The sequence below is a fragment of the Provencibacterium massiliense genome, assembly GCF_900169495.1.
In the GTDB taxonomy this organism is placed as follows: domain Bacteria; phylum Bacillota; class Clostridia; order Oscillospirales; family Ruminococcaceae; genus Harryflintia; species Harryflintia acetispora.
The window spans coordinates 226,170-283,840 of record NZ_FWCH01000012.1 but is presented as its reverse complement, the minus strand read 5'-3'; the positions used below and the strand labels follow the sequence as shown (position 1 = coordinate 283,840).

At 50.7% G+C, this 57,671-nt stretch carries 50 protein-coding genes and 1 other RNA gene (2 of these 51 cut by a window edge); 38 read left to right on the top strand and 13 right to left on the bottom strand.

The window, feature by feature from the left end; genetic code table 11:
- The 4 genes in view from B5477_RS14855 to B5477_RS06355 are tightly spaced (each overlapping or abutting the next) and all read left to right on the top strand, a layout consistent with a single transcriptional unit that may run on beyond the window.
- On the top strand, positions 1-912 hold the 3' portion of the coding sequence (locus tag B5477_RS14855; RefSeq protein WP_143533555.1) for a hypothetical protein. It extends 657 nt beyond the left edge of the window; the window shows 912 of its 1,569 coding nt (coding positions 658-1,569); its start codon lies beyond the left edge, outside the window; the stop codon is at positions 910-912.
- Complete coding sequence (locus B5477_RS06360; RefSeq protein ID WP_079698908.1) at positions 909-3,674, top strand: coiled-coil domain-containing protein; 2,766 nt, start codon at positions 909-911, stop codon at positions 3,672-3,674. Before B5477_RS14855 ends, B5477_RS06360 begins: the two co-directional genes overlap by 4 nt.
- Positions 3,674-4,681 carry a hypothetical protein gene (locus B5477_RS14850; protein WP_143533554.1) on the top strand — a complete coding sequence of 336 codons (1,008 nt, stop codon included), beginning with the start codon at positions 3,674-3,676 and terminating at the stop codon, positions 4,679-4,681. Before B5477_RS06360 ends, B5477_RS14850 begins: the two co-directional genes overlap by 1 nt.
- Positions 4,681-9,945, top strand: coding sequence for a DEAD/DEAH box helicase (locus B5477_RS06355; RefSeq protein ID WP_079698907.1), 5,265 nt, complete (start codon positions 4,681-4,683; stop codon positions 9,943-9,945). The genes B5477_RS14850 and B5477_RS06355 overlap by 1 nt, the downstream gene beginning before the upstream one ends.
- A gap of 104 nt (positions 9,946-10,049) precedes the next feature.
- Here the strand turns inward: B5477_RS06355 and rlmD are convergent, their stop codons facing one another.
- The gene (gene rlmD / locus B5477_RS06350; protein WP_079698906.1) at positions 10,050-11,678 is read right to left on the bottom strand and encodes a 23S rRNA (uracil(1939)-C(5))-methyltransferase RlmD; all 1,629 of its coding nucleotides are present in this window, start codon (positions 11,676-11,678) and stop codon (positions 10,050-10,052) included.
- Positions 11,679-11,841: 163 nt separating this feature from the next.
- Between rlmD and B5477_RS06345 the strand changes: the two genes are divergently transcribed.
- From B5477_RS06345 to B5477_RS06310, 8 genes are all read left to right on the top strand, one after another.
- Positions 11,842-12,039: an LPXTG cell wall anchor domain-containing protein gene (locus B5477_RS06345; protein WP_079698905.1), complete on the top strand. Its 198-nt coding sequence runs from the start codon at positions 11,842-11,844 to the stop codon at positions 12,037-12,039.
- 1,103 nt (positions 12,040-13,142) lie between these two features.
- Positions 13,143-13,493 (top strand): DUF1292 domain-containing protein, encoded by a 351-nt coding sequence (locus B5477_RS06340; RefSeq protein ID WP_079698904.1) that lies wholly within the window; start codon positions 13,143-13,145, stop codon positions 13,491-13,493.
- Between the two features lie 23 nt (positions 13,494-13,516).
- Positions 13,517-13,711: non-coding RNA, 6S RNA (gene ssrS / locus B5477_RS06335), on the top strand.
- 54 nt (positions 13,712-13,765) lie between these two features.
- Complete coding sequence (locus tag B5477_RS06330) at positions 13,766-14,266, top strand: GNAT family N-acetyltransferase (protein ID WP_242942138.1); 501 nt, start codon at positions 13,766-13,768, stop codon at positions 14,264-14,266.
- Positions 14,267-14,342: 76 nt separating this feature from the next.
- Positions 14,343-15,071: a tRNA threonylcarbamoyladenosine dehydratase gene (locus B5477_RS06325; protein WP_079698903.1), complete on the top strand. Its 729-nt coding sequence runs from the start codon at positions 14,343-14,345 to the stop codon at positions 15,069-15,071.
- A gap of 180 nt (positions 15,072-15,251) precedes the next feature.
- Positions 15,252-15,611 (top strand): sulfite exporter TauE/SafE family protein, encoded by a 360-nt coding sequence (locus B5477_RS06320; protein ID WP_242942137.1) that lies wholly within the window; start codon positions 15,252-15,254, stop codon positions 15,609-15,611.
- Between the two features lie 47 nt (positions 15,612-15,658).
- Positions 15,659-16,114, top strand: coding sequence for a sulfite exporter TauE/SafE family protein (locus tag B5477_RS06315; RefSeq protein WP_079698902.1), 456 nt, complete (start codon positions 15,659-15,661; stop codon positions 16,112-16,114).
- A 73-nt stretch (positions 16,115-16,187) separates the two neighbouring features.
- Positions 16,188-17,012 carry a M23 family metallopeptidase gene (locus tag B5477_RS06310; RefSeq protein ID WP_079698901.1) on the top strand — a complete coding sequence of 275 codons (825 nt, stop codon included), beginning with the start codon at positions 16,188-16,190 and terminating at the stop codon, positions 17,010-17,012.
- On the opposite strand, the gene B5477_RS06305 is transcribed toward B5477_RS06310, so the two are convergent.
- The 6 genes from B5477_RS06305 to B5477_RS06280 all read right to left on the bottom strand — a co-directional run bounded on the left by B5477_RS06305 (position 17,005) and on the right by B5477_RS06280 (position 22,675).
- Complete coding sequence (locus B5477_RS06305; RefSeq protein WP_079698900.1) at positions 17,005-17,226, bottom strand: hypothetical protein; 222 nt, start codon at positions 17,224-17,226, stop codon at positions 17,005-17,007. The two genes, B5477_RS06310 and B5477_RS06305, sit on opposite strands and share 8 nt — an antisense overlap.
- A 107-nt stretch (positions 17,227-17,333) precedes the next feature.
- Positions 17,334-18,671 (bottom strand): CCA tRNA nucleotidyltransferase, encoded by a 1,338-nt coding sequence (locus B5477_RS06300; protein ID WP_079698899.1) that lies wholly within the window; start codon positions 18,669-18,671, stop codon positions 17,334-17,336.
- Positions 18,672-18,757: 86 nt separating this feature from the next.
- On the bottom strand, positions 18,758-19,945 hold the full coding sequence (hydF, locus tag B5477_RS06295) for a [FeFe] hydrogenase H-cluster maturation GTPase HydF (protein WP_079698898.1): 1,188 nt from the start codon (positions 19,943-19,945) through the stop codon (positions 18,758-18,760).
- A gap of 11 nt (positions 19,946-19,956) precedes the next feature.
- Positions 19,957-21,375 carry a [FeFe] hydrogenase H-cluster radical SAM maturase HydG gene (gene hydG / locus B5477_RS06290; protein ID WP_079698897.1) on the bottom strand — a complete coding sequence of 473 codons (1,419 nt, stop codon included), beginning with the start codon at positions 21,373-21,375 and terminating at the stop codon, positions 19,957-19,959.
- Positions 21,376-21,404: 29 nt separating this feature from the next.
- Positions 21,405-22,412 carry a [FeFe] hydrogenase H-cluster radical SAM maturase HydE gene (gene hydE / locus B5477_RS06285; RefSeq protein ID WP_242942136.1) on the bottom strand — a complete coding sequence of 336 codons (1,008 nt, stop codon included), beginning with the start codon at positions 22,410-22,412 and terminating at the stop codon, positions 21,405-21,407.
- A 5-nt stretch (positions 22,413-22,417) separates the two neighbouring features.
- A complete protein-coding gene (locus B5477_RS06280) occupies positions 22,418-22,675 on the bottom strand; it encodes a TM1266 family iron-only hydrogenase system putative regulator (RefSeq protein ID WP_079698895.1) in 258 nt (85 codons plus the stop codon).
- 328 nt (positions 22,676-23,003) lie between these two features.
- On the opposite strand from B5477_RS06280, the gene B5477_RS06275 reads away from it, so the two are divergent.
- Positions 23,004-23,885 carry an SPL family radical SAM protein gene (locus B5477_RS06275; protein WP_079698894.1) on the top strand — a complete coding sequence of 294 codons (882 nt, stop codon included), beginning with the start codon at positions 23,004-23,006 and terminating at the stop codon, positions 23,883-23,885.
- A gap of 304 nt (positions 23,886-24,189) precedes the next feature.
- Here the strand turns inward: B5477_RS06275 and B5477_RS06270 are convergent, their stop codons facing one another.
- A complete protein-coding gene (locus B5477_RS06270; protein WP_079698893.1) occupies positions 24,190-25,170 on the bottom strand; it encodes a helix-turn-helix domain-containing protein in 981 nt (326 codons plus the stop codon).
- A gap of 208 nt (positions 25,171-25,378) precedes the next feature.
- Between B5477_RS06270 and B5477_RS06265 the strand changes: the two genes are divergently transcribed.
- From B5477_RS06265 to B5477_RS06235, 7 genes are read left to right on the top strand one after another with little or no spacing between them, the layout of a single operon-like run.
- Complete coding sequence (locus B5477_RS06265) at positions 25,379-25,969, top strand: MptD family putative ECF transporter S component (protein WP_022789432.1); 591 nt, start codon at positions 25,379-25,381, stop codon at positions 25,967-25,969.
- Entirely contained in the window at positions 25,970-26,692 is a 723-nt protein-coding gene (locus B5477_RS06260) for an energy-coupling factor transporter transmembrane component T (protein WP_002607860.1), read from the top strand.
- Between the two features lie 16 nt (positions 26,693-26,708).
- Positions 26,709-28,217: an ABC transporter ATP-binding protein gene (locus tag B5477_RS06255; protein ID WP_079698892.1), complete on the top strand. Its 1,509-nt coding sequence runs from the start codon at positions 26,709-26,711 to the stop codon at positions 28,215-28,217.
- Between the two features lie 28 nt (positions 28,218-28,245).
- Positions 28,246-29,991, top strand: coding sequence for an ABC transporter ATP-binding protein (locus tag B5477_RS06250; RefSeq protein ID WP_079698891.1), 1,746 nt, complete (start codon positions 28,246-28,248; stop codon positions 29,989-29,991).
- 12 nt (positions 29,992-30,003) lie between these two features.
- The gene (locus tag B5477_RS06245; protein WP_022789423.1) at positions 30,004-31,737 is read left to right on the top strand and encodes an ABC transporter ATP-binding protein; all 1,734 of its coding nucleotides are present in this window, start codon (positions 30,004-30,006) and stop codon (positions 31,735-31,737) included.
- A gap of 23 nt (positions 31,738-31,760) precedes the next feature.
- Positions 31,761-32,126 (top strand): metal-dependent transcriptional regulator, encoded by a 366-nt coding sequence (locus tag B5477_RS06240; RefSeq protein ID WP_022789422.1) that lies wholly within the window; start codon positions 31,761-31,763, stop codon positions 32,124-32,126.
- A gap of 26 nt (positions 32,127-32,152) precedes the next feature.
- Positions 32,153-32,650 (top strand): winged helix-turn-helix domain-containing protein, encoded by a 498-nt coding sequence (locus B5477_RS06235; protein ID WP_242942135.1) that lies wholly within the window; start codon positions 32,153-32,155, stop codon positions 32,648-32,650.
- A 38-nt stretch (positions 32,651-32,688) separates the two neighbouring features.
- Here B5477_RS06235 and B5477_RS06230 read toward each other — a convergent pair whose 3' ends face one another.
- Positions 32,689-33,303, bottom strand: coding sequence for a class I SAM-dependent methyltransferase (locus B5477_RS06230; RefSeq protein WP_079698890.1), 615 nt, complete (start codon positions 33,301-33,303; stop codon positions 32,689-32,691).
- A 77-nt stretch (positions 33,304-33,380) separates the two neighbouring features.
- Positions 33,381-34,340 carry a helix-turn-helix domain-containing protein gene (locus B5477_RS06225; RefSeq protein ID WP_079698889.1) on the bottom strand — a complete coding sequence of 320 codons (960 nt, stop codon included), beginning with the start codon at positions 34,338-34,340 and terminating at the stop codon, positions 33,381-33,383.
- A gap of 203 nt (positions 34,341-34,543) precedes the next feature.
- On the opposite strand from B5477_RS06225, the gene B5477_RS06220 reads away from it, so the two are divergent.
- The 16 genes from B5477_RS06220 to B5477_RS06145 all read left to right on the top strand — a co-directional run bounded on the left by B5477_RS06220 (position 34,544) and on the right by B5477_RS06145 (position 51,891).
- Positions 34,544-36,319, top strand: coding sequence for an ABC transporter ATP-binding protein (locus tag B5477_RS06220; RefSeq protein ID WP_159448953.1), 1,776 nt, complete (start codon positions 34,544-34,546; stop codon positions 36,317-36,319).
- Positions 36,313-38,055, top strand: coding sequence for an ABC transporter ATP-binding protein (locus tag B5477_RS06215; protein ID WP_021658794.1), 1,743 nt, complete (start codon positions 36,313-36,315; stop codon positions 38,053-38,055). Before B5477_RS06220 ends, B5477_RS06215 begins: the two co-directional genes overlap by 7 nt.
- 87 nt (positions 38,056-38,142) lie before the next feature.
- Positions 38,143-39,084 carry an ABC transporter permease gene (locus B5477_RS06210; protein ID WP_079698887.1) on the top strand — a complete coding sequence of 314 codons (942 nt, stop codon included), beginning with the start codon at positions 38,143-38,145 and terminating at the stop codon, positions 39,082-39,084.
- Positions 39,074-39,898, top strand: a complete 825-nt coding sequence (locus tag B5477_RS06205; protein WP_044914357.1) for an ABC transporter permease — start codon at positions 39,074-39,076, stop codon at positions 39,896-39,898. The genes B5477_RS06210 and B5477_RS06205 overlap by 11 nt, the downstream gene beginning before the upstream one ends.
- Positions 39,895-40,680 carry an ATP-binding cassette domain-containing protein gene (locus tag B5477_RS06200; RefSeq protein WP_021658791.1) on the top strand — a complete coding sequence of 262 codons (786 nt, stop codon included), beginning with the start codon at positions 39,895-39,897 and terminating at the stop codon, positions 40,678-40,680. Before B5477_RS06205 ends, B5477_RS06200 begins: the two co-directional genes overlap by 4 nt.
- Before the next feature lie 4 nt (positions 40,681-40,684).
- Positions 40,685-41,443: an ABC transporter ATP-binding protein gene (locus B5477_RS06195; protein ID WP_021658790.1), complete on the top strand. Its 759-nt coding sequence runs from the start codon at positions 40,685-40,687 to the stop codon at positions 41,441-41,443.
- Positions 41,444-41,504: 61 nt separating this feature from the next.
- Entirely contained in the window at positions 41,505-43,136 is a 1,632-nt protein-coding gene (locus tag B5477_RS06190; protein WP_079698886.1) for an ABC transporter substrate-binding protein, read from the top strand.
- A 42-nt stretch (positions 43,137-43,178) separates the two neighbouring features.
- Positions 43,179-43,544, top strand: coding sequence for a metal-dependent transcriptional regulator (locus B5477_RS06185; protein WP_079698885.1), 366 nt, complete (start codon positions 43,179-43,181; stop codon positions 43,542-43,544).
- Between the two features lie 25 nt (positions 43,545-43,569).
- Positions 43,570-44,064 (top strand): winged helix-turn-helix domain-containing protein, encoded by a 495-nt coding sequence (locus B5477_RS15205; RefSeq protein ID WP_479725090.1) that lies wholly within the window; start codon positions 43,570-43,572, stop codon positions 44,062-44,064.
- A 152-nt stretch (positions 44,065-44,216) separates the two neighbouring features.
- On the top strand, positions 44,217-44,831 hold the full coding sequence (locus B5477_RS06175; protein WP_079698884.1) for a TetR/AcrR family transcriptional regulator: 615 nt from the start codon (positions 44,217-44,219) through the stop codon (positions 44,829-44,831).
- Positions 44,832-44,943: 112 nt separating this feature from the next.
- Positions 44,944-46,716, top strand: a complete 1,773-nt coding sequence (locus tag B5477_RS06170) for an ABC transporter ATP-binding protein (RefSeq protein ID WP_079698883.1) — start codon at positions 44,944-44,946, stop codon at positions 46,714-46,716.
- 1 nt (position 46,717) lies between these two features.
- The gene (locus tag B5477_RS06165; protein ID WP_079698882.1) at positions 46,718-48,451 is read left to right on the top strand and encodes an ABC transporter ATP-binding protein; all 1,734 of its coding nucleotides are present in this window, start codon (positions 46,718-46,720) and stop codon (positions 48,449-48,451) included.
- Between the two features lie 407 nt (positions 48,452-48,858).
- Positions 48,859-49,221, top strand: coding sequence for a cysteine-rich VLP domain-containing protein (locus tag B5477_RS06160; RefSeq protein ID WP_079700404.1), 363 nt, complete (start codon positions 48,859-48,861; stop codon positions 49,219-49,221).
- Positions 49,222-49,587: 366 nt separating this feature from the next.
- Complete coding sequence (locus tag B5477_RS06155; RefSeq protein ID WP_022789415.1) at positions 49,588-49,935, top strand: replication initiator protein A; 348 nt, start codon at positions 49,588-49,590, stop codon at positions 49,933-49,935.
- Positions 49,928-50,176, top strand: a complete 249-nt coding sequence (locus tag B5477_RS06150; protein ID WP_022789414.1) for a hypothetical protein — start codon at positions 49,928-49,930, stop codon at positions 50,174-50,176. Before B5477_RS06155 ends, B5477_RS06150 begins: the two co-directional genes overlap by 8 nt.
- 74 nt (positions 50,177-50,250) lie before the next feature.
- Positions 50,251-51,891 carry a recombinase family protein gene (locus B5477_RS06145; protein ID WP_022789413.1) on the top strand — a complete coding sequence of 547 codons (1,641 nt, stop codon included), beginning with the start codon at positions 50,251-50,253 and terminating at the stop codon, positions 51,889-51,891.
- A 77-nt stretch (positions 51,892-51,968) separates the two neighbouring features.
- Here the strand turns inward: B5477_RS06145 and B5477_RS15445 are convergent, their stop codons facing one another.
- From B5477_RS15445 to hflX, 3 genes are all read right to left on the bottom strand, one after another.
- Complete coding sequence (locus B5477_RS15445) at positions 51,969-52,727, bottom strand: GNAT family N-acetyltransferase (RefSeq protein ID WP_159448952.1); 759 nt, start codon at positions 52,725-52,727, stop codon at positions 51,969-51,971.
- A 154-nt stretch (positions 52,728-52,881) separates the two neighbouring features.
- Positions 52,882-54,465 (bottom strand): ribosomal protection-like ABC-F family protein, encoded by a 1,584-nt coding sequence (gene abc-f, locus B5477_RS06130; protein ID WP_079698881.1) that lies wholly within the window; start codon positions 54,463-54,465, stop codon positions 52,882-52,884.
- A 407-nt stretch (positions 54,466-54,872) separates the two neighbouring features.
- Positions 54,873-56,126, bottom strand: a complete 1,254-nt coding sequence (hflX, locus tag B5477_RS06125; protein ID WP_423241246.1) for a GTPase HflX — start codon at positions 56,124-56,126, stop codon at positions 54,873-54,875.
- A gap of 158 nt (positions 56,127-56,284) precedes the next feature.
- Between hflX and B5477_RS06120 the strand changes: the two genes are divergently transcribed.
- Positions 56,285-56,710: a VOC family protein gene (locus tag B5477_RS06120; protein WP_079698879.1), complete on the top strand. Its 426-nt coding sequence runs from the start codon at positions 56,285-56,287 to the stop codon at positions 56,708-56,710.
- Between the two features lie 51 nt (positions 56,711-56,761).
- Positions 56,762-57,671: the 5' portion of a CPBP family intramembrane glutamic endopeptidase gene (locus B5477_RS06115; protein WP_079698878.1), read on the top strand. It continues 83 nt past the right edge of the window; only the first 910 of its 993 coding nucleotides appear in the window; the start codon lies at positions 56,762-56,764; its stop codon lies beyond the right edge, outside the window.

Below are 57,671 nucleotides of genomic sequence, written 5' to 3'. Positions count from 1 at the left end.
AAGCCATATAGCAGTATACAAATTCAAGAGATTGCTCAGAAACAATTTGGTTGGGAAACTTGGAGACTTTATGTGATTTCTGCATCTACATTTTGTGAAGAAGCGGCCCGTTTCTTTCTTGATTTTCATTGCCGCCTAACTGATTACCCGGTTTCATTACAGCCGGTGTGGCCATTATTTGTAGAGGGAAATTATATAGTAAAACATAGTCAAGATAGTATGTACATGCTTGTCAAAGGTAATGTGGCAACAGTCAAGACTTTTCCTTCTGCAGCGGTTCGTCAGCTAACTCATGATCGTACTCAAGCAAGACTATATGAGGTTCTCTGTTCCAGTAGGCAACAGTTGATATCAGCAGGACGTACTCAAGCATTGCAATATACTTATTTTTGGAAAGAGCCTCTTAACCAGGTAGGATTACCTCCAGAAATCTTAGTGACAGATCTTTCTGGCTCTGAGGTCCTTCCTGGTAAAGCCAATACGCTACCACATAGCAAAGTACTGCTCTTCAAATCAACATATGATGGTGAGCTTATTATCTCTAACAAAGACCATGTTGTAGATAAGCGAAAAATATATGCGGATAAACCGCTTGAGCTGGACGGGATATCTTATGGTGTAAGTGTTCAAGCTGTCATTGGCCTTGATGTTGTCTGGCAAATTGACTTTCAAAAACAACAGTCTATCATCGTAAACGACGAAGTTGAAATCCTGAAGCATATTAGTCGCGTATCTGGAGCATCCATTCCCGCTCCTCATTCTTTGCGAAATATTTTAGCCGCCATGAGCCGTTATCCACAGATATGTCAGTGGATACGGAAATGTATCAAGGAAGGTACCATCAATGAGCAATCCTACCGGAGATTGCAGGATGCCTATCGCAGTATGAATATACAGGGAGATAAATTATGAACTACATCGGACTTCTTACCAAAGAGGAGAAATCAATTCTCTGCGGAATCATTACAGGTAAAGAGTTCAAAGAGCTCTTCAAGAGAAACGAACAGGAATTTTCGAAAATCCGGAAAGGTTTCAGAGCCAAATCATTGACAGAACAACAGGCATTGTCAATTGCCATATCCAATATTGATAAACCCTTTATTGCAACGTGGGTCAACACAATGTTAGAACACTGGCTCAAAGAAATCCAAGAAAATATAGCCAAACTTGAAGGAGAGGGTTTATCTCATAGCGCTGCTTTGGCGACAACTATGCTTGATTCTTTCTTTGTCAATAATGTCGAGTTGTATTTTAAGTTGACAGGTAATCCTTTGGATGCGGATGCATACTCTAATCTTTACGAGAGAATGGAGAATATTAAATCTGAGCGTGCAAGAAACGCTGAAATGTCTGACCGAATTAAGGCTGTGGAACAAGAAAATCGCAGTCTGTCCGATCAAGTTGAAGCAGCCCAGCGTAGCATGGAGGCCATAAAAACTGAGTGCGAAGAGAGAGTTCAAGAAATTGAACAGCGCAAAAACGAATTAGAATCCTTGCTGGCTGCAGCACAAGCTAAAATTGCCGAATTACAGACCGCACCTAGCGCCTTCACGAATGACGACGCAGATTATCTTGCACAATTTGATGATACAAATACTTCTATCCTGCCTTCTGGTAGTGCAGATGAAATCATTTCTTTATGTGGTGTTATTTCGGATTATAATGGTCAGAAATGGCTTATACGATATGCTGATTTGAACAATAATGGACGTTATGACATTTTCCTAAAAAACGAAGATGTCCCGCCGTACTTCACAAATAGAGATAAAATTTTCTATAAGGACGGGCCTTCTAACAACGGTTTCTACGGTATCTGGACTTGGTCCGCAGTTCCGAACGAAAATGATCCTTCCAAGGATTATATATTGTCACGGTATAATACAGATATAGATGCCATTGAAATTGTTACCATTACAGAAACGACAACCCTTGACGACCTAGTTGATCTTTTGAAAAAGGGAATCGAATACCAGCCTCATAGCCGTAGAGTTATGTTCACCCTTTATGCATCCAAAGGACAGTATATAGGCATTCTGTGCAACACCAAAGAATTCAATACTGTTAATGGGAAAACTACCGTTTCTGAAGATTGCATTGTTGTGCCGGTATATGAATTTGCTGCTGATGACATTATTCGTCTGGGCAACGGGCTCTCTTTTTATCGAAACGCATTTGCGGGCCTTCCAAGCAAGCTTTACCATTTGAAAAGCCCGCTTGACATTGTAAAGAATATCGTATTCTCATCGCTTTCTTGGAATGCATATAAAACGAGAGAGGTAACGCGTGCCGAATATAGGACGTTTAAGGATTTCATTGGCGCAATTCCGGTTGACGATATAACGCGTAAGATTGGAACTGCATGTCGCTGCTCCACTCCGGCTGCTAAAGAGCTGCTAGATAAATTTCTGAACATAGTCTGGAAATATGTCGATGGAGATAGCTTAGAAGATGAAATAATTCACTCGGCCATTTCCGCAAATGTTGAACTTCAAGAAAAAGCGAAGGCGCTTATTCGCAAAGATTGGGAAACAGAGAACGAAAGCCTGCTCATCGAAGCTCGGGGAAAACTCGATTCACTTCGTGCCGAGTTAAAATCTGTTACTGAGGATTTAAGCAAAGCGCAGGAGGCGCTAAATAAAACAAAAGCGGAAGATGAGCGCCTTGCTGGTATCATAGCCGAAAAAGAAAGGCTAGCCGCGGATGTCGAAAAAGCGGTTGCCGTAAGAATACAAAAGGCACGTGAAAATGCGGCAGATTTCATTGCAAGTATGGCGTTTGTTAGCGGACAACAAATGCAAGGTGGATGTACAGAATCTCCTGCCAAAATCGAAGTTTCATCGAAATCTGATATTGATACATATCGCATATGTCCTGAATATGATAACCTCGACGACCTTGAAGTTCATCACTCTTGGACAGATGTTATCAATACAGCTGTATTTGAACTCGCAGAAGCAGGCGTTGCAGAACAATATAGAACTGGGCTCGCTGCTTTTCTTTGTGCCGCCTACATTAAAAAACAGCCACTTTTACTTGTTGGTCCCAATGCAATCGACATTATTCAAGCATTTAGTGCGGCCGTAACTGCTCATAAGCATGGAGTTCTCTGCTGTGAAGGTGGCTATGTCTATCAGGCGGTTGAGAAAATAGGTGCCGATGGTGAAAGCATTGTAATAATCAACAACTTTCTTGCAAGCGGCTGGATAAACAGGCTTCCAGAAATACTTTATAAAAAAGATATTTTTTATGTATTTACTCACCCGTATGCAGAAGACATTCAGGTTGAACCTAAAAGCCTGTATGGATTCATGTTGCCACTGTTTACAGAGTTCTTGGTGGATAAAAAAGCTACTGGTAAATACTATGGGGGCTACTTCTCTGACAATTTTAAATCCTTTTCGCCAGAAAAAGGCGCACACAAAGAACTATCAGTCCTTTCGAAATTTGCTCTGAGTTCGTTAGTGAGAAGCAAAATCAACAGCATTGCGGCTACGATGCACGGTATTTATCCCCTTGCTACAACGGATGACGATTTCTTGTTTTGCATTTTCCCTATTGCCTATGCTTCAATGGCGGTAAATGAACTTGCAGAGGAAATTGCTGACTCGCAGAATGGAATCACAATTTCTGCTAACCTTAAACGCGACCTTCAGTATGTATTGGGGGAAATCTAATGGACAAGTATAACGGACTTCTCTCGAAAGTATCACGACAGTATCACATTCTTAGGGGAACCCAAGAAACAGAGAATGAGTGGAAAACTCGTCTTGTTTATAGCATCTGTGGAATGATGGCGTATGCCTGCCTCTGGGACGATACAGAAGAACCTATTTCCATTGTACACCTGAAAAGAAGAATTCGCAGTGTGTTTGCCAATTACAAATCAATGTACCCAGAACTTTCTGACAGCTTACCATATGTGTCTGAAGATCTGGAAGATGAAATTGAAAATCAGTTCTTAAGCACAGGAGTTATTTATCACCGTCCCAACAGAATAGCTCCATCAATAAAACATGAAGAACCGTTCAGTGGTATACTCTTTCAAAGAGGCATTTCTTTGGATAATATCTCCTGTGTATCTGGCATCGGATTTTATTCAAGGCAGGATGGCGGAACGAACCCCGGTAATATAAAAACAATGTTTGGTCTCGAACAAGAGAAGTTGCAAACATTGTGGCAAACTACATTATCTACTGCTTCTTGGAAACCTAATCCAGCGTTTGAATATAATACAGAGTATCTTCGCCTAAAGCCGTCTTTCTCTCGTGGATATTGGGTTACTGAGCCAGATAAGACTGGAACCGTTTCAATTCTTCGAACCGGTATGAAAGGTTCACAGCTATACTATCTTTATCGGTACATTGATACTGCACTAGAAGTTAGTCCACTTTCACAATGGCAGGTAGAAAATTATAACTACAGAACACTCGCATGTGCCTGCCTCTCAACCTGTGGAACGTTACCGCCAATTGAGTACTCTGAGGATGGGGCATTAGTTCATGTACGTATGAATTATTTGCTTCCACCACGCGAGCTTGAATTTTTAAAGTACTACAGCTGGCCTGAAATATGTACATCTCTTCCGTGTAATTTTAGGCGAAAGCTCTCTGTAGAAGTTTTTGGAGCTATTAAAAATATTCTATCTGATGAGGGATATGAATTCAAAGGAGGGATAATCTGATGCCCAATGGAGCTAATTCTGTTCATAAGCAGCTGAGGACGGAACTGGAAGACTATATTAAATCGCAATATTTCGGGAAATCTCCTCTTCTGCTTTCGGCACTAAGCAATCATATTGATGATGAAGGATTGCTTTACCAAAGACCTTTTATTGAGTCCTCACCAGCATATGTTACAGTACAAAATGGGATTGAAACAGCAGCCCTTGAGAATTGGATGAAAGACTATTTCTTGCAGTTGGCAAAGGCTAATATAGGAGTGTTCCCATCTCCGTTTGCACACCAAATCTCGGCGCTTGAAGCCGCAATCAGAGGAGAAAACTTGTTCGTTTCAACAGGTACTGGTTCCGGTAAAACTGAGTGTTTTATGTGGCCACTTCTTGCAAAGATGGCGACTGAAGCAAGAAACTCCAAGGAATCATGGGCAAAACGAGGTGTTCGCACAATTATTATGTACCCAATGAATGCCTTGGTTTCAGACCAAGTTAGCCGGCTTAGAAGAATGATCGGAGATCCTGATGAGAGGTTTATCAAGATATTCCGAAAGACCTGTGGTGATGAAGTGCGTCGCCCTCAGTTTGGTATGTATACTGGCAGAACCCCATACCCTGGAGTTCAGCCTTCCACTGAACAGGATAGAAAACTTGAAAAAACCTTGGCAAGAATGTCCTTCCCACAAAGCGATTCTGAAAAAGAATTCTTCAATCATCTTCTCAAAGAAGGAAAGATACCTGCAAAGGCGGATATGAATCAGTTCCTTCAGGGGCTACATGATAGTAAGCATATTCCAAACGATGACGATGCAGAATTAATCACACGATTTGAAATGCAGCAATTCTGCCCGGATATTCTCATTACAAACTATTCTATGCTGGAATATATGCTATTGCGTCCCAGAGAACAAAAAATATGGAATGACACACGCGAATGGCTGGCTTCAAACAGTGAAAATAAATTGATGTTTGTTATTGATGAAGCACATATGTACCGTGGTTCATCCGGCGGAGAAGTGGCATTATTGATTCGCAGGCTCTTCCATAAGCTCGGCATCAGTCGTGATCGTGTGCAATTTATACTCACTACTGCAAGTATGCCCAACAAAAGCCAGCAAGACGTTGATTCCGTAATGAAGTTTGCAAATGAACTTACGGCATCAGACACAGCAACCCGGTTCTGTTATCTGACGGGGGAGAGAGAGGTAATTGATGGGCAACTGAAATACGACATCCCCGCCGAGCTTCTCTTGAACTCAGATCCTGGCCAATTTGAAGATAAAGATGAAGTGAAGCTTTCTGCCCTTTTGTCATTCTGGAAGCAATTAGAAGGATTTGACCCTGGCATTACATCCTTGGAATCAGTATACAACTGGATGTACGAAAATCTTGTCTATTACCGTCCGTTCCATGAGCTTATTAAGTATTGTCGGGGAAATGCCGTATCCCTGGCAGAGCTTTCTTCTGGTATCTTCCCGAATCTCAATCCAGAGAATGCGCTAAAAGCGATTAGTGTCCTCTTGGCAATTGCGCCGCTTGCAAAAAACGCAAAGGGCTCTGTTCTTTTCCCCGCACGGATGCATATGCTTTTCAAAGGTATTTCGGGGGTATATGCCTGTGCCAATGCCAATTGTAGTTGTTCTCATTCGGAAGGCAGACTCACTTTAGGAGAAATCTACTTATCGGATGGTAATTTAACTTGTCCCCATTGTGGTAGTGTGGTATACGAACTTTATAATGATCGACGCTGCGGTGCGCTGTTCTTCAAAGGGTATGTTCTGGAAGATGACTCGGGGCTTCATGGAAATGTATATCTGTGGCATTATCCCGGGCAGTTGATGGATCGCAGGATGAAAGAAATACATCTGTTTATTCCGACTTCGGTTGATGAATCTGAACTATCTAAATCAAAAAAATATGGTAGGAGTACGATAAAACCTTGTTATCTTGATGTTAAGAGCGGGTTCATCAATTTTACAGATGACTCTTCTGATGGAAAGCCTTGGGTTAGAAAGCTGTATTATTATCATAAATACTCCGAAAAAGGCAGACCACCGATTATTACTTTCCCAACTTGTCCTCATTGCAGGCATCAATTTTCTGAATCCCAACTTACGTCATTCAGCACTCGAGGCAATCAGTCTTTCTTCAACCTAATCAAAGCGCAGTTCCAACTGCAACCGGCTGTGCCAGGAAAGGATAATGATCCGGATAGGTTTCCTAACGAGGGACGTAAGGTTTTGCTATTTTCGGATAGTCGTCAGCGAGCAGCCAAGCTAGCTCGAGATATGTCAGAAGCTTCGGACATTTCTGCTGCAAGGCAACTGTTTGCAATCGCCATCAAAATGATGGAAGGACAAACGGTCGAGCAGTCAATAAATTCGCTGTATGACTATTTTTGTCTCGCTGCCGGTCAACATCATGTGCAAATTTTTCATGGGCCCGAACGCATAAAATTTGTTGAGAATTGCACTGTTGCACTGAATAACTACAATCGCTCTGTAAAACGAGGACGAGAGTATGCCCCGAGATTTACGATTGCAGACGCTCCTGTTCAGATGCAGGAATATTTTCTTCGGTTGTTTGCTGGTGGTTATAACACCTTGTATGACTCGGCTACAAGCTGGATTGAACCGACTGATCGGGCTCTTGATGATGCTATATATGCTCTTGATGAAAACAATGTGACTGTAACTGATGAAGAGTTTATTGAATTATTTAATGCGTGGATATTATTTATATGCGATAGGTATACAGCTATAGGACATACTATAGATAATACAGTTCGTAAGAACGTGCGTAGAAGTCATGATGGTTACGGCCTTAATAAAGATTGGGGATTCTCAAAAGTAATTCGTAAAATTATGGGATGGAGTGACGGAAATGAATCCGAGCTAGCGTGGAAACGGGTACTAAAAGAAATGTTTCTTGATCTGGCGCAGCCCGACAATGGGAGACTTTATGTTGATCTTTCTAGGGTAAAACCACGTTTTGATGCTGCTCATGTATGGTACAAATGTGAACAATGCTCTGAATTGACTCCATTTACACTAAAAGGAAAATGCCCAACTTGCGGTTCTTCTCATATCCATGAGATGAAATCTGGTGAATACGAAGCACTTAGTTTCTGGAGAAAGCCAGTAGCTGATGCACTTCACGGCGAGCCAATTCATGTAATTGACACCGAGGAACATACTGCTCAGCTCTCACACAAAGACCAACGTGATGATCTTTGGAGTAAAACTGAGCAATATGAATTGCGTTTCCAAGATTTAATCCAAGATGGTGAAACACCTGTCGATATTCTTAGCAGTACAACCACCATGGAAGTTGGTATTGATATTGGATCTCTTGTCGCGGTTGGCTTACGAAATATCCCTCCCATGCGCGAAAATTATCAGCAGCGAGCTGGTCGTGCTGGCCGCCGTGGATCTAGTTTATCTACCATCGTTACCTTCTGTGAAGATGGTCCGCATGATACATTGTACTTCAATGATCCAATTCCCATGTTCCGTGGTGACCCTCGCAAGCCTTGGATTGATATAAGAAGTGAGAAGCTCCTCCAGCGTCATTTAGCTATGGTTATCCTCCAGGAATTCCTTTCAGAAAATCATATGAGCCTTGACACAGTTTCAGCAGCAGTTTTCCTTAACGATTTTCTTGACAGTTTTAAGAACTATCTTGCAGCTTACGATGCTGATAAAGACAAACTACTTTTACCTGTCGGAATACCATTCCACTATTCAGTGTTTGAGGATGAATTGAAAAAATCTTTTGATACGCTTAAAGAAAAATGTCAGACGCATCCCGAACTTTTTGGAGTAGAAGAAGGCGCTAAGGAAGGGGAGGCAAAGGTTCTTCTTGACGCTCTCTATGAAGAAGGAATCATCCCAACATATTCTTTCCCGAAGAATGTCGTAAGTACCTACATACCAGATATGTACGGAAAAATTCTTTACGAAGTTGACCGTGGACTTGATGTAGCTATTGGCGAATATGCTCCTGGTAGAGCAATTGTCGTTGATAAACAAACCTATCAGATTGGCGGGTTCTACTATCCTGGAAGTGAACGTCGTCATGGTCAAGCACTAACTCCGGCACGCGCTTACACAGAAGACCCGAATTACGTAAAACAGGTTATCTCATGTCCGGAGTGCGGTTGGTTCGGTCTGATGGAAGAGCAAACCAAGCGTTGTCCATTTTGTGGAAACGGCAATCTGAAAATTACTCGTGAAATGATGCGCCCTTGGGGTTTTGCACCAAGAAATGCTGAATCAATACCAGATGTTCAGCTGTCAGAAGAATACACTGCTGTACAGCAGCCTCTGTATTCGACTCTGCCCGAGGCTGAAGAAATGAAACTTGCTCCAGGCTGTAAAAACATACGGATCGCTTCACGAACAAACCAACGGATTATCATGCTGAACAAAGGATCGGATGACAAAGGCTTTATGGTCTGCAAGGACTGTGGAGCGGCTATGCCAGGTGATGATATTTCTGTTCTAAATGATATTAATAGGCCGTATAAGTCAAAGTATGCCCGAAGTAAATGCCGTCACAACAACCGTTTTAATGTGAATCTTGGCTATGACTTTATAACTGATATGTTGGTTCTCGAATTCACAATTGACGACAAGATCATTGACGCCAGAAGGAATGATAATCCATGGCTTAATCGCGCAGCGCAATCCCTAGCTGAAGCATTGCGATTGGTAGCAAGTAAAAAACTTGATGTTGAATTCACCGAACTCGTTACTGGTTATCGACTTAGAACCGGTTCTGAAGCCTCTTATGTTGACATTTACCTTTACGATAGTTTGTCGAGTGGCGCTGGTTATGCTGTCAGTGTAGCTGATGCGATTGCCGAACTGCTAACCGACATGAAAGAGCTGTTAAGTTCTTGTGATTGTGGATCTGCGTGTTCTAAATGCTTAAAGCATTACAGAAACCAATATGTACACGGTATGCTTGACCGCTTCGCTGCGCTCCAACTCCTTGAATGGGGTGTTGATGGGATAAATGCATCGCCAATCAAACCAGAGAAACAGATTAAAATGATCATGCCTTTGGTGAATATTCTTAAGCAATCTGGTTGTGAGATTATTACTGACGGTGAAATTATGGCAACCAGGCGAAAAAACACAAAAAAGGTTGTTGTCTACCCGGCAATGTGGGTTGAGCCATGTGCTGCCGGTACCATTTTTGTGAGTGACGCTTATATCAAGTACGCTAAACCGTATGCTGTCCAAAAGATTCTAGACAACATCCAATGAAATAGCTTGATTACGGACCAAAATAGTAAGCGCAGCTCACCGACCATTGTCGATTGGTGAGCTGCGCTGCATTTTTTCAAGGTGAGGGAAACTATGACTACATCTCAAATCATTTGAAAATGCTTCAGTGCATCCATAATCGCCGCTTCCTTTTCCGGCGGACACTGTGGCACTTTGGCATCTTCCTTTTTTGACAGATTATAATTCTGCCCCACATCCAGCCCGCACTTCCGTTTGACCTGGGAGATATACAGGCTGGACACCTTCAAACCATACTTTTCCAGCACATACGCTTTGATCTCGTCATAGGTAGCCTTGCTCTCCGCCGCTGTCAAATCCAGCTCATCCAGATTCAACTCCACCTCGATATGTTGCTTAGTATTGAGTTTGGACAAAAGAACTACCGTCTCCACATGTGTCGTGCGCGGGAACAGATCGAACGGCGTAATCTCCTGGAGCGCGTAGCCCAGCTCCCGCAGCCGCGCGCAGTCGCGCGCGGCAGTCGCGGGATTGCAGGAGATCATCACCACCCGCCGCGGGCCCATCCGGGAAATGGCAGCGAGCACCTGTTCATCACACCCCTTGCGCGGGGGATCGACGACCACCACGTCGGGACGGATCCCTTCCTTTTCGAGCTTCTGTGCGGCCCCGGATGCATCGTCGCAGAGGAAGCGCGCATTCTCGATCCCGTTCTCCCGCGCGTTAACCTTGGCGTCTTCGATTGCCGCGGGCACGATCTCCACACCGATCAGCTGCCGCACCTGCCGCGCCATCGTGAGCCCGATGGTCCCGGTGCCGCAGTAGAGATCGAGCAGCACCTCGTTTCCCGTCAGCGCGGCACACTGCCGGGCCTTCTGATAGAGCAGCTCGGCAGCGTCGTGGTTAACCTGGTAAAAGCTCTGGGCCGACAGATTCACCCGCACGCCGCAAAGAAGATCGGTGATCACCGGCCTACCCCAAAGCACCTTGGTCCTCTCCCCCAGCACCACATTGGTGTTGCGCCGGTTGACGTTCAGACAGACCGAACGGATGGGCAGCCGCGTATCCCGCAGCCTTTCGAGCAGCCTCCCGCTTTGGGGAAGGGTCTCGCCGTTTAAGACCAGGCAGACCATGATCTCGCCGGTGGCGAACGCCTTGCGAAGATACAGCTGGCGCACCAGCCCCTTACAGGAGCCTTCGTCATAGCAGGGAATCCGTTCCTCCTGCAAAAAGTCCCGCACCACCCCCGCGATCCGCTCAAACTCCGGCGGCTGAAGACGGCAAGCAAGGTTTTCCACCACCTCGTGCGAGCGGCGGGCGAAAAAGCCGATGATCACCTGACCGTCCCGCTCCCTCACCGGATAAAGCGCCTTATTGCGGTAGCCGTCCACCATACCGGTCGAAACGAGCGGCTGGCACTCCAGCGAAAAGCCGCCGATCCGGTCAAAGGCGTCCTGTACCTGCTGCCACTTGGCCTCTTTCTCCGCCCCATAGCTCAGATGCCGCAGCGCACAGCCGCCGCAGCGCCGGCTCACCGGGCAGTCCGGCTCGATCCGGTCCTTGGAGGGGACGAGGAGCCGCTCCAGCCGCCCATAACAAAAACGGGGGTGCACCTTGACGATTTTACATTCGATCCTGTCCCCTATGGCGGTATCCGGCACGAAAACAGCCATCCCCTCATAGCGGCCCACGCCGTTGCCCTCGCTGGTCAACGCCGTGACAGCAAGCTCGATCACACTGTTCTTTTGCAGCATCCCTTACTCCCCATTCGCATTTACTTCCTTTATGATACCATAAACCGGGCCCGGTTGAAAGCGGGTTGTTCACAATCTGTTCCTTGACAAGATCATCCAAAAACCACTATAATATCCTATAAGATATTGTAGTGGTCACACAGACTGAAATGGAGGTCAAACGATGCTCAAAAAACTGCTTCATTCCCTGCCGATGGGGATTCTGCTGGCCCTCTCGCTGTGCAGCACCGTTTTCGCCGCCGAGGTGAACCCGGCCACCGGCGACAACAGCAAGATCGGCCTGGTGTTCATCATTCTGGGCATTTCCCTGGTCGCGGTCATCGCCTTCGTCATCATGAGCATTCGCAAAAACAAAAAATAGGCGTGCTTCTCATGCAGTCGGCAAAGCGCTAAAAAGCCCGGAACCGAAGCGGTTCCGGGCTTTTGTTGTTTGTCAATAAAGCTTTCTCGGTTACTCGATGAGATAGCCTTCTGGCTATTTCATTGGACTCACCTTTTCATCTTTATTTGCGGCTCATATCACTTTTCAGCTTGCCGCAGAACAATCTATTGAATTGTATTTGGAATGCTCATTACCGCTTCACACAATCAAACCTCATCGAAAGCTTAGTGTACGGTTCCACATAGTTCCCGGCGGGTCATTTCGTTTACAGCAGTTGCCTCGTGTTCACTCCGAATCCAGTCCGGCCGCTTCGACTTTTGCAACCCATTGCCGATCCTTGCCATACATCGTACGGTAGTCTGATCGTCTTTCCTGTCTTACGTTTTCTTTGATTGTGTGAATGCTGCCAACAAATCAACTGTTTCCTTCCTTTATATCTGATCCATCAACCGGTCTTCAAAACAAACACGCCTTAAAACCACTTGATGGAGGAAACCGCATTTCTGCGTTCATTCCTATGAATCCTTTCTTAAGGAATCCATACCGGCCGGCCGTTTGAGCCAGCCCTGATATACCAGAGGATTATTTTGCTGTTGGATGACATTCGTTTTTCTACGCCCGATTCCATCGACCTTGCCGCGTTTCGATAACCTGCTTTTAGTGGTTAAATCCACTCGCGTTACAAGAACGATTTGTTTTCATGCAACATCATTTCTGATGGATACTTTGCGATGAAATCAAAGCCATATTCTCGCTTGGATTCGCTAGGTTACCGATCCTTATTCGACGGAGCCGGGGTCCCCTCAAAGCACTGCGGCTCATCTTCCGTCAAGTACATCGGAACCACCCCTTTCTCCTTTTGTTCTAGTCTATTCATTTCCTTCCGTCTTTGTGTCTTTATTATAACCGCCCCCTGCGCCATTGTCAATAGTTTTTTTAAAATTTCTTGAAAACTTTTATTGATAATCTACATGCTGTCAACCTGCCATTCTTTTCTTGAATTCTTGGCAGGTTTGGTATATACTAATGGATACGGCAGAGAACGCCGGGCAGAATATACTGAGGAAAGGACCGGTGGAGATATGGCAGATGAGATGGACTTCTCCCCTGATTTGATGACTCTGGTTGATGAAGACGGTAAGGAGCACATGTTCGAGGTGCTCGATGCAATCGAGACGGACGACGGGCGGTATCTGGCCATGGTGCCGCACTACGACGAGGTCGAAGAGCTCCTTGAAAGCGACGCTGAGCTGGTCATCATGAAGGTGCTCTGCGACGACGAGGGCGAATACCTGGAGGCGATCGACAACGAGAAGGAGTTCAGCTCCATCAGCGCTATCTTTACCGAGCGCCTGGAGGACGAGTTCGACATCGAAGCGATCGAGGACATCGAAAACGACGAAGACGAAGAAGCCGGCGAGGACGAGGACTGAGCCTCTCCGAACGGCCATAAAGAAGATCCCTGCGTTGTGCGGCAGATAAGCAATTATTTAATCCAACACTTTTTGAATTGGGAATCCGGACGCGGTCGGCGGATTGCAGACCTCCCGGCCCTCGGGCCGGACGAAGGGAGCGCGAAACCGACTGGAGGATACCCACCTGTCTTCGTACGGGTTTCATTAAGGCTTATCACCGGCAAGGCGGGGATTTTTTTCGCAAAATTTCAATAAGCTAAACCACTTCCCCTTTTCCCAGGAGGCGCTCCATGATGAAACTTGCGCTTGCACAAGAGCAGAATATTCCCCGCATTATGGCACTGATTGATCAGGCCAAGGCCTTTTTAAAGGCGAACGGTGTGGATCAGTGGCAGGACGGCTACCCCGATCGTCCCTGCATTGAAAAGGACATTGAGGATAAAACCGGCTACCTTTGCCTGCTCGGCGGAGAAATCGTCGGCTGTCTCTGCATCGATTTCTGTGGCGAGCGGGCATATGACAGCATAAACGGACGCTGGATCAGCGACCAGCCCTATGTCGTCGTGCATAGGCTGGCCTTGGATAACTCCGTAAAAGGGCGGGGCCTTACCTCCGGTGTTCTGGAGCTGGTGGAGGATATGGCCCGAAAGCGGGATGTACATAGCTTTAAAATGGATACCGACCAAGACAATGATATTATGAAGCACGTTTTGCAAAAGAATGGTTTTTCGTATTGTGGGACAATCTGTTTTGACAACAGCGAAAAAATAGCCTATGAAAAATTAATCTAACGATTCATCCGCCTGGGCAGCGCGGCCGCCGGCCCTGCCCAGGCCCATTACATCACCGTTTTGAAGGAGGCAGTACATGGATCAGTGGCTTTGCCGCACCGGGCTGCTGCTGGGCGAAGAGGGCCTTCGCCGCCTCGCGGGAGCCAAGGTCGCCCTGTTGGGCCTGGGCGGCGTGGGCGGCTCCTGCGCCGAAGCGCTCTGCCGCGCCGGGGTGGGAAACCTCATGCTGGTGGACAATGACGAAGTGTCGCTCAGCAACCTCAACCGCCAGCTGATCGCAACGCTTGACACGATCGGCAGGCCCAAGACCGAGGCGGTGGCCGGGCGCCTGCGCTCGATCAATCCCCAAATCCGCCTCACCCTATGCCGGCAGTTCTATCTCCCCGAAAACAGCTCCTTCCTTTACGGCTGGCAGCCCGACCTGGTGCTCGACGCCATCGACACGGTGACGGCCAAGCTCCATCTGGCCCAGGAGTGCCGGCGGCTTGGGATTCCTCTCGTCAGCTGCCTCGGGACCGGCAACCGCCTCTCACCCCAGCATCTCACCGCCGGGGACATCACCGAGACGGTTTCCACCGGCTGCCCGTTGGCGCGGGTGATGCGCCGCGAGCTGCGCCGGCGCGGGATCGAACATCTTCGGGTGGTCTATTCGACCGAGCCGGCGCAAAAGGCGGTGGTGCTCGACGATGAAAATACCGGGCGGCACCCGCCGGGGAGCATATCCTTCGTGCCGCCGGTGGCGGGCTATATCCTGGCCGCCGAGGGGGTCCGGCTGCTGCTCGGACGAGCGGACGAAAACAAATAACCATGTATAAACCGTTCCGTATTCTGGAAACCTATTCCGGAATACGGATTTTTTTATTGCTTCGCAATAAAAATGGCCATGGCCATAGGCCGGCCGTGAGAATTGTAAAAAATAGCTCGAAGAGCTATTTTTATGGCCGGCCAACGGCCAACGCTATTGTTTGTGTGGGAGGCTTTGGCGATGAAAAAAATGAAAAAGACCCTCGCGGCGGCAGCCGGCGTGTTCGTGGGTTTCCTCAACGGATTGTTCGGTTCGGGCGGCGGGATGGTCGCCGTGCCGGTGCTCAAGGCCCTGGGGGTGGAGGACCGCAAATCCCACGCGACCTCAATTTTGGTCATCTCGGTGCTCTCGCTGTTCACCATCGGGATGTACCTCGGGAACGACAGCTTCCATCTCACCGACGCGCTCTATTATCTCCCCGGGGGGCTGGCGGGCGCGGTGGTCGGGGCGCTTCTGCTCAATAAGCTCCCTCTGCGCTGGCTGCGCCTGCTCTTCGGCGGGGTGGTGCTCTATTCGGCCATCCGGCTGTTTTTCCGCTAAAAAAGAGAGGTCGGTTTTAAAGCGCGCTTTCAAACAGGGAGTTTCGCATGGCGAAACCGACACGAAACATCCAGAGAGGAATGATGATTCATATGGAATGGCTCACAGCTCTGCTCCCCGCCTTCTTCGGCGCGGTGCTCAGCGCTTTGGGGATGGGCGGGGGCGGGGTACTGCTGATCTACCTGACCGTTTTCAAAGACGTCGACCAGTTTGCCGCGCAGGGGATCAACCTGGTCTTCTTTATCCCCATTGCAATCGTCTCACTGATCATCCATATCAAGAACAAGCTGGTGGACTTTAAGGTGGCGGCCATCCTCATCCCGGCGGGGATTTTGGGGGTGTTCGCCGGCAGCAAGCTCGCGGGCAGCCTGCCAGACGGGCTGCTGCGACGACTGTTCGCGGGATTTTTGCTGCTCATTGCCTTTAAGGAGATCTATTCCGCCTTCAAAAAGCCGGCTTCTGAAGAAGAAACGAATGCCGGACAGAGCCCGGCCAAAAAATAGCGTTCCTTCCCCTCGCGCACTGAATAAACCGCTTCGCAGGGGCACAAACTATGTTCGGAGGTGCTAAAAGCATATGAGCAACCATTCTAAATTTGGTAAATTTCTTTCCTCAAAAGGGTTTTACATCGCGCTTGCGGTCTGCGTGGTAGGCGCCGGCGCCGCGGCATGGGTAGCGATCGATTCCACCATGAACTCGATCACGGCACAGGACGAAAAAAAACTGCAAAACCCTCCGGCAGCCTCCTCGCAGGCAGACAGCGGCGAGGCGGGCGACGAACTGGACTGGGGCTTCTCAGACCTGAAAGAGGCCGAGAGGAAGGTGGAGGACGTCGAGATTTCCTCCTCCAGCGCTCCCGAGGAGAAAAAGGAGGAGAGCAAGTCCTCTACCTCCTCACCCGCGCAGCCGCAGCAGGCCTTGTCATCCGAGCCGTCTGCCGATGTGCTCGATCTCTTCTCCAAACCCGCCGGCTCGTCCGAGCAGCCGATCTTGGCCTACAGCTTGCCCGTGATGTCCGAGGTGTTTAACCCCTACAGCGGCGGTGAGCTGGTCAAGAACGTGACCCTCAACGACTGGCGCACCCACGACGGGATCGACATCAAGGCGGCCAAGGGTACCGACGTGATGGCCTGCGCCGACGGCACCGTGTCGAAGATTTACGACGACGCGCTTTGGGGCACCTGTGTGGAAATCGAGCATGCGGGCTCCCTCGTCTCGGTCTACTGCGGGCTGGACAACCAGACCCTCGGCGTCCAGGAAGGCCAGCAGGTCAAGGTCAAGGACGTGATCGGCAAGGCGGACAAGGTCCCCTGCGAGATCAGCCTGGAAAACCACATCCACTTTGGCCTCAAGCAGGCCGGCAAGTGGGTCGACCCGGTCGAGACCATGGGCCTCAAGTAGTCCGGCTTTCATCGTCCCGGGGAGGTACGCCGATGCGCTCCTTGCTCGCGCAGCTGCCCCGCAGGGTCGCGATCAGCGCCAGCTGGTCCCCCACGACCTCCAGCAGGGCGGACATCACCGAGATGTCCTCGATGCTCCTCCCCTCGGCAAGGGAGGAAGCGATCGCTGCGGACACCATGAGCAGTGCGTTTTCCTCCACAGGGTTTTGACACATCCCCGCTTCCCTCCCCTTCTTTGGAACAACCAACTCTTACCCCCTATTCTATGAAACCAGGGGCAAAACCGTCCGCAACAGACGGTTTTGCCCCTGGTTTTCGTTGTTTATTCCTGTTCGATCAAACGCCGTGCTTCAAACAGAAGCGCCTCGCGCTCGTTTTCCGCCCGGCCCTCGATCACGGCGTCGAGCAGCCGTCCCCGCAGCACGCCGAGGTACGGGCCCTCCGGCACCCCGAGGGCCATCAGCTCCCGGGAGGACAGCGCGAGGTCCCGCTCGCGGTAGCAGGCCCCCTCTTCCAGCAAGTCTTCCAACAGCGCCTGCGCGCGGTCCACCTCCACCAGCCGCTCGGGCCAGGTCCCCTGCCCGGTCCAGTCGGCGCGGCGAAAGACGAGCAGGCGGCGAACGGCCGTCTCCCCCAGCTCGTGCAGCGCGCGCAGCAGCGCGGCGCGCTCGGGCGGGAGCTTTCGGTCGTGGTGGCGCACCAGGGCAGAGACCTCCTCCACCGTGCGCCGCGGCAGGTGCAGCGCGGTGAGCGACGCGCGCGCCATCCGCTCACTGATGAGCGGATGGCCCCGGAAATGCCCGATCCCCTGCCCGTCTATCGTGAAGCACTCCGGCTTGCCCATGTCGTGGAAGAGGGCGCAAAGGCGCAGTACCGGCTCGGGCGGAACCGCCTCGAGCACGCGCACGGTATGCTCGAATACGTCAAAGCGGTGGTAAGGGTTGTGCTGACCGAGTCCCACCATCGGTTCGATTCCGGGCAGCACCACCGCCAACACCTGCCAGTATCGGCGCAGCACCCGTCCGCACTCCCGCCCGCAGAGGAGCAATATCAGCTCCCTGGCGACGCGCTCGGGTGAAATACGCAGCAGCAGCGAGCGGTTGCGCAGAAGGCTTTTTTCCGTCTCCCGCTCGACCGAAAACCCATGCTGTGCGCTCTGGCGCAGCGCGCGCAGCAGCCGCAGGGCATCCTCGCCGAAGCGGCGGTCCGGCTCCCCCACGCAGCGCAGCACCCGTCTTTGCAGGTCCTCCTGCCCGCCGAAGGGATCGCACAGTCCCTCCCGGGGGCTGTAGGCCATCGCATTGACGGTGAAGTCCCGCCGCGCGAGGTCCTCGCACAGCCGGCTTGTAAACCGCACCCCATCGGGGCGGCGGCCGTCGCTGTAGCTGCCGTCGATCCGGTAGGTGGTCACCTCAACTTGCTCCCCGTCGAGGATCAGGGTCACGGTGCCGTGGCGCTCCCCGGTGGAAACCACCCGGCAAAGGGGAGCGAAGAGCGCGCGCACCTGCTGCGGGGTGGCGCTGGTGGCGACATCCCAGTCGCACGGACATTCGCCGAGCAGGCTGTCGCGCACGCAGCCGCCCACCACCTGGGATGAATAGCCGCTATCCTGCAGCAGCTCGAGGATGCGCTCCACCGTCCTTGGCAGCTCGATTTGCACACCGCTTCCCCCTCTCCTTTGATTTCCTTATTATAGCGCAAAAAACCGCCTCATGCAAAAGCTCCCCGCCAAAGGCGGGGAGCTCTTCAATAGACGACCTTATCCAGGATTCCGCCGAGCTTGGCCAGCAGAATCCCATAGTTGGTGATCGGCACGCCCTGCTCCTTGCATTTCGCGATCCGCGAGAGGACGTGCGCGCGGTTAAACATGCACCCCCCACAGTGAACCACCAGCGCATAGGGGGTCAGGTCCTGTGGGATGTCCGCGCCCCGGCGCACTTCGATCGAAAGCCCCTGGCCGACCCGCTTTCGCAGCGCCGCCGGAATCTTGACCCGCCCGATGTCCCCGTCGAGCGGCTCGTGGGAGCAGGCCTCCAGAATCAGCACCTTATCGTTTTCGCACAGGGTGTCCAGCGCCGCGGCGCCCCGCACATATTCCTCGATGTCCCCCTTATAGCGCGCCATCAGCACCGAGAAGGAGGTGAGCCGGGTTCCCTTCGGGCAGAGGGGATAGACCTCCCCGAAGGCCTGGGAATCGGTGATGATCAGCGCGGGCGGCTCCCGGTAGAGCGAGAGGGCCTGTGCCAGCTTGTCGGTGGTCGCCACCGAGACGCAGGCGCGCAGGTCCAAAAGGTCCCGGATGGTCTGCACCTGCGGGAGGATCAGCCGCCCCTTCGGCGCCTGGATGTCCTGCGGGGCGATGAGCAGGACATGGTCCCCCTCCCCCACCAGATGCCCGGTGATCGAGGGCAGCTCACAGTCCTTCGGCGCGGCCTCGATCAGCTTTTCCTTGAGCAGTGCGACGCCCTCCCCCGTCCTGGCGCTCACCAGCGCGTGGGGGAGGCCCTTGATGAGCGCCGGCATTTCCGTGGAGAGGTCGGACTTGTTGACGGCGACCACCACCGGCTTCTTGTGCGCACGCAGCAGCTCGAGCCACTGCTCCTCCTGGGAAAGGTCCTGCTGCCCCGCCGTGAGCACCAGGAGGGCCAGGTCGGTGCGCTCGAGCACCTGGCGGCTCTTTTCGACCCGCAGGCGCCCGAGCTCCCCCTCATCGTCGAACCCGGCGGTGTCGATCAGCACGCAGGGGCCCAAGGGGTAGAGCTCGACCGGCTTATACACCGGGTCGGTGGTGGTGCCCGCAAAACCGCTCACCAGCGCCACCTGCTGCCCGCACAAGGCGTTTACCAGCGAGCTCTTGCCGCTGTTGCGCCGTCCGAACAGGGCGATGTGCAGCCGCGAGGCGTTGGGGGTCTGGTTTAGTTCATTGACCGGCATACCGTCTCCCCCTAAAAGCGGAAGTCCCGCTGCCCGTGCGCGATCAGCCTGAGGTTTTCGATTGCTTTTTGGCGCACCTTCTCGTTGGGAATTTTTCCGAGCTCCCGCAGGATCAACGCCTCGCCCTTTTGGCGGGTGTCGTCGCTGGCGTAGTCGGTGAGGTATTCCTTGAGGGTCATCAGGGCGTTGGGCTGGCAGCAGTTGGCGATCTGGCCGGACTTGACCAGGGACATGAAGCGGTCCCCCGTGCGCCCGAGCCGGTAGCAGGCGGTGCAGAACGAGGGGATATACCCCATGCCGAGCAGCCAGTTCACCACCTGATCGAGGGTGCGGGTGTCGGCCAGGTCGAACTGGGCCGAATTCTCCTCCTCTTCCTCCGGCGTGACGTAGCCGCCCACGCTGGTGCGGCTGCCGCCGCTGATCTGGCTGACCCCCAGGTGCAGCACCTTCTCGCGGGTCTTCTGCGACTCGCGCGTGGAGATGATCAGCCCCGTATAGGGCACCGCTATGCGCAGCACCGCCACGATCTTCTGGAAAGTCTCGTCCGAGATGGCGTCCGAGAAGTCGCCGGGGTCCACGTCGTCCGCCGGGCGGATGCGCGGCACGCTGATGGTGTGCGGGCCGACCCCGTGCACCGCCTCGAGGTGCTCGGCGTGCATGAGCAATCCGACGAAGTCGTAGCGGTAGAGGTTGAGCCCGAAAAGCACCCCGCAGCCCACGTCGTCGATCCCGCCCTGCATGGCCCGGTCCATCGCCTCGGTGTGGTAGGCGTAGTTGCTCTTGGGGCCGGTGGGATGGAGCAGCTCGTAGCTCTTTTTGTTATAGGTTTCCTGGAACAGGATGTAGGTGCCGATCCCGGCCTCCTTGAGGCGGTGGTAGTTCTCCACCGTGGTCGCCGCGATGTTGACGTTCACCCGGCGGATGGCCCCGTTCTTGTGCTTGATCGAATAGATGGTGTCGATGCTCTCGAGCACATATTCGATCGGGCAGTTCTGGGGGTCCTCGCCGGTCTCGAGCGCCAGGCGCTTATGGCCCATGTCCTGCAGCGCAACGACCTCCTGGCGGATCTCCTCCTGGGTGAGCTTCTTGCGCCGGATGTTCTTGTTTTTATAATGATACGGGCAGTAGACGCAGCCGTTGACGCAGTAGTTGGAAAGGTAGAGCGGGGCGAACAGGACGATCCGGTTCCCGTAAAAGCGGTCCTTGATCTCCTGGGCCAGGGCGTGCATCTTCTCCTCCTCGTCGGGCAGGTCGCACGCGAGCAGCACCGCCGCCTCGCGGTGGGAAAGCCCCTTGCAGTCGCGCGCGCGCTCGAGCAGCGAATCGATCAGCGCCCGGTCGTGCTTATGCGCTTCGGCATACTCCAGGGTTTCGAGGATTTCACTATCGTCGATGAAATCCACAGCGTTCATTGATTTCGGGTTATACATAATTCCTGTCTCCTCCTTTTAAGTCGGAGTCAAAGCGGAACCTTCCCGATCGATCGGATATACTCCTCCAGCTCGCGCCGGGCGGTGATAAGGTCGGTCTCCTCACCGAAGTCGGTGGGATAAATTTCATACTGCCGGCGGTAAGCCCAGGGCGTTACCTTGCGCATGATGACGTTCGCCCCGCCCGAGAAAACCGCGTCCCGCCCGTTTTTGTCGAGCACGCCCAGCGAGGTGGTCGCCGGGAGGTTCGATTTTGGCAGCAGCAGCCGCGCGAGGGCCACCGCACGCAAGGTGAGCCGCGCGCTGCCCGGCTGATAACCGCCGAACGGCGTGTCGGGATGGGGGATGAACGGGCCGATCCCGGCCATGTCGCAGCCGAGCCGGCGCAGCATGAGCAGATCGTTCGCCACCACCCTGGCCCGCTGGCCCGGCAGCCCCACCATGAAGCCCCCGCCCAGCTCGTAGCCGAGCTTCTTTAGGTTGCGCTGGCAGCCGATCCGGTTCACCAGCGCCTTCCCGTCGCAGATCCTGCCATACATGCGCGCGTCGCTGCACTCGTGCTTGATGAGGTAACGGTCTGCCCCCGCCTCGCGAAAGGCGCGCAGCTCCTCAAACGGGCGCTCGCCCACGCTCAGCGTGATGGCCATCCCCCCGCATTCCCGGCGGATCCCCTCGATGACCGAGCACAGCTTCTCTTTTGTGTACCACATGTCCTCCCCGGACTGGAGCACCACGGTGCGGTAGCCCGCCTCGCTTGCCGCCTTCGCCGTTTCGATGATCTCACCGGGCTCCATGCGGTAGCGGGGGAGCTTGTCATTTTGCGCGCGCAGCCCGCAGTAAAAGCAGCCGCAGCGGCAATGGTTGGAAAACTCCAGTATCCCGCGGATATGGACCGTGTCCCCCACCGCCTTTTGGCGCACCTCGTCCGCCGTATGCAGCAGATAGGCGTCGTCCTTCATCGCGAGGACCTGCTCGAGCTCCTCGGTCATCGGCAGATAGCCCCTTGCCATCCGATCGATCGTGATCTTCGCTTCCACTCATGTCACTCCAGGTTTGCAGTCTTGGCGGTCATGGTCTTGACACTGATCCCCCCGATCTGTCCGAGCCGGCCCGCCAGCGCGCTCAGCTCGCTTTGGGGTGCGTCGAGCACGATGGAGATAATGTTGATCCCCTTCTCCCGGTAAGGCAGCCCCATCCGGCCGACGATGTACCGCGAGTATTCGTGCAACAGGTTGTTGGTCTTCTCCACGCTCCCGGGCTCCTCCACGATAATCCCGATGAGCGCGATCTTTGTTTGCATGCTACGTCTCCTCCCTCTTTGATTGTGCAGGCCCCGAAAACGGTCGGCATACAAAAAGCCCGCATATCCGCTCCCTAAAGTTCGACGGATATACGAGCCCACAGCGACGGACTTCGCCCCTCGCCGGATAAGCCATGTTCACGTCCTCTTTATCTCAGGCGGCAACGCCTTAAGAACTCAGAAGCCTGTGGTTTCATCATACTCCTTTGTTATTTCACTGTCAATTGCTTTTTGAGAGAAAATATTCCTTCTTTTTTGTCTGTTCGAGGCTGGTTCCCATGTGGTATACTGGGAACCGGAACGCAGACGCCAAAAGGGAGGACGCAGCATGCAGACCATCCCCGCCAAGACCATTGTGACCCGCACAAAGGACACCAGCTGGTTCGGGCTGGATTACAACATGAACATCTACCGCGGCTGCTGCCACGGGTGCATCTATTGCGACAGCCGCAGCGAATGCTATCACAACGACGACTTCGACACGGTGAAGGTCAAGGAGAACGCATTGCAGATCATCCGGGACGACCTGCGCCGCAAGGTAAAAACCGGGGTGGTCGGCACCGGCTCGATGAGCGACCCGTATAACCCCTTTGAGCGCGAGCTCGAGCTGACCCGCCACGCGCTCGAATTGTGCGACGCCTTCGGCTTCGGGGTGGGGATCGCCACCAAGAGCCCGCTGATCCTGCGGGACCGGGACGTGCTGCTGGACATCCGCAGCCACTCGCCGGTGCTCATCAAAATGACCGCCACCGCGGCCGACGACGCGCTCTGCCGCAAGGTCGAGCCGAACGTCGCCCCCACGAGCGAGCGGCTGCAGGCCCTCGCCGCGCTCGCCTCGGAGGGGCTCTTTTGCGGGGTGCTGCTCATGCCGGTGCTCCCCTTCATCGAGGACAGCGAGGAGAACGTGCGCGCTCTGGTGCGCCTGGCGCAGGAGAGCGGCGCGCGCTTTGTCTACCCCGCCTTCGGCGTGACCCTGCGCGACCGGCAGCGGCAGCATTTCTACCGCCAGCTGGACTTGCGCTTCCCCGGCCTGCGCGCGCGGTATGAGCGGGTTTATAAAGAGCGCTACGAGTGCCGCACGCCAAACTTTAGCCAGCTCTGGCGGGCGTTCAGCGAAGAATGCGAGGCGCGCGGGCTGCTCTACCGCATGAGCGACATCGTGCGCGCCTACAAGGCGGGGTATAGGAACTCCCAGCTTTCGTTGTTCTAGCTCTGCAACAATCAAAAAACACCCTCTCCAAATGGCAGAGGAGCATAAAGAAGTATTGCGAAAATACTAACCTATGCCAAGTGAACGGGAAATATGAAACCTCTATGTGAATGGACGAACCATTTGCATAGAGGTTTTCTTTTGCTTCTTAAAATTTTTCAGCGTCCGCAGGACGCGCAGCCGTCACCGAATGGGGACGATCTTGGGGGCTTGGGGGGAATCCCTCAACAAGCATTTTGGCCGGTGCAATCCGGCCAAAATCGCAAAACATGTATATGTTTGCATTGCTTGCCAATCTGTAATCTCACAGCTTTTGAATTTTTTTAGTTCGCCTATATTCCAGAGGGTTCATCTGAAATTGTTGACGGAATACTTCGGCAAACTTCCCTTGTTTTGTATATCCAATTTGTGAAGCGATTTCAGATATGGATAGCGTGGTTTCAGTTAATAACTTTTCTGCCATGCTCATACGTAAATCACGCAGATAGTCGGAAACATTTTTTCCATATACTCCTCGAAAGTAATTTTTCAAACTTGTTTCACTAACGCCGAATTGTTGTGCAATCTGTTTCATGGGAATATGCTGTTTCAAATCAGCGGTTAATATCTGCTCTGCCTTTTTCGCAATTTCCACTTGTACGCTGGTATAGAAGGTTAGAGTTTTTTCCTTGACAACATTTCCTGCATCTAACAGTAGATGTAGCAACTCCAAGACACAAAGTTTCATATGAAAAGGAGATGATGTTTCATAGAACTGCCATAACCGCTCAAGGATTTTTCCCATTTCACTGCTGGCTTCTGCGATGTATGTATCCTTTTTTTCAAAGTAGATTTCTGACAGTTGCGACAAGTTCAAATTAAAAAGATTATCCACATTGGAGTTGGCTTCTGTAAAAAAATCAGGGTCAAAATACATGGTAATACCGTGATAATACTTCGTAGGGAAATAAGATTCGCTTTGCGAGGTCTGCCTGCTGATGCAAAAATCTTTTTCTTTGAGATAAATATAAGAATTGTCATCCAAAAGCATTTCAATCCGGCCACCCACACAATAATTAAACTGCATAGGGTGATACACAGCATTTTCTGCGATTTCTCCCGGCAAAGAACGAGCGTGAATGTCAAAGAAAATCAGGTGCATATATGGCAGAATATTGAAAAGGGTTGTTTTACTGATGCCCTCTGCCGAATTGATTGTGAATGACAGGCTATCCGGCCCTTTTTGCAACTGCACATTTGATGAAACCAAATAGTTTTCAAGCATTTGATTTAATATTTCACCCATTACACCGCCCCTTTTTTAGCTACTATTTCTTGCGATATGGAATCGTCACAACTATTATCGTCTTATTTTGATTCCTTGTCAAGTTAAAACTCGTTGCTATATGGGGCTAAAATGCTGATATAGGGATAGAAGTACAGATGAACGGTGTGCTATACTTCATTGTGGTTAGCAAAGCCTAACCACAATGAAAAGTTAGGAGGACATTCTCATGAATGAAAAGAAACTAAAGGCAAGAGACTTCATCACCATTGGTATCTTTACCGCAATCCTGTGGGTTGTGCAGATGGTTATCATGTATCTCGGATTTCTATCCCCGTTTGTTGTCGCCGGTTATGCCGTTCTCATCCCGATTGTCACAGGTATTCCGATGATGCTCTACTATGCGCGGATCGAAAAGTTTGGGATGCTTACAATAACATCGGTTATTGTTGCAATCCTGTTGTTTATCTTTGGCATGGGCTTTCTTGGCGCACCTGTTTGTATTGCGGCAGGAGTGATTGCAGATCTGATTGCCAAGTCCGGGAAATATAAAAGTTGGAAAAAAACCGTTATCAGTTGCGGCGTATTCAATCTTTGGGTTAGTGCAAGTTATCTTCCCCTCATTCTCACAGCAGACTCTTACAAGCAAAGTCTGATTGAAAGCGGATTTGATGCTTCTTTTGCCGATACTCTGTTTACGCTCGTAACTCCCGCTACATATCCAGTCATTATTCTGCTCTGCTTTGTGTGCGGAGTAATCGGTGCGTTTATTGGTAAGGCCGTTGTACGGAAGAACTTTGAAAAGGCGGGAATTGTGTAAATGGAAAATGGATATAGAAAAAGCCTCAATATCCGCTTCCATCTTGATCCGAGAACAAAACTGCTTTTGCTGATTTTGTTTTCCGTTGTTGTAATGATTGATGTAACGGATGGCCCGGCTTATATTGTCCGGGCCATCATGACCTACATTCCTGTGGTTCTGGTCTGCCTGGAAGGGAAACCCCATGTAGGCGCAAGGTTTACTGTTCTTTTCATTTTGGCTACATGGCTTATGGAGATTACACAGGAAAACATCGGGGGCATAGCGGGCATGTTGATACTGTTTCTATGCTACATGATTACGCAGTTTGCACCAACGATGATTATGGTCTGGTACTGCATTTCAACAACAAAAATCAGTGAATTTATGGCTGCTATGAACCGTATGCGCCTGCCACAAGGACTTGCAATTTCTATTGCCGTAATGATGCGCTTTTTTCCTACATTGTCAGAGGAATACCGGTCAATCCGTGATGCTATGCGTATGAGAGGAATTGCTTTTGGCGGCGGCAAGGTAACGAAAATGATTGAATATCGTTTAGTTCCTCTGCTGTTTTCCTGTATCAGTATCGGGGACGAGTTATCAGCGGCGGCAGTCACCAGAGGTCTTGGAGCACCGGTAAAAAGGACGAATGTTTGTGAGATTGGGTTCCATAGCAAAGATTATGTGGTAATTGCAGTAACTTTAGTGTTGTCAATTTTATATATTTACCTTTCAGTGTGAGTGGAAGTAGGATGATATGATTGAGATAAAAAATGTAACCTTTCATTATTCAGGATTAGACCAAGCGGGACTTTCTGATTTTAATCTGTCTGTTACAGACGGAGAATGTATTCTTTTGTGCGGTGCATCAGGCTGTGGTAAAACAACTGTGACGAGGCTTATCAATGGTCTTATCCCCCATTTTTTCAAGGGCGAGCTTACCGGGGATGTTTGTGTGAATGGATTAGACATCAAGCAGCAGGAACTTTATAATCTGGCCGGAATTGTCGGGTCTGTTTTCCAAAATCCCCGCAGCCAATTCTTTTCCGTAGACACAGACGGCGAAGTGGTCTTTGGGCCTGAAAATATCGGCTTGCCAAAGCCGGAAATTTTATCCAGGAAAAAGCAGGTAGTCCAGGAGTTAAATCTAAATGAACTTTTGGGACGCAGCCTTTTCGACTTATCTGGCGGTGAAAAACAAAAGATTGCCTGTGCATCGGTGGCGGCTCTCTTACCGGACATCATCATTTTGGATGAACCATCCTCAAATCTGGATTGGGCGGCAATCCGCGATCTGCGTGATGCTATGCAGCTGTGGAAGTCTCAAGGCAAGACGATCATCATTTCAGAACACCGCCTATGGTATCTGAAAGATATTATTGACCGGGCAGTTTATATGGAAAAAGGCCGTATTGTCAACGAATGGACAAGGCAAGAATTTTCTCAGCTTACTGAAAAGGAATTGAAATCTTATGAACTTCGGCCTGTTACATTGGAGGAACGCTATATCCGGCAATTTTCTAATGTTTCAAAGTCAGGCGATGAAAATCCCGCAGACCAGAGAAATCTGAAAACAGGCATTGACGGAGATGAACTGTTGTGCCTTACGGATTTCTATTTCACTTACACACCGCGAAAATATCTTTTCGTAAAGAAAAAGCTGACACCAGAAGATGAAGAAATCTGCGATTTACGGATACCACATCTTCAAATTGAAAAAGGGAAAATTGTCGGAGTGATTGGGGATAACGGCTCTGGAAAATCAACCTTTCTTCGCTGCTTATGCGGGTTAGAAAAGACCTGTATAGGGACTGTCGAAGTCTCAGGCAGAACATATCATGGGCGGCAGTTGACAAAGATTTGCTATATGGTTATGCAGGATGTAAACCATCAGCTATTTACAAATAGTGTTCTCTCCGAAGTGCTTCTGTCAATGGAACACCCCGATGAGAAGGCAGCCGAAAAAATTTTAGAAAGCCTTGACTTGGATGAATACAAGGAAAAACATCCGATGGCTTTGTCAGGAGGACAAAAGCAGCGGGTAGCGATTGCATCTGCTATTGCAGCACAGGCGCAGATATTACTTTTCGATGAGCCGACATCTGGACTGGATTACCGCCACATGCGTGAGGTTGCGGAACTTTTGAAAAGACTGGCGGCTGAAGGAAAGACTATATTTGTATCGACCCATGACCCGGAGCTGATTGCTTTATGCTGTGATAGAATTATCCGAATCACTGAGGGACGGGCGCAGGAAGTCGGCTGATATTTCTGAAGAAGGAGGTTGATAAGTTGTGAAAGAACAGAAAAAGGGTTCTCCCCTCGGCACTCTTTGGAGCTGGGGGAAGGCTCATCACGGTAAATTTGTTTTCAGTATTATCCTGGCAATTCTCGGTGTGGCCTGCCAGATGATACCGTATTTTTGTGTAGTTAATGTCATTTCTAAAATGTTCGCTGGAGAAACTGCCTTCTCTGCATATCTGCCTGTATGTCTTGTGGCTTTAGCAGGATATTGCGGGAAGGTGCTTTTTTCAAACCTGTCAACAGTAATTTCCCATAATGCGGCATATAGTACGCTGCGGGATCTGCGGGAGCGTGTTGTGGAAAAACTCGCAAAGGTGCCGATGGGAACGATTTTAGACACCCCATCCGGCCACTATAAAAGCATCATTGTTGACCGGATAGAAGGGATGGAAATACCATTTGCTCATCTCCTGCCGGAAATGACTTCAAATATGTTGGTGCCGCTGTTTATCATTGTATACCTGTTCGTTTTGGATTGGCGGATGGCACTTCTTTCCTTGGCAACCCTGTTTATCGGGTTGGTCATTATGTCCATCGGTATGCGGAACTATGCCACAGAAGGCGCAGGTGCAATGGCCGCCAGCAAGAAAATGGCCGATGCTGTTGTAGAGTATATCGGCGGTATTGAGGTAGTCAAAGCATTCAGCCAGTCTGCAGGTTCCTATGAGAAATATGCGGATGCTGTCCGGGGCAATGCAGATTACTACATAAAATGGATGGCTAACAGCCAGAAAACCATGTGTTCTTATAATGCAGTGATCCCGTCCGTACTTCTAAGCGTCCTTCCGGGCGGTATGGCTCTTTGGCTTTCCGGCAGTTTGGAAACCATGACCTTTATGGCAGCGGTTATCTTTTCCCTTGGACTTGTGGGGCCAATCATGGAGGCTTTTTCTTTCACCGGCTCTTTGGCTATGCTGGGAAAAAATACAGAGGAAATCGACAGCATCTTAAATGCCGAAGAACTTCATCATGCCAATGGGCCTGTTGCGTTTGACGATTTGGAAATTGAACTCAAGAATGTATCTTTTTCTTATGATAAACAGCAGGAAGTTTTGCATGGTATAAATCTTTCCATCCGCCCCGGAACGATAACCGCCTTTGTGGGGCCTTCCGGTTCCGGCAAGTCTACGATTGCAAAACTAATTGCCGGATATTGGGATGTTACCAGCGGCAGCATTACTTTGGGTGGTCATGAGCTGACAGAGGTTCCGTTGTCACAGCTTTCGGAACAAATTTCCTATGTATCCCAGGACAACTACCTGTTTAACCGCAGTATCCGTGAAAATATCCGTATGGGAAAACCTGGCGCATCTGATCAAGAAGTAGAAAAAGCAGCAATCCGAAGCGGCTGTGACAGCTTCATTCGTGGGCTGGATAAAGGTTATGAAACGATTGTCGGCAGCAGCGGTTCCCAGCTTTCCGGCGGTGAACGCCAGCGAATTGCTATTGCCCGCGCTTTGCTGAAAGACGCTCCCATCGTGATTTTAGACGAGGCAACAGCTTTCATTGATCCAGAGAATGAAGCAATCGTCCAGAAAGCAATTTCTGCATTAACTGCCGGAAAGACACTGATTGTAATTGCCCATAGGCTTTCTACAATCACAGGCGCAGATAACATTGTGGTAGTCAATGCAGGAAATATTGAAGCACAAGGCACCCATGAACAATTACTGGCTCATTGTCCGCTTTACAAGGATATGTGGCAGGCGCACATTGGTGCAAGAGATGAAGCGTAAGGAGGTGGTTTCATGCTTGGCACATTAAAGAAAATATTTGCATTTGCAGGCAATCGGAAAGGGCTTTTGAAAAAATCATTGTTCTTTTCCTTTCTTAACGGTATTTTTGCGTCATTTCAGTTTGGCGCGCTTTACTTCATTGTAGACGCTTTGGCTTCGGATAACCACAGTCTTACTTCTGTATGGCTGTCGCTGGGGATGATGATGCTTTCCATCGCCGGACGGATTTTCTCCTCCTTCTTTTCCATGAATGAGCAGACGGTAGTAGGATATGGCATGGTAGCTGATAAGCGTATTTCGATTGGTGATCGCCTCCGCTATATCCCGATGGGCTACTTCAACAAGAATAATATCGGCACGATAACCGGCATTGTAACCACGACATTAGGGGATGTAGAAAGTTCAGCACCCGTAGCATTGGTCAACATGATCGGCGGATTTTTCAACTCCGTTGTTCTTATTCTGTTCCTGCTTCTTTTTAATTGGCAGCTTGGACTTGTCGCTCTGGTTGGGGTTGTCTGCTACCTGCTGGTGACAGAAGCGGCTACTCGAAAATCGACTTCCACAGCAGAAAAAAGGCAGAGCGCACAGCGGGGATTAGTAGAAGCTGTTTTGGAATACATCCAAGGCATGGGTGTGGTAAAATCCTTTGGCTTTGAAAAGGATAGTTCCCAATCCATTGCTGCTGCTATTCGGGATAGCAATAAAGGAAATTTGAAGCTGGTTTATGCAGTAGCTCCTTACATTGCGCTGCAGCAGCTTATAGTGCGGATTTTTAGCACGATTTTACTGATACTGTCCATTTATCTTTATACGATCAACGCATTTTCTTTTGTGTATGGCATCCTTTTTGTTGTCCTTTCCTTCACTGTGTTCAACAATCTCGAAAGTGCTGGTAGTCAAATTACGATGTTGCAGATGCTGGCATCTTCGATTGATACCGCAAATTCTGTGGATAATACGCCAGTCATGGACGAAAAGGGTACAGATATTACGCTGCAGGACACAAACATCGTCTTTGATAATGTGGATTTTTCCTATTCAACGCGAAAGATTTTAGACCATGTTAGTTTTTCTATCCCTGAAAAAACGACTACGGCCATTGTAGGCCCTTCCGGAGCAGGTAAGACAACGATGTGCAATCTGATTGCCCGCTTTTGGGATGTGAACGCCGGGAAGATTACCATAGGCGGTACGGATGTACGGGATTTCAAACTGGACAGCCTGATGAAGAATATCTCGATGGTGTTCCAGAGCGTGTACCTCTTTGCAGATACGATTGAGAACAATATCAAGTTTGGCTGCCCGGACGCCACCCATGAGCAGGTAGTTGAGGCGGCGAAAAAGGCTTGCTGCCATGACTTTATTTCCGCTCTGCCGGAGGGTTATGACACTGTGATTGGCGAGGGCGGTGGCACTTTGTCCGGCGGTGAGAAACAGCGTATTTCCATCGCCCGCGCCATGCTGAAAAATGCGCCCATCATCATTTTGGACGAGGCAACAAGCAGCGTTGACCCGGAGAATGAGGATGAATTGCAACGGGCTATTGAGGCGTTGACCCACAACAAGACCATCATCATGATTGCCCACCGGCTGAAAACTGTTCGGAACGCCGACCAAATCCTTGTGTTAAACAATGCCCATATTGTCCAGCGCGGCACTCATGCAGAGCTGATCCGGCAGAAGGGCCTGTATGCCGACTTTGTATCGGCCAGACAGGAGGCCATAGGCTGGAAACTGGGTTAGTTATTTTGAAGGGAGGTGTGCTTATGGCTTTAACATCAGCAATGGAGGATTATCTGGAGGCCGTCTTAATGATGCAGCAGCGTCATGGCTATGTCCGCTGCGTGGATGTTGCAGAGCATTTAGGAGTGAAAAAACCTTCCGTAAGCCGGGCAGTCAAGGAATTGTCCAAATCCGGCCATCTTGTTAAAAACGCTGACGGTACACTTTCCTTAACAGAAACAGGATTGCAGCTTTCCGAACAGATTTATGAAAAGCATCGTTTTTTTACAGAACGGCTCATAGCGGCAGGTGTGGACCCCAAAATAGCAGAACAAGACGCTTGCAGTATTGAACATGCAGTTAGTGCGGAATCCTTTCAGAAATTAAAGAAAGCATTTAATGAAGGCTAAGGAGGTGGTGATATGGGAAATTAGCTGTGCTTGATTTAGCTGAAACTGGCTGGCAGATTGGAGAAAAGTTGTTTGCTCTGCTATCCGCAGAGCAACGGCGGGAACTTGCGCAGTTTGTTTTCGAGAGTGAAACAAACTATGCTAACCCGATTTATTTACCACATCAGGCCATCTTCCGCGGTAAATATTCTATCCCCCAAAGGCTGAACCATCCCCTAACAGAAACACGATCTGGAGATTTGTACTTCTGTTTAGAGCAAAGACTTGTTACAATCCGGGAGCAGCCGATAGAATTGACCGTCAAGGAATTTGAAATCTTCTCGCTGCTTATCTTAAATCCGAAGCGGGTATTTACCTATGAAATGCTTATGGAATTAGTATGGGAAGAAGATTACACTTACTATTCCCGCAAAGCAGTCAATAACCATGTGAGCAATCTGCGGAGGAAGTTAAAGATCGCTCCTAACCTGCCAGACTATGTGAAAAGCGTCTACGGTATCGGCTATAAGTTTGAAACAAAATGAAAGGTGCGACAGCGTTGTATGTATGCTGTCGCACCTTTTTAATCATCTTTTTTACAAACCAAACAAAGCCAATCTTTTTGGTTTTGGTCTACCTCGATTTTTGAAAACCCAGCATTTTCCAATTCTTTCTCAATCTGCTCGGAAGTATAAATTGTCATGCCGTGGATTATATCTGTCCATTTTTCGTCCTTTGTATTTTTCCCATTGGATTCATTGCATATCAGGAAAGTTCCTCCATTTTTAAGCACACGATATACTTGCTGAAAAGCAACTTGAATACCGGGCCAAAAGTAGATTGTTTCAAAGGCAGTTACCAAGTGAAAAGTGTTTTCTGAAAACGGCAGATTCATAACATTGCCTTGCAAAACTTCGCATCGGCCTTCCTGAATTGCTGCCCGATTAAGTTTTTTCGACTTCTGAACACTAACTTCGGAGTAGTCAACGCCAGTTATGTGTCCATTTGAACTTTTTCCCAAAAGGCGTTTGAGGTTAGCCCCTCCACCGCAGCCAATATCCAGACAGAAATCATCGTCGCGGATTTTTATGTGCGTCAAGCCCCATTCTGCAAGTGCGGCATGGCCGGTGTTCATCATATTGACCATGATCTTCCCGGCGAATCCTTTTGGTTTGCAGGTGTTTTGAAAGAAAGACATATTTTTTCTCCTAATTTAACATGATGCGAAAGATTGGCAAGTGCCGATTCTCCGAAGTTTTCCCGCAGAGTAGGAACTTAAATTTCTCCGGGCGTAACGCCATATCTTTTTTTAAAAGCGTCGATAAAATGGCTTGCGTTGGTATATCCTACCATCCATACCACGTCTTTTACCTTGTACTTTCCGCTTTGCAGCAGGCGGTAGGCCATCTCCATTCGTTTTTCCACGATGTATTCATAAACCGTGCAATTAAAACAGATTTTGAACCCCTGTTTCAATTTGGTTTCGCTCAAAAAACATTGTTCGGCAATCTGTGCGATTGTCAAAGGATGGAGGAAATGATTGTCGATAATTTCCCTCGCTTTCATCAAGCATCGGTAATCTTCTCTGGAAATATCTTTGGTATTTTTCTGCTTGCCAATCGCTTCATCACAAAACAAAGACAGCAGTTCTAAAACCTTTCCTTCCAGATACAACTTGCGCAGCTTCCGCTCGGGCGGGCAGTCCAACAACTGCTGTAAAACAAGGCGTATCTCCGGTGTGGTGGAAAATACATGGGTACAAATCTTATCATCCCGCCGAATTAAATGCGCTGCTTCTAAATCTTCTGTCAGTGAGGAAAAACGTCCTTCCTCCAGCGAAATGCTCAAGGTATGGTAAGGCTGCTCGGAACCGAAATGGCTTACGCACTGTGAAAACGTCCCACATTGCAAACTGCACTGTGTTGGGGAAAGCTGGTAGTGCTCGCCTTGCTTTTGGCGATAATCCCATTCGCAGATCCCATTCATACAGAAGGAAAGCTGAAAGACCTTGCGCTCTGGATATTCTTCGTACAATTCCGTTTCCCGCTTAAAGGCCATTTCAGACTGAACCAAAAACAGTCCTTTGGATAACTCCTGCATACCCACAAAACCATCGGCAACCTGTTTTGTGAGATCAAAGCAGTTGCCGGTTTGTTTATGCCCTACGGTACCCGAAAGGCCGGAAACCTGAAAAGAGTGAGGCATATATTCGGGGGCGGACCATTGTAAAAGCATACTGCCAAACTCCTTTCACAAAAATAACAGTTAGCAATAACTAACCACATAATATCACATCTGCTTGCGAAAATCAAGTCGCTTCAAAAACAGATTTGCCGGATTGGGGTATAAAACCGCCGGATTCGGTCACAAAAGCGCCAGGCGGTTTTGCTACACTAAACTGTGTTTGGAAAATAACACGGAAAGGCGGGTAAATGTATATGCGAAAAGAAAATGGCAAGAGAGAATCCCCCTATAAAGGAATCCTCAAATTTGCCGACGAAAAGAAACCGCAGCTATCATTTGCCGTTGTCCTATCTGTTTTGTCCTCTGCTTTTGGTATTGTTCCATATATCGCGGTTGCAATCTTGCTGCAAAAGGCATTGGCAAGCAGTCTGACAACGACTTGGGCAATCCTCTTGCCGGTCATCGCTCTGTGCGGGTATCTTTTGAAGCATACCCTTTACGCGAAATCGACGCTTTGCTCCCATAAGGTAGCTTACGAAATCATCAAAAATATTCGTACCACAATCATGAAGAAAATGTCCAAGGTATCTATGGGAACGATTCAGGGCAAATCTTCTGGCGAGTTTAAGCAGCTTGTTATCGATGATGCGGAAAGGCTGGAAGGACCGCTGGCTCATGCTATCCCTGAGATGACCGCCAGCATACTTGTTCCGATCTTTGTCATTCTGTATTTGTTGGTGATTGACTGGCGCATGGCGTTGGCCGCTTTGGTTTCAGCTATTTTGGGAAACCTGATCTATTATGGCATGATGTTTGGCCGTGGCGAAGTGATGAAGGAATACATGATGTCCAATGCCAATATGAACGCAACCATTGTGGAATATGTCAATGGTATGGAGGTCATCAAAGCATTTAATCAGACTGCTTCCTCAATGGGGCGGTTCCAGTCGGCGGTTCTAAAGGTGCGGGACATCACGACAAAGTGGTATAAACACTGTTGGCCGTTTATGAGCATCAGCCAAGCGATTCTACCATCCTCGATTGCCTTTGTTTTGCCTGTCGGAATGGCTCTTATTTCAGGCGGTGCGGTTAGTCTTGCCGAACTGATTGTTTGTATTCTTCTCTCTATGGCAATCGTTGGTTCCCTGCAAAACTTTACCGAGTTTTGGGAAAGTTTTGCCGTTATTTCTGAAGTGCAGCCCCGTATTCAGGCGCTTCTTGATATGGAAGAATTGACGGAACCGGCACAGCCGAAGCATACAGACAAAGCCGACATGCAGATGAAGGATGTTCATTTCGGCTATGGCGACAGCGAGATCATTCACGGTATTTCTTTCACAGCAAAGGCCGGAAGCGTAACTGCCTTTGTGGGGCCTTCCGGTTCGGGTAAATCAACCTTAGCCAAACTGATCGCCCGGTTTTGGGATGTCGATGCAGGCGCAGTTTTAGTAGGCGGGATTGATATTCGGGAGATGTCCCTTACCGACTTAACAGAGAAGATCAGCTATGTATCGCAGGACAACTTTCTGTTCAATATGAGTCTGCGCGATAATATCCGCATTGGTAAACCGGAGGCTACTGATAAGGAAGTGGAATGGGCGGCAGCACAGGCCGGGTGCGATGAATTTATTTCACGTTTCCCCCAAGGGTACGATACCAATGCCGGTGACGCTGGGGCAAGGCTTTCCGGTGGCGAGCGCCAGCGCCTTGCCATAGCGCGGGCAATCCTCAAAAATGCGCCTATCGTGATTTTAGATGAAGCCACCGCCTTCACAGACCCGGAGAATGAAGATAAATTGCAGCGTTCCATTGATAAGCTGACAAAGGGGAAAACTCTGATTGTCATTGCGCACCGGCTCTCTACCATTATGTATGCCGACCAGATTTTAGTGTTGGAAAACGGACAGATTACCGCACAGGGAACCCATGAGCAGCTTCTAACCCATTCCGAAACCTATCTGGATATGTGGAAAGCTCATATCAGCGCAATGGACTGGAGTATGAATCAGGAGGTGAGTGAATTATGCTGAAAATCATCCGGCGCGTACTGCGTTTAAGCGGAAACTTATCGAAACGGATTTGGGGCAGCTTTATCTGTGGCTTTCTGGAATCCATGTTCGGCCTGCTGCCAATCGCCGCCGTCTTTCTTGTCCTGATAGAATTGCAGAACGGTCAACCGATTACAGGACAAACATGGGGTATTGTTATCGGCTTGATTGCAGGAGGTTTAATCCTGCGCATGATTTTCAAATATCTGGTTTACCGGCTGCAAAGTACGGCAGGCTTTGAGTTTGTAGCCAGAGAACGGATTGCATTGGGCGACCGGCTGCGGAATGTGCCGATGGGCTTTTTCCATGATAACAGTGTCGGAGACATTACGGCGACTGTTACAACGGATTTGAACTTTCTCGAGAACTACTCTATGCACATTCTTGATAAGGTTACAACCGGCGTTTTGAGTATGATTGTCATGGCGGGTTGTATTTTAGCCTTTGACTGGCGTATCGGTTTGATTTTCGTGGCAGGCATCCTTCTTTCCTTCCCAATCTACAGCCACATGCAGAAAAAAGGAAAGGCGCTCTCTGCAAAGCGGCAGAAAATCCAATCCGAAGCAGTTGCGGCCACATTGGAATACGTGCAAGGCATTTCCGTTGTAAAATCCTTCAATATGTGCGACAAAAATCTGAGCGATATTGAAGATGCCTATGAGAGCAATGCGGCTGCCTCTTATGGGGTGGAGCGTGTATTTACCCCGCTCAATATGACCTATTCGATGGTGTTCCGTATTTCGGCCTGCATGATTATGCTGTGCGCGGGAATCCTCGCTGTTGGCGGCGACCTGTCTTTTGCTAATCTCGCCGTTATTCTGATCGCTTCCTTTACCATCTTCAATCCGATTGAGGTTATGGGCCAGATGACGACAATGATTCGGACAATGGACGCTGCCCTTGACCGGGTAGAGCGTATCAAACAGGCAAAAAAAATTGATGAAAACGGTAGGGACATCCCTTTGGATTCTTTTGACATTGGCTTCGAGCATGTGTCCTTTGCTTATGAGAATGGCAATCCAATTTTGAAGGATGTGAGTTTTTCCATTCCACAGGGCAGCATGACTGCGATTGTCGGTCCCTCTGGAGGCGGCAAAACCACCATTACAAGGCTGATCGCCCGGTTTTGGGATGTGCAGGAAGGCAGCATTACCATAGGCGGCCACGATGTCAAAGAGTTTACCTGTGACAGCCTCTTGAAGAATATGAGCATGGTATTTCAAAATGTGTATCTGTTCCACGATACTATTGAGAACAATATTAAGTTTGGCTGCCCGGACGCAACCCATGAGCAAGTGGTAGAAGCGGCAAAGAAAGCCTGCTGCCACGATTTTATCTCTGCTCTGCCACAAGGATATGACACGGTAATTGGCGAAGGCGGCTCCACCCTGTCCGGTGGAGAAAAGCAGCGGATCTCCATCGCCCGCGCCATGCTCAAGGACGCGCCGATTATCCTGCTTGACGAGGCAACCGCCAGCGTTGACCCGGAAAACGAGGTGCATTTGCAACAGGCCATCAGCGCTTTGGTAAAAAATAAGACGCTGATTGTCATTGCACACCGGCTGTCCACGATTCGGGATGCCGATCAGATTTTGGTGGTGGATAACGGAAAAATTGTAGAAAAAGGCGTTCACGCTGAACTGATACAACAAAAAGGAATCTATCAAAAATTCTGGAATATCCGGCAGAAAGCGCGGAACTGGAAACTTGCACAGTAATTTATGCACTGCGGCGGGCGATATGCCGCCTGCCGCAGTTACTTCGACACAATGGTTAGCTTTGATTAACCGGAAAGGAGGGAAACGGTGAAATCTCATTGGATAAAACGAATCGTGCGGCTGCTGGTTCTGCTCTTTGGCGTAAGCATCCTGTGCTTTATCCTGACTGCATTATCCAGTACAGACCCAGCCACTTATCTTGTGCGCCGTGGAAATCTCTCTCCTACACCGGAAGTGATTGAACAGGTACGCGCGGAACTTGGTTTGGATCAGCCGCTTCCGATTCGGTATTTGAACTGGATCGGCGGTGTCTTTCGCGGCGACTTTGGGGAATCTATTTTTTCAACAAACGAGGTGGCTGCGGATTTGGCAGCCTACTTCCCGCAAACGCTGCAATTAGTTTTTCTGTCGTTAGCTGAAATTATCATGTTTTCAATTCTGCTTGGCGTTTTATGCGCGGCCAAAAAGAACAAGCTGACGGACCATATCATGCGGATTGTTTCGCTGTTTGGAATTTGTGTTCCTCCGTTCTGGCTCGGTTTTTTGCTGTTGATTGGCTTCGCTGTGGAAATCCCGATTTTCAGCGTAACGCCTGCATCGGGGATTATGGGATTGATATTGCCATCCATTACCTTATCTTTTCCTGTGATTTGCTCGACTGTACGGGTATTTCGCGCTTCACTGCTGGAAGAAATGCACCGTGATTATGTGAGCTTTGCCCGTGCCAACGGGATGACGGTAAACAGGATCCTCTGGAAGAAGGTATTCCGCAATGCCCTGCCGCCCGTCATCACCCTGTTCTGCCAGTATGTAAGCTATCTGATTGCTGGAAGCGCCGTAGTGGAAAAGGTCTTTTCTATCAAAGGTGTGGGCAACTACCTGATGAACTGTATTATGGCTGCTGATGCCAACGCGATTGGCGCTTGTATGCTGATTATCGCCGCGCTGTATCTTCTGGCCGAACTGTTTGGCGAAATACTCAACCACTTGCTATGCCCATGGAGAAAGGAGGAAAGCGATGCTGCGTAAAATATGGAGAAATCCGCAGGCGGTCATCGGGCTTGGCCTGATTGTGCTGATCTGCGCCGTTGCAATTCTCGCACCGCTTTTGGCTCCCCATGCGCCGGACGAGGTGAATCCACTGATGAAATATCAAGCGCCGAGCGCCGATTATCCCCTTGGAACCGATCAGCTTGGGCGGTGTGAATTATCCCGCTTGCTTTATGGTGCAAGAGCATCCCTTGGGCTGGCGCTTCCCATTTTGATTCTGTTGGGAGGGATTGGTTTAATCCTTGGAATGATGACAGCGTGTATCGGCGGCTGGTTTGACCGTGTTGTGACAGGAATCAGCCAGGTATTTATCGCTTTCCCCACGCTCATTATCGCAGTGGCGATTATCGGCGTTTTGGGAAATGGCCTGCAAAATATTATTTGGGCGGTTGTCATCTCCATGTGGGCGCGGTTTATGCAGCTTATTCGCACCTATGCCAAAACGGAACTTGGGCGGGATTACATTGTCGCCGCGAGGGTGTCCGGCTGTGGAATGTGGCAGCTTATTGTTCACCATTTAATTCCCAATATCCTTCCGCAGTTTTTGGTGTATTTTTCAACGGGCGTAGCTTCGGCCATCCTCACGGTTTCCAGCTTTTCGTTTCTCGGCCTTGGTCTGCCCAGCGGAACGGCTGAATGGGGCGCAATGCTGGAGGAAGCGCAGGTGGCGTTGTATTCCCACCCGGAACTGCTCATTTACCCCGGCATCTGCATTTTCATTGCCGCCGCAGGCTTCAATCTGTTTGGCGAGGCGCTTAGGGACATTCTTCAGCCGCAGGAGGATGTGCTATGAGCAAAAAGCTGTTACAGGTAGAACATCTTAGCATTGCGCTTAAAAATCCATATCAGGATTTGGTGAAGGACATCAGTTTTTCGTTGGAGGAAGCGGGTGCAGTTATCCTTTTAGGCCAATCAGGAAGCGGAAAAACGATGACCTGCCGGGCAATTTTGGGGCTGCTTAACAGCAGCGCCTTCCAAGTGAATGGCGAAATCTTTTTTGATAACAGATCGCTTTTACAGCTAAAGGAAAAAGAACGGGCGCTGTACTATGGCAATAAAATCGCTTTTATCCCGCAAAATCCGATGACGGCGCTCGACCCTTCCAGAAAAATTGGTGCTCAAATGGCCGAATTTCTTAACCTGCATCAAGATTTGAAGAAAAAGGAAGCCTTGTCTCTTTATGAACAGGCGTTGTCTCGGGCAGGGCTTACAGACACCAAAAGGATTTTAAGCAGCAGGCCGTATCAGCTTTCGGGTGGTATGCTCCAGCGCTGCCTCATTGCCCTTGCGATTGCCGGTAACGCAAAGCTGGTGGTTGCCGATGAACCGACTACCGCTTTAGACGCGATTCACAGGGACAAAGCGGTGGAGCAATTCCTGCATCTACAGGAGCAGGGCTGCGCACTGCTTTTAGTCACCCATGACTTTGATGTTGCACGGCATGTCGGAGGCCATGTACTGATTTTGAAAGAAGGACAGATGGTAGAACAAGGCTGCGCCCAAGAGGTCTTACAGAATCCAATAGCTGATTATACCAAGGAACTGATTGAGGCGATCCACTTGGGATGGGGGTGAGTACATGCTGGAGGTGAAAAATGTAAGCAAACAATACAAAGGCGAAGATAAGTTGCTGTTTGATGCGGTTTCTGATGTGAGCCTGCCTATGGAAGATCATCATATCTACGCTTTGGTGGGAGAAAGCGGCTGCGGAAAAAGCACCTTGTCACGGTTAATTTTGGGGCTGGAATCACCTTCGTCCGGTCAAATCCTGCTGGACGGAAAACCGATTTCCCGCAAAGGAAAAAGAAACCGGAAAGAAACGGCAAAAGCAATCCAACTGGTATTGCAGGACGGAAAAAGCGCCCTTGACCCCCATTTTACGGTTTATCAGGCGATTGCCGAGCCAATCCGAAACCTGCTGAATATACCTAAAGAGAAAGAACGGGCAAGAATTTTTGAATTGCTTGACCGTATGGGGATGCCGAAGGAAACAGCGAACAAGAAAACGGGCGAACTCTCCGGCGGGCAGCAAAAGCGCGTAGGGATTGCCCGTGCTTTGGCTGTTTCCCCGCGCTATATCGTCTTTGACGAATCCATCAGCGGTTTGGATGTCATTCTGCGCAAAAGTATTTTGGAATTGCTAAAAAGAGTTCAGGAGGAAGAACAATGCTGTTATCTTTTCATTACCCATGAGATTGACGCGGCGCTTTATCTTGCGGATGAAATTCATGTGATGCAAAACGGGAAACTGATCGAAAGCCGTCAATGGAATGGGGATCTGAAGATATTTCAAAACCCCTATACCAAACAGCTTTTGCGCGCTTCCCACTTGATTTGAAATAGGTATATACGCTCCTTGGGGCGTGATATATACAAAAAACGAAAGGACGGTTTGATTTATGAAACTAAAATCACTTGCTGCACTGATGATGGCGGGCGTTATGGTGCTTGGTCTCTGCGCCTGCAACAGTACAACACCCGATACTTCCGGTTCTGATTCTACTCCGGTAAGTATCACAACAACAGAAAGCTGGGATTTTTCCACCGGCTTCTATCCAGCGATGTCCCCTGCCACTTCCAATGGTACTTACGGTTTCACCTACTATGCCCGTAACTGCTACGATACACTCGTCGTTCGGGAAAATGGTGAATTTAAGGCTGGGCTGGCCGAAACGTGGGACATCAGCGATGATGGACTGACCTACACTTTCCATCTCAAAGAAGGCGTGAAGTTTTCGGATGGTGCTGACCTCAATGCGGAAGCAGTAAAAACCAGCTTAGAGGCGGCATTCTCCAATTTGGGAGCATATATTGCATCCTTTGGTAAGATTGGAACACTCACGGAGTCGATTGAAGTGGTGGACGAACATACCGTGGCAATTCATCTTACCACTCCTTATTATGGTGTTTTGAACGACCTCGCCATGTGCAACCCAATGGGAATCGTATCGCCCAATGCGTTTAATGAGGATTTGACAACTAAAGAAGAACTGCTGACCCAGACAATGGGGACTGGCCCCTATATGTATGCCGGGGACGGTGACGGAACCTCTTATACTTTCGTCCGCAATCCCAATTATTGGGGAGAACAGCCTGATGTGGACGAATTTACCGTAAAAGTGATCGCGGATCCCGATGCTGCAATTCTCGCTCTGCGCAATGGCGAAGTGGATCTGCTTGCGGGTACATCCCGTTTGAGCTTTGCTGGTTATACCGAACTTTCCTCTGCGGATGGAATTGGCACCGTATTGGATGACAGCATTTCCAACAGCCGTTTTATCGGCTTCAATACACAGGAGGCTCCGTTTAACGATGCCGCTGTCCGGCAGGCGGTGGCCTATGCGATTGATAAGGAAACGATCAGCGACAGTGTATTCTCCGGTCTTGAAACAGCTTCGGAACAGTTGCTGGATACCTCTCTACCGTATTGCGATGTAGAAGCCACTACATACAGCTACAATGCAGATAAAGCAAAAGAATTGCTGGAAAGCGCCGGTTGGGTAGACAGTGATGGCGATGGCATCCGCGAAAAAGATGGCGCAAAATTGAGTGTTACGCTGGATTATATCACCAATCAGGGAACAATGGACGATGCGGCGCTTGTAATTGCTCAGGAATTGGGTGAAGTAGGGTTTGAAGTAACGCCTCGCGGTTCGGATAATATGACGTGGTTTACGCAGGTTTCTACCGATTTTGATTTCTCGCTCCACACAACCTACGGCGGTTACTATGACCCGTTCCTCACCATGACGAATATGAACCCGGAAATGATGTCCGACCCGATTTTGTGGCAGGTTGCCCTTACTATGGAAAATGGCACGGACACCATTAAAGAGCTGGACAGCACCGCTGATTTGGACCGTGTGCAGGAAATCTATAACCAAGTGCTTAACTTTGCGGCAGATCAGGCCGTGTTGGTTCCGTTTACCTCTGCGCATCAGTATGCCGCTTTCAACAGTGAGAAGCTTGATTCGTTCAGCTTTGGCAGCGACCAGTTGTTTATTGAAATCGCCAATGTAAAGGCGAAGTAACGAAAGCGAATACGAAGAATGTTCTGGAAGGGAGGTGTGCCAATGGCCTTGACATCAGCGATGGAGGATTATCTGGAGGCTATCTTAATGATAAAGCAGCAGCACGGTTATGTTCGATGCGTAGATGTCGCAGAGCAGTTGGGGGTAAAAAAGCCTTCCGTAAGCCGGGCAGTCAAGGAACTCATAAAATCCGGCCATCTTGTTAAAAATGCTGACGGTACACTTTCCCTAACGGAACTAGGATTGCAGATTGCCGAGCAGATTTACGAAAAGCACCTGTTTTTCACAAAGCAACTTATATTGGCTGGCGTGGATCCCGAAACCGCAGAGCAGGATGCTTGCGGCATTGAACACGCAGTTAGTTCAGAATCGTTTCAAAAATTAAAGAAAGCATTTGATGACGGTTAGGTGGTGGTGATATGGGAAATTAGCCGTGTTGGATTTAGAGGATTCTGGCAGACAAATAGGCAAAAAACTGCTTTCCCTGCTTTCCCCGAATCAAAAGAAGGAGTTGGCTCAATTTGTTCGTGACTATGAGGCTGGCGATATTCCGGCTGATCTTCCATATATAACGCACTTTCGAGGCCAGTATTTTACTCCATTACAGGTGGATCAGCCATTAACAGAAATCCGGGAAGGTGATTTATATTTCTGTTTAGAGCAACGCCTTGTGATGGTGCAAGGCAATGTGATTCCTCTGACAGTCAAAGAATTTGAAATCTTCTCCTTGCTTATCTTAAATCCAAAACGAGTATTCACCTATGAAATGCTTATGGATCTGGTATGGAAAGAATATTATACTTACTATTCACGGAAAGCGGTTAATAATCACGTAAGCAATTTACGGAGGAAATTAAAGATTGCTCCCGATCTGCCTAACTACATAAAGAGCGTCTATGGCATCGGCTATAAATTTGAAGAAAAATAGAAAGGTGAGGAAGTGTATAAACGCTGCCTCACCTTGTTTTATCTCTAATGTCTCTGAAATGCTTCTATGGGTAATTTCCCTCTTGACAGAACCCGCCTCTCGAGATAAAATATAACAGTGATATATAACAGCGTTATAAGGAGGCGAAGAAAATAGACGGCAATCTGACAACCTTAGAACGTATCCACCAGGCCGCAAAAGCAGAGTTTTTAGAAAAAGGGTACAAAGACGCTTCCTTGCGGAATATTGTGAAATCCGTGGGAATGACTACCGGAGCCTTTTATGGCTATTACAAAAGCAAAGAAGAATTGTTCGAGGCTTTGGTAGGCGAGCATTATGCGTACCTGCTTGGCTGTTTTCAAAAAGCGCAGAAGGAATTTGCCGATCTCCCCCACGAGCAGCAGCCGGAGGTTATGGGAGACATTTCCGGCGCTTGCATGTTTGATATGCTCCACTACGCTTATGAACATCTTGAGGAATGTAAGCTCATCCTCTGCTGCTCGGAAGGGACAAAATTTTCCGGCCTTATTGATGAAATGGTGGAAATTGAGGCAGCGGCAACCCATGCCTATCAGGAAGTCTTGCAGGAGCTTGGACGGCCTTCTCCGCAAATTGACCCCGCACTGGAGCATATCCTGATTACCGGCATGTTCCACACCTTTTTTGAATTGGTGATTCACGAGATGCCGCTTCAAAACGCAGAAAATTATGTGGAGGAAATGCGGGTTTTCTATACAGCCGGATGGATGAAAATTATGGGGCAGTAATGCCCTGTAATTTTTGCCCACGGGTTAGCTATAACTAACTTATACGGATATAAGAAGAACGCGCTTGTGTTCTCTTTATCGTAGATGAAATAAAGAAAAGGAGGAATCTTCTTTGAAAAAACAATCCAATCTGTCACGCCTGCTACAGATTGCAGGCAACCACAAGTACCTGACTTACGCTTCCTGGGTGCTTTCGGCCATCAGCGCCCTCATAGCGTTAGTGCCTTTCTACTATATCTGGAAGGTCATGCAGGAAGTGTTGGCAGTTGCGCCGGATTTCAGCCATGCGCAAAACCTGACCCGTAACGGCTGGATGGCGGTGCTGTTCGCAGTGATCGCGGTGTTGGTCTACATAGGCGCTCTGATGTGTTCCCACAAAGGGGCGTTCCGCATTGCCACCAACCTGCGCCTACAAACGATGGAGCATATTGTAAAGCTGCCGCTGGGGTTTGCAGAGCAATTCGGCAGCGGCAGGCTGCGCAAGATCGTCAATGAATCCAGCGCCGCCACCGAAACCTATCTGGCGCATCAGCTTCCCGACCGTGCCAATGCCATTGCGACGCCATGCGGCCTTTTGGTTCTGCTACTGGTGTTCGACTGGCGGCTGGGACTTTTGAGCCTTGTGCCGGTAGTGCTGGGCTTTCTGATTATGATGACGATGACCGGAAAGAAAATGCAGGAAAAAATGAAAGAATACCAAAACGCTCTCGATGATATGTCCAATGAAGCGGTAGAGTATGTACGGGGGATTCCCGTTGTAAAAACCTTCGGGCAGACCATATTCTCCTTCAAAAAATTCAAGGATTCCATTGATAGGTATAAGGTGTGGGTGATTGCCTATACCAAGCAGCTTCGAGCACCCATGATGTTCTATACGGCAGCCATCAACGGCGTCTTTGCCGCGCTGATTGCCGGCGCCCTGATTTTTACCCAAGGCGGCGTTACCAAGGATTTCCTGCTGGATCTCATGTTCTATATCATCATTACGCCCATTATCTCCGTTACCCTCACCCGCATCATGTTCCAGAGCGAAAACGCCATGATTGTAGACGATGCCTTGCAGAGAATCGACAGCGTATTGAATCTTAAGCCGCTTGCAGAACCAAAACAGCCGGAACACCCAGAGGACGCTTCGGTACAGCTTAACCATGTTCATTTCAGTTATGATGGAAAAAACGAGGTCATCAAGGATATTTCCCTTTCAATTCCCGCAGGGCAGACGGTAGCTTTTGTGGGACCTTCTGGCGGTGGCAAGACCACGCTTGCCAATCTGATCTGCCGGTTTTTTGACCCGCAAGGCGGGCAGGTGAAAATTGGTAGCGTGGATGTGAAGCACATCGCCAAAGAGGAACTAATGAATACAGTTTCTTTTGTATTCCAGAATAGCCGCCTAATCAAAGCCTCGATTTTGGAAAATGTGCGTATGGGCAAACCGGATGCTACCTGCGAAGAAATCATGGCTGCCCTCCACAATGCCCAGTGTGACGATATTCTGGAAAAGCTGCCCCAAGGCGCAGACACCGTGATCGGGACAAAAGGTGTGTACCTTTCCGGTGGCGAACAACAGCGGATTGCCATCGCCCGCGTGATGTTGAAAAATGCGCCTGTCGTAATTTTAGACGAGGCCACCGCCTTTGCCGACCCGGATAATGAATCTCGCGTACAGGCAGCCTTTTCCAAGCTGTCACAGGGGAAAACGGTGATTATGATCGCCCATCGTCTCTCTACCGTAGCTGGCGTAGACCAAATCTATGTCATTGAGGACGGGCAGATCACAGAGAGCGGCAAGAGCCGGGAGCTGCTGGAAAAAGGCGGCGTTTTCAGCCACATGTGGCAGGACTATCAAACTTCTGTTCAATGGAAAGTTGCAAAGGAGGTACAATAAAGTGATTAAAAGGCTTCAAAAGCGATATGCCCTTTCCGAGCAGGGGGCGAAAGATTTGGTGAAAGGCTGTCTGGCCTGCGTTCTTCAAAATCTTTCCTTTATGTTCCCGGTGGGCCTCTTGTATTTTTTAGTAGGCGATTTGATGAATGGCGGTGTTCCCGGCGAAAAAATTGCTTTTTACATCGTGGGCTGCGTGGTGTGCATTGGCTTGATCTTGCTTACCACTTACTTTCAATACAACGCTACCTACTTTGCCACTTATACAGAAAGCGGTGTGCGGAGGATTACGCTGGCTGAACGACTTCGGAAGATTCCGCTGTCCTTCTTTGGAAAAAAGGACTTAGCTGACCTTACCAGCACCATCATGGCCGACTGCACCTTTTTGGAGCAGAGTTTTTCTCACTTTATACCGGAACTGGCAGGATCAATCATCTCCACTGTCTTAATTTCCATTAGCCTTTTGGTGTTCGACTGGCGCATGGCATTAGCGGCGCTGTGGGTGTTGCCGGTTGCCTTTGCTATTGTAGGCTTCTCCGCAAAGGTGCAGGAACGGCTCAATCAGAAAGCGATGGATGTAAAGATGGCCTGCGCCGACGGGATTCAAGAGTGCATTGAAACTGTGCGCGACTTAAAAGCCAACAACGCCGAAGCAGAATACCTGAAAGGCTTGGAAAAGAAAATCCGCGCCGTGGAACATCGTTCCATTCTCAATGAGTTTGGGTTGGCGGCCTTTGTGGTATCGGCCTCACTCATATTAAAGCTGGGAATTGCCACCGTTGCGTTGGTAGGCTCTATTCTTCTGATAGGCGGCAGCCTCGATGTCCTGACTTTCTTCCTGTTCCTGCTGGTTGTTTCACGGCTCTACGATCCGCTGCAAGGGGCGTTGCAAAATCTGGCGGCGGTTATCAGCACCCGCACTAATATCGCCCGCATGAATGAAATCCTCGATCATCCGATTCAGCAGGGAGAAAACAGACTTTCCAACAAAGGCTATGACATTACCTTCGACCATGTAGGCTTTGCCTACAACACAGGAGAAACCGTATTGAAGGATGTTTCCTTTACCGCAAAGCAGGGTGAAGTCACAGCCTTGGTAGGGCCTTCTGGTGGCGGCAAAACAACAGTTTCCCGGTTGGCAGCAAGATTTTGGGATGTGAGCCGGGGAAAGATCACCGTGGGAGGCATGGATATTTCCAAAATTGACCCGGAGACGCTGCTTTCCCTGTTCTCCATTGTATTTCAGGACGTTACCCTGTTCGACAATACCATTTTGGAGAATATACGAATTGGGAATAAGGACGCAACCGATGAACAGGTTTTAGCCGCTGCAAAACTTGCCAATGTGGACGAATTTGCCGAAAAGCTGCCGGATGGCTGGCATACCAACATTGGAGAAAATGGCTGCGAGCTTTCCGGCGGCGAACGGCAGCGGATTTCCATTGCCCGAGCTTTCCTGAAAAACGCGCCGATTATTCTGTTGGATGAAGCCACCGCTTCGCTGGATGTGGAGAATGAAACCTTGATTCAAACTGCCCTCTCCCGTCTAATCGCGGATAAGACCGTACTGGTGATTGCTCACCGGATGCGCACCGTAGCCGGAGCAGACAAAATCGTGGTGCTTTCTGAAGGAACCGTGGCCGAAGAAGGCGCACCGGAAAAATTGTTAAAGCAAAACGGCTTGTATGCCCGAATGGTGAAGCTACAGACGGAAAGCCAAAGCTGGAAACTGGCGTAGAATTTTTGTTTCTTCCAGTTTCATTATCTGCCGCGTCGGCTATAAATTTGAAATCTGAGGAATGCCATCATGGCTTGAAACGGCCATGGTGGTATTTTTTTTGCGAAAACACCTATAAAAACACCCTTAAAAATGTCACGACTAATAGAGAGGTATTTTTAAATTTTTCTGCTGAACCCCCCGTAAAAATCCCCTCAAAATGAAATGACTATTAGAAGGGTATTTTTGTGTTTGTCCACGCAATAATTCCCTCGAAAATATACGGATATATGAGAGGGATTTTGAGCTATCTCAAATTTATTTTCAAAAGGGGGCGTCATTTTGCTGTCAAAATGTACGGATAAATAGAAGAGTGTGTTTTGACCGTCCAAAAGGAGGTGATAGAAATCAAAGAGAAAATCCCCGTGATGACCTACTCCCAATACCGCAGAGCTAGAAAGCTAGTCCATCAGTGCTGCAACTATGAGAGCGGGAACTGCCTTGCCCTTGACGATGGAGAAGAATGCGTTTGCGTGCAAAGCATTTCCTACTTTCTGCTGTGCAACTGGTTCCGTGCCGCTGTCCTGCCTTTGGATGAACCTCTGGTGACTGCTTTGCTTCATCGGAAAGAACATAAACGGTGCGCTGTCTGCGGACAATCCTTTCTTCCCGGTTCCAACCGGGCAAAATACTGCAAGTCCTGCGCCGCTATCGTTCACCGCAGGCAGAAAACAGCCAGTGACCGGAAAAGGCGGGCTGCCTGCGGACAATTAGAGACGAAAAAGGCTTGATTCTGCGGGCTTTGCAAGCACCGGTCAACGGGATAGAGGGATAAATCCTTATGCCCGCCCAGAACGAGCTTCTAATTGTCCGCACAGGCTCCTGACCTAAACGGGATTTCCCCAGACAGGCAGCAGGCTGAGTACATATAGGTTCCCGCTTCATTTTGTCTGCCTAAACGGGAATATCCAGGATTGGTTTTTCAGAACATGGCAAAGCTGACGCTCTGGAGCGCCCATATCCTGTTTTTCAGTCCGTGGCTTTCCCGCCTGTCAGACAGCCCGGATTTAGACGGTAGTTAATAAGAAAAGAGTTAAATACAAAATAGTCAATATCAATCTATCTATCATAGCGATGATGGATAGAAAGGAGAATTTATGATTCCATACAAAACAGATACCGATATTTCGTCTTATATCATTTTCCCACGATTCCTTATCCCCCTGGATTTATCCAATGACGCCAAGGTGCTGTACGCCCTGCTTTTAGACCGGGCGGGGATTTCCAGGAAGAAAGGATACATCGAAGCAGATGGGACTATCCGTCTGTACTTTACTGTGGAGGACGCCAAAGCGAAACTTCGCCGAAGCAGGCAGGTGGCAACACGGGTGTTTCATGAACTGGAATCCTGCGGTTTGATCTTCCGCCGGAAACAGGGGCTTGGCAGACCGGCTGTGATCACCCTGAATCTGCCAGCTAAAGAAAGGAGGAGCGCCAATGATTGATGACCAAAAGCTGTATGAGCTGCTGAAAGACTTTGACCCCGCAGTAGGGGAACGGATGGAAAAGCACTTCAAGGATGGGGCGTTTTATTTTGACCTTGGCGGCAGCAGCTATCCTTTCTTTGAGGGGAATACCGTCTATACGGTCATTCCCCACTTTGCGGAAAAAGGCTCGGAAGGGATCGTGAAGAAGCTGAAGCGGCTGATGGAAAAAGATTTGAAAGAGAAAGAACCGGAAAGATAGCTGCAAAAAGCCAATCGGAGCGTTATAATAAGGGCAACCGTTTACTTGGCTGCCTGAACAGAAAGGAGAAGCAAATGAACCAGCAGCCAGAGAAAATCACCGCTTTATACTGCCGCTTGAGCCAGGACGACGCTCTGGACGGAGAAAGCAATTCCATTACCAACCAGAAAGCCCTGCTGAGCAAATACGCCGCCGATCATGGATTTCGGAACACCCGGTTCTTCGTGGACGATGGCTTCTCAGGAACCAGCTTTCAAAGGCCGGGGTTCCAGGAGATGATGCGATATGTGGAGGATTACAGCGTATCCGCTGTAATTGTCAAAGACCTGTCCCGGCTGGGCAGGGAGTATTCCTACATGGGGCGATTGCAGGATTTCATCTTCCCTGCCTATGACGTCCGCTTTATCGCCATCAACGACGATGTGGACAGCGCCAAAGGGGAAAATGATTTTGCGGTGTTCAAAAATGTATTCAACGACTACTACGCCAAGGATACCAGCAAGAAAATCCGGGCAGTGGTTAAGATGCGGGGCGAAGCCGGGGAGCATATCGCCAGCAATCCGCCTTATGGGTACATAAAAGACCCGCAGGACAAAAAGAAATGGATTGTAGACGAAGAAGCGGCAAAGGTGGTGCAGCGTATCTTCAACCTCTGCATTGCCGGAAAAGGCCCCATGCAGATTGCAAAAACCCTCACAGCCGACAGGGTGCTGACCGTCACCGCCTATCACGCCAGGCAAAAGGGCTGGGTCATGCCGGAGAACCTATACCGTTGGAATACCAACGCCGTGCTTAGAATTTTGGAGCGGCGGGAGTACACGGGCTGTACCGTAAACTTCAAGACTTATACCAAGTCCCTGAAATTCAAAAAGCGGATGGAAAACCCGGTTGAGAACCAGCGAGTTTTTGAGGACACACAGCCCGCCATCATTGATAAGGGACAGTGGGAACGGGTACAGGAACTTCGGAAGAACAAACGCAGGCCGACAAAAACAGGAAGAACCAGCATGTTCTCCGGCCTGCTCTACTGCGCCGACTGCGGGGCCAAGCTGTATTTCTGCACCTGCAATACCTACAAAGACGACAGCCAGAATCATTTTGTCTGCTCCAATTACAAGAGCAACACCGGCTCCTGCAAAATCCACTATATCCGGGAACAGGTGCTTTACCGGATTGTGCTGGAAACCATACGGCAGACATTGAGTTATGTCCGTATGTTCCGGAAGGATTTCAAGCTGGAAATGCTGGCGCAGGACGAGGAAAGCCGCAAGGCCGAACTGGCAGAAAAACAGAAAGCCCTCTCCGGGGCGAAAAAACGGATGGAGGACTTGGACCGGATTATCCAGCATATCTATGAGGACAATGTGCTGGGCAAGCTGTCTGACAGCCGGTACCTAAAATTATCCCGCCAATATGAGAAGGAGCAGGCAGAGATTGAGCAGCTTGCCGCCGTACTGGAACGGGAAATTGAAACACAGGCCGGGCAGGTTTCCGATGTGAACGAGTTTCTGAAGCTGGTGGACAAGTACCTGGATATTCCGGAACTCGACGCCGCCATCCTCAATGAGCTTGTGAGCAGGATCGTGGTGCACAGCCCGGTAAGGGAGAACGGAAGGAAGCAGGTGCGAATCGACCTGCATTTCACCTATGTGGGGCAAATCCGCATCCCCTTGAAGATTGGAAGGGAGTCCCTAAATGAATCGGAACCGGCGTGACCTAACACGCCGGTTCCTACCAAAATTCTTTTTACTTCCTTATGGGACGTTGCCTAATGGAGGGGGTGTTTTTTTGATCAATCGATCGGCTTTTCCATAATATAGTCGTCCATCACATAGCCGCTCCCAATGTCGGTGGTCTGGGTATAGGCCTTGTGAAAGCCCATCTTTTCATAGGCGGCGATCGAGCCGGAATTGTATTTGTTTACCGTCAGCCAGATGGCCCGCAGTAAATTGCGCCGGCACATATCCTCTAAAAATTCCATCACCTTGCGGGCGATCCCGTGGCCCCGGCAGCTTTGGCGCAGATAGAGCTTACTTAAAAAGAGCCGGTCCTCCTCCACCTTGATCCCGCAATAGCCCGCGGTCTCCTCGCCGAGGCGCAGGAGGAAGTATTGGTAGCCCTCCTCCTTCATCTGCCGGCGCACCGCCTCGGGGGACTGAAACTTTTCGACCATGTAGTCGATCTGGCCTTCGCTTAGAATCCCCGCGTAGTGCTCGTGCCACACCTCGTCGGCCACCTGGCACAGCTCCTGTATCTGGCTCTTCTGCACGGCGGGCAGGATGGATATTTCCTCGCGCAGGGGCTTATCCTTCCAGTACCACCAGTTTAGCTTCTCAGGGTCGGGGTTTTCATGCTCCGCAAAATAAACCGCGCAGCGATAGACGTAGAGCTGGCAGCGGTCGATCGGGCATCCCCTGCGCAGGCAGTCGCGCGCATAGATGTCCTCCGGGTCCTGCCCTCTCAGCGAGGCGATGGTCGTGTAGCCCAGCGCGATCAGGTCCTCCTCGGTCTTCTCCCCCACGCCGGGTATCCTTCTCAATTCGGTCTTCATATGAACCTCCTTGTCGCCGTAGGCGATTTTGAGCGTGAATGGAACTCTTACGCCGTTCCCTCCTGGGTGTCGAAACGAATCAGATTCCGGGGTTGCCCCGGCCCTGCCAGTATACCACCATCCCCCCGCCTTCGCAAGGGGCCGAAAATTTTCCCTACTCCCCCACCGGCACCCGCCGCGCGCCGATGTTCTCCAGAAAACGCTCGTCGTGCTCCACCAGCAGCATGGCGGGCTGGTACCGCCCGAGCAGCCCCTCGATCTGCTCGCGCGAGGGGATGTCGAGGTAGTTGAGCGGCTCGTCCCAGACGTAGAGGTGCGCCCGCTGGCAGAGGCTGCGCGCGAGGAGCACCTTCTTTTTCTGCCCCTCGCTGTAGCAGGAGAGCTCCTTTTGGAACTGGGTGCGCGAGAACCCCAGCTTTCGCAGGATGGCCAGAAAGAGGCTCTCGTCCACCCCCTCGTCCCGCGCGTATCCACGCAGGCTGCCGCGCAAAAAGGAGGTGTCCTGCGGCACATAGGAGACGACGAGCCCGCTGCCGGGCTGTAATGCCCCGGTGTGGGGCACCGCCTCGCCGAGCAGGAGGCGCAGCACGCTCGATTTTCCGCAGCCGTTGCGCCCGCACAGCGCAATCCGCTCCCCCCGCCCGAGGGTGAAATTAAGCCCTGTAAAGAGCGGCTGTGAGCCGTAACCGACCGAGAGCTCCCGCGCCTCGAGCAGCCGCTGGGAGGGGTAGCGCAGAGGGCTGAGCGCCAGCTCCTCGCTCTCTTCGAGGTCCTGGAGCAGGGATTCCTTCTCCTCGATCTGGCGCTGCTGGCGCGCCTCGATGACCTTGGCGCGCTTCATCATCTTGGCCGACTTGTGGCCGATATAGCCCCGGTCCACCTTTAAGCCGGAGTTGTAATGGCCATACTTGGTCTTTTCCAAGGCGTTCGACCAGGAGGCGGTTCCCTTGGCGGCGGCCGACAGGCGGTCGATCTCCCGGCGCAGCGCCTCGTCACGCGCAAGCTCGTACTCATCCTGGCGGCGGCGGTTCTCCCGGAAGCTCTGGTAATTCCCCCGCTGCAGCTCGATCGAACGCCTGTTGAGCGAGAGGATATGGTCCACCGCCCCGTCGAGCAGCGCGCGGTCATGGGAAACGAGGATAAACCCCCGTTTCCCGGAGAGGTAGTTTGCCACCACCCGCCGTCCTTCGCTGTCGAGGTGGTTGGTCGGCTCGTCGATGAGCAGGAAGCGCTCCTTTTTGAGGAAGAGCGCGGCCAGGCAGCATTTGGTGCGCTCCCCGCCGCTGAGGGTGCAAAAGGGCCTTTCCAGCACCTCAGGGTCCACCGACAGGCGGGAGACCTCGCGCGCGAGCAGCTCCTCGATCTGGTAACCGTCCTGCGCGAGGTAACGCTCCTGCAGCTGGCCGTAACGGTCGATGTCCCCCTGCTCCAGGGCCTCCTCCATCTCGCGCTCCCAGCGCTCAAACGGAGCGACGGCTTCTTTGAGCACCCGCAGGGCGATCATGCTTTCGTCCTCTATTGGGAAGGGAAAGTAGTCGAACGAAACGCTCGCCTGGATGCTCCCACTGTAGCGGTACCGCCCGAGCAGGAGGTTTAGGAAGGTGGTCTTCCCCCTCCCGTTGCGCCCGACAAAGCCGAGCCGCCAGTCGGTGTCCAGCGAGAGGGATACGTCCTCAAAGATGTTTTCATGGCTGGTGTCATATTGGAAGGTAAGGTTTTGAATTTGTATCAACGACATGTGTGGTTCCCCCTTCTAAGGGGCGCGCTTTTTTATCTACAAGTTGCAGGTTGCTGCGGCGCCCCTCTCAAAGTATTAAAATCCTTCAAGAAAAGCACACAACTCCCCGCGGCTTGCAGCTTGCAAATACAAAAACAGCTTCAGCCCGCAATGGGCCAAAGCCGCTTTTCACACATCGGATGATGGAAAAGGGGCGTGCGCTATTCTTGCGTTGGGACATAACACCACCAAAGCCGGAACTCCTCCCGGCCGCGGCCCATGTCCAGTTTTCAGCAAGAATTACTTGCGCACCTTTTCATCTCCTGACTATTCTCGATTTGCGCCCAGTATATCACGGCGCCCACCCACTGTCAAGGCTAAAAAATCATCCGCTTAACGCGCGCCGTGATCTCGGCACCCGCCCGCTGTCAAGACTCACCGATGAGCATCCCCTCGAACTTATAAAGCAGGCGTTTTGGCGCGAGCGCAACCACCCGGGTGCCCGCGTCGGTGTATTCCTCGCTGAGCACCTTGCCCTCCCGGCGCAGCTCGGCGAGCAGGGCCCCGCTTCCATACGGGATCAGCAGCCTTACTTGCTGTTGAGCGGGCGGCAGCGTGCGCGCGATGGCCGCGAGGAGATCCTCGAATCCCATCCCGGTCCTGGCGCTGATGAGCACCGTGTCCCGCCCGAACACTTCGGGCAGCGCGGCGAGCCGGTCACACTTATTGTAGACGGTGAGGATGGGGGTGTCCCGAAGCCCCAGCTCCAGGAGCAGCTGGCGGCTGACGCGCAGCTGCTCGTCCGACTGGGGGCTGGTGATGTCGCAGACATTGAGGATCAAGTCGGCGGTGGCCGCCACCTCCAGGGTGGATTTGAACGCCTCGATGAGATGGTGGGGCAGCCGCCGGATAAACCCGACGGTGTCGATGAGCAGCACCTCTCTCCCGTCCGGCAGCGCGAGTGCGCGGGCGGTCGGGTCCAAAGTGGCGAAGAGCTTGTCCTGGGAGAGCACCTGCGCGCCGGTCAGGGCGTTGAGCAGGGTGGATTTCCCAACGTTGGTGTATCCCACCACCGCCACAATCAGCTGCCCGGTCTTTTTGCGCCGTGCGCGCATGTTCTCCCGCCGGGCGCTGAGCGCGGCGAGCTTGCGCTCCAACGACTGGATCCGGCGGCGGATATGCCGCCGGTCGCTCTCCAGCTTGCTCTCTCCCGGACCCCTGGTGCCGATCCCGCCGCCGAGGCGGGACAGGCTCTCGCCGAGCCCCGCCAGCCTCGGCAGCAGATAGCGCTGCTGCGCGAGCTCGACTTGCAGCTTGCCCTCGCTGGTGACGGCGCGCTGGGCGAAGATGTCTAAAATCAGCATGGTCCGGTCGATCACCGGCACCCCGACCTCCCGCTCGAGGTTGCGCAGCTGGCTGGCGCCCAGCTCGTGGTCGAAGACCACGAGCTGGGCCTCAAGGTTCTTTGCATATTCGCGCAGCTCGGCCACCCTCCCCGCGCCGATACAGGTGGCCTTGTCGAATTCCTGGCGACGCTGCCAGAGCCGGCCCACCACCTCGGCCCCGGCCGTGGAGGCGAGCTCCTGCAGCTCGTCGAGCGAGACCTCGACGTCATATTCTCCCAAATCCACCGCCACCAGAATGACGCGCTGGGGCTGACTCAAAGGCTCGGGCATATCCATTCTCCCTGTCGTGTTAATCGTTGTCATAGGACTATTATAACACGGGGCGCAAGCTTTTTGCGTCCCGGCTCCCCATCAGGCGCTATTTCCTTGTATTGGCGGGTAAAATAGTTTATAATGGAAATTGACCGCACAGAAAAAATGGAGGTAACCATACAATGGACGATAGTCTGAAAATCAAACTCTATTCCTTCACATTGGACTGCACGGACCCCTACGGGCTGGCCAAGTTCTATGCGGCGCTGCTGGGGTGGGAAATCCCGTATCACGACGAGGATTTCGCGTGCCTCGGCGCCCCGGGCGCGGCCCAGGGGGCGTATCCCGGCATCACATTTCAAAAGAATCCCGCCTACCGGCCTCCGGTATGGCCCGACGAGCCTGAAGCGCAGCAGCAGATGGCCCACCTGGACTTCGCCGTCAACGATCTCGAAGAGGCGGTGAAGCACGCCGTTCAATGCGGGGCGGCCGTCGCCCAGAAGCAATTTTCCGACGGCTGGCGGGTCATGCTCGACCCCGTCGGGCATCCCTTCTGCCTGTGCCGGATGAAGGAAATGATCGAGAGCCCACATTTTGCGCTGCTATAACAGCCTATATGAGGGTAATCTAATCTTTGAGATTGGGAGGATTGGCCGCAGATGAACGGATTTTACGACTTTTCGCCCGACCGCGAGCGGGCGCGCTGCAGCCGGATCGGCTGGTCCCTCTTCGCGATGGTCCTCCTCACGCAGCTGGCGGGGATCGTCTGCCTTTGGCTGCTGCCCCGGCTGTTCCACGCGCTGGCCGGCCTTGTGTGGTACGCCCCCGCCTTGTCCATCCTGCTGCCCATGCTCATCGGCTATCCGCTGCTTTGCCTGTTGCTTTTGCCCGTGAAGCCCCTCGCCGCCCCCGAGGCGCGGCCCATGCGCCCGCTCCAGTTCCTGGGGGCGCTGGTCTGCGCCTTCGGGCTGGGATATCTTTGCAACTTCGTCACGGTTCTGCTGACCACCGCCTTTGGCGAGCTGCTCGGGCGGCCTTATGAAAACCCGCTCTTTTCCCTGGCGGGCACCCTGCCCTTCCCGGTGCTGTTTTTGTTCATGGTGGTGATCGGCCCCATTCTGGAGGAGTACATCTTCCGGCGGGTGCTGCTCGAACGGCTGCGCCACTGGGGCGAACGCTTTTGCATGTTCGCCTCGGCCGCCGTCTTCGCACTGGCGCACGGCAACCTCTCTCAGCTGCTCTACGCCTTCGCGGTCGGGCTGGTGCTCGGCTATGTGGTGCTGCGCTTCGGCAGGCTGCGCTACAGCGTGCTGCTGCACATGCTTCTGAACCTGCCCGGCGCGCTGATCCTCGGGCTGCTCGGCCCGCAGATGCTCTACGCCCTCGAGCGGCAGCCCCAGCAGATGGTCGAGTTCGGCCGTCAGGCGGTCGGCATGCTGGCCGTCACGCTCATCCTGAGCGAGTTCGTGCTGCTCACCATTCTGGGGAGCGTGCTGATCCTCACCTTCCGCCGGCAGCAGCTCCTGCTCCCCCGCGGACCGATGGGCTGGCCGGAAAAGCTCAAATACC

What these genes read in the sequence shown, in the direction of transcription:
- B5477_RS06360 (WP_079698908.1), top strand. Translation starts at nt 909, where the DNA reads ATGAACTACATCGGACTTCTTACCAAAGAGGAGAAATCAATTCTCTGC.
- B5477_RS14850 (WP_143533554.1), top strand. Translation starts at nt 3,674, where the DNA reads ATGGACAAGTATAACGGACTTCTCTCGAAAGTATCACGACAGTATCAC.
- B5477_RS06355 (WP_079698907.1), top strand. Translation starts at nt 4,681, where the DNA reads ATGCCCAATGGAGCTAATTCTGTTCATAAGCAGCTGAGGACGGAACTG.
- rlmD (WP_079698906.1), bottom strand. Translation starts at nt 11,678, where the DNA reads ATGCTGCAAAAGAACAGTGTGATCGAGCTTGCTGTCACGGCGTTGACC.
- B5477_RS06345 (WP_079698905.1), top strand. Translation starts at nt 11,842, where the DNA reads ATGCTCAAAAAACTGCTTCATTCCCTGCCGATGGGGATTCTGCTGGCC.
- B5477_RS06340 (WP_079698904.1), top strand. Translation starts at nt 13,143, where the DNA reads ATGGCAGATGAGATGGACTTCTCCCCTGATTTGATGACTCTGGTTGAT.
- B5477_RS06330 (WP_242942138.1), top strand. Translation starts at nt 13,766, where the DNA reads ATGATGAAACTTGCGCTTGCACAAGAGCAGAATATTCCCCGCATTATG.
- B5477_RS06325 (WP_079698903.1), top strand. Translation starts at nt 14,343, where the DNA reads ATGGATCAGTGGCTTTGCCGCACCGGGCTGCTGCTGGGCGAAGAGGGC.
- B5477_RS06320 (WP_242942137.1), top strand. Translation starts at nt 15,252, where the DNA reads ATGAAAAAAATGAAAAAGACCCTCGCGGCGGCAGCCGGCGTGTTCGTG.
- B5477_RS06315 (WP_079698902.1), top strand. Translation starts at nt 15,659, where the DNA reads ATGGCGAAACCGACACGAAACATCCAGAGAGGAATGATGATTCATATG.
- B5477_RS06310 (WP_079698901.1), top strand. Translation starts at nt 16,188, where the DNA reads ATGAGCAACCATTCTAAATTTGGTAAATTTCTTTCCTCAAAAGGGTTT.
- B5477_RS06305 (WP_079698900.1), bottom strand. Translation starts at nt 17,226, where the DNA reads ATGTGTCAAAACCCTGTGGAGGAAAACGCACTGCTCATGGTGTCCGCA.
- hydF (WP_079698898.1), bottom strand. Translation starts at nt 19,945, where the DNA reads ATGCCGGTCAATGAACTAAACCAGACCCCCAACGCCTCGCGGCTGCAC.
- hydG (WP_079698897.1), bottom strand. Translation starts at nt 21,375, where the DNA reads ATGTATAACCCGAAATCAATGAACGCTGTGGATTTCATCGACGATAGT.
- B5477_RS06280 (WP_079698895.1), bottom strand. Translation starts at nt 22,675, where the DNA reads ATGCAAACAAAGATCGCGCTCATCGGGATTATCGTGGAGGAGCCCGGG.
- B5477_RS06275 (WP_079698894.1), top strand. Translation starts at nt 23,004, where the DNA reads ATGCAGACCATCCCCGCCAAGACCATTGTGACCCGCACAAAGGACACC.
- B5477_RS06270 (WP_079698893.1), bottom strand. Translation starts at nt 25,170, where the DNA reads ATGGGTGAAATATTAAATCAAATGCTTGAAAACTATTTGGTTTCATCA.
- B5477_RS06265 (WP_022789432.1), top strand. Translation starts at nt 25,379, where the DNA reads ATGAATGAAAAGAAACTAAAGGCAAGAGACTTCATCACCATTGGTATC.
- B5477_RS06260 (WP_002607860.1), top strand. Translation starts at nt 25,970, where the DNA reads ATGGAAAATGGATATAGAAAAAGCCTCAATATCCGCTTCCATCTTGAT.
- B5477_RS06255 (WP_079698892.1), top strand. Translation starts at nt 26,709, where the DNA reads ATGATTGAGATAAAAAATGTAACCTTTCATTATTCAGGATTAGACCAA.
- B5477_RS06245 (WP_022789423.1), top strand. Translation starts at nt 30,004, where the DNA reads ATGCTTGGCACATTAAAGAAAATATTTGCATTTGCAGGCAATCGGAAA.
- B5477_RS06240 (WP_022789422.1), top strand. Translation starts at nt 31,761, where the DNA reads ATGGCTTTAACATCAGCAATGGAGGATTATCTGGAGGCCGTCTTAATG.
- B5477_RS06230 (WP_079698890.1), bottom strand. Translation starts at nt 33,303, where the DNA reads ATGTCTTTCTTTCAAAACACCTGCAAACCAAAAGGATTCGCCGGGAAG.
- B5477_RS06225 (WP_079698889.1), bottom strand. Translation starts at nt 34,340, where the DNA reads ATGCTTTTACAATGGTCCGCCCCCGAATATATGCCTCACTCTTTTCAG.
- B5477_RS06220 (WP_159448953.1), top strand. Translation starts at nt 34,544, where the DNA reads ATGCGAAAAGAAAATGGCAAGAGAGAATCCCCCTATAAAGGAATCCTC.
- B5477_RS06215 (WP_021658794.1), top strand. Translation starts at nt 36,313, where the DNA reads ATGCTGAAAATCATCCGGCGCGTACTGCGTTTAAGCGGAAACTTATCG.
- B5477_RS06205 (WP_044914357.1), top strand. Translation starts at nt 39,074, where the DNA reads ATGCTGCGTAAAATATGGAGAAATCCGCAGGCGGTCATCGGGCTTGGC.
- B5477_RS06200 (WP_021658791.1), top strand. Translation starts at nt 39,895, where the DNA reads ATGAGCAAAAAGCTGTTACAGGTAGAACATCTTAGCATTGCGCTTAAA.
- B5477_RS06195 (WP_021658790.1), top strand. Translation starts at nt 40,685, where the DNA reads ATGCTGGAGGTGAAAAATGTAAGCAAACAATACAAAGGCGAAGATAAG.
- B5477_RS06190 (WP_079698886.1), top strand. Translation starts at nt 41,505, where the DNA reads ATGAAACTAAAATCACTTGCTGCACTGATGATGGCGGGCGTTATGGTG.
- B5477_RS06185 (WP_079698885.1), top strand. Translation starts at nt 43,179, where the DNA reads ATGGCCTTGACATCAGCGATGGAGGATTATCTGGAGGCTATCTTAATG.
- B5477_RS06160 (WP_079700404.1), top strand. Translation starts at nt 48,859, where the DNA reads ATGACCTACTCCCAATACCGCAGAGCTAGAAAGCTAGTCCATCAGTGC.
- B5477_RS06155 (WP_022789415.1), top strand. Translation starts at nt 49,588, where the DNA reads ATGATTCCATACAAAACAGATACCGATATTTCGTCTTATATCATTTTC.
- B5477_RS06150 (WP_022789414.1), top strand. Translation starts at nt 49,928, where the DNA reads ATGATTGATGACCAAAAGCTGTATGAGCTGCTGAAAGACTTTGACCCC.
- B5477_RS06145 (WP_022789413.1), top strand. Translation starts at nt 50,251, where the DNA reads ATGAACCAGCAGCCAGAGAAAATCACCGCTTTATACTGCCGCTTGAGC.
- B5477_RS15445 (WP_159448952.1), bottom strand. Translation starts at nt 52,727, where the DNA reads ATGAAGACCGAATTGAGAAGGATACCCGGCGTGGGGGAGAAGACCGAG.
- abc-f (WP_079698881.1), bottom strand. Translation starts at nt 54,465, where the DNA reads ATGTCGTTGATACAAATTCAAAACCTTACCTTCCAATATGACACCAGC.
- hflX (WP_423241246.1), bottom strand. Translation starts at nt 56,126, where the DNA reads ATGGATATGCCCGAGCCTTTGAGTCAGCCCCAGCGCGTCATTCTGGTG.
- B5477_RS06120 (WP_079698879.1), top strand. Translation starts at nt 56,285, where the DNA reads ATGGACGATAGTCTGAAAATCAAACTCTATTCCTTCACATTGGACTGC.